General features: G+C 59.1%; 59 protein-coding genes and 2 pseudogenes (1 of these 61 cut by a window edge). 39 read left to right on the top strand and 22 right to left on the bottom strand.

The annotated features are described in order from the left end of the window. On the top strand, positions 1-151 hold the 3' portion of the coding sequence (locus ACQKP4_RS10980) for a c-type cytochrome (RefSeq protein ID WP_427632990.1). It extends 671 nt beyond the left edge of the window; 151 of the gene's 822 nt are visible here — the last part of the coding sequence; its start codon lies beyond the left edge, outside the window; the stop codon is at positions 149-151. A gap of 111 nt (positions 152-262) precedes the next feature. Here ACQKP4_RS10980 and ACQKP4_RS10975 read toward each other — a convergent pair whose 3' ends face one another. From ACQKP4_RS10975 to ACQKP4_RS10930, 10 genes are all read right to left on the bottom strand, one after another. Then, positions 263-1072: a transglutaminase family protein gene (locus ACQKP4_RS10975; RefSeq protein WP_427632988.1), complete on the bottom strand. Its 810-nt coding sequence runs from the start codon at positions 1070-1072 to the stop codon at positions 263-265. Then, positions 1069-2019, bottom strand: coding sequence for an alpha-E domain-containing protein (locus ACQKP4_RS10970; protein ID WP_150630098.1), 951 nt, complete (start codon positions 2017-2019; stop codon positions 1069-1071). Before ACQKP4_RS10970 ends, ACQKP4_RS10975 begins: the two co-directional genes overlap by 4 nt. Before the next feature lie 12 nt (positions 2020-2031). Then, complete coding sequence (locus ACQKP4_RS10965; RefSeq protein ID WP_017337349.1) at positions 2032-3441, bottom strand: circularly permuted type 2 ATP-grasp protein; 1410 nt, start codon at positions 3439-3441, stop codon at positions 2032-2034. Positions 3442-3835: 394 nt separating this feature from the next. Further along, a complete protein-coding gene (locus ACQKP4_RS10960) occupies positions 3836-4177 on the bottom strand; it encodes a ribonuclease E inhibitor RraB (protein WP_427632986.1) in 342 nt (113 codons plus the stop codon). A 212-nt stretch (positions 4178-4389) separates the two neighbouring features. After that, complete coding sequence (locus ACQKP4_RS10955; protein ID WP_427632985.1) at positions 4390-4623, bottom strand: hypothetical protein; 234 nt, start codon at positions 4621-4623, stop codon at positions 4390-4392. Positions 4624-4849: 226 nt separating this feature from the next. Beyond that, positions 4850-5725 carry a polyamine aminopropyltransferase gene (speE, locus tag ACQKP4_RS10950; protein ID WP_427632983.1) on the bottom strand — a complete coding sequence of 292 codons (876 nt, stop codon included), beginning with the start codon at positions 5723-5725 and terminating at the stop codon, positions 4850-4852. A 276-nt stretch (positions 5726-6001) separates the two neighbouring features. Then, the gene (locus tag ACQKP4_RS10945) at positions 6002-6193 is read right to left on the bottom strand and encodes a PLDc N-terminal domain-containing protein (RefSeq protein WP_427632981.1); all 192 of its coding nucleotides are present in this window, start codon (positions 6191-6193) and stop codon (positions 6002-6004) included. Between the two features lie 82 nt (positions 6194-6275). After that, positions 6276-6806 (bottom strand): hypothetical protein, encoded by a 531-nt coding sequence (locus tag ACQKP4_RS10940; protein WP_427632979.1) that lies wholly within the window; start codon positions 6804-6806, stop codon positions 6276-6278. 75 nt (positions 6807-6881) lie between these two features. Further along, complete coding sequence (locus ACQKP4_RS10935) at positions 6882-7400, bottom strand: ankyrin repeat domain-containing protein (protein WP_427632977.1); 519 nt, start codon at positions 7398-7400, stop codon at positions 6882-6884. Positions 7401-7496: 96 nt separating this feature from the next. Next, a complete protein-coding gene (locus ACQKP4_RS10930) occupies positions 7497-9323 on the bottom strand; it encodes a long-chain-acyl-CoA synthetase (protein WP_427632975.1) in 1827 nt (608 codons plus the stop codon). A 343-nt stretch (positions 9324-9666) separates the two neighbouring features. Between ACQKP4_RS10930 and ACQKP4_RS10925 the strand changes: the two genes are divergently transcribed. Then, positions 9667-9945 carry a DUF3509 domain-containing protein gene (locus tag ACQKP4_RS10925; protein ID WP_010456630.1) on the top strand — a complete coding sequence of 93 codons (279 nt, stop codon included), beginning with the start codon at positions 9667-9669 and terminating at the stop codon, positions 9943-9945. A 129-nt stretch (positions 9946-10074) separates the two neighbouring features. Here ACQKP4_RS10925 and mtnC read toward each other — a convergent pair whose 3' ends face one another. The 5 genes from mtnC to aroC form a co-directional block, all read right to left on the bottom strand. Further along, positions 10075-10758, bottom strand: coding sequence for an acireductone synthase (mtnC, locus tag ACQKP4_RS10920; RefSeq protein ID WP_427632973.1), 684 nt, complete (start codon positions 10756-10758; stop codon positions 10075-10077). Between the two features lie 4 nt (positions 10759-10762). Next, positions 10763-11308, bottom strand: coding sequence for a 1,2-dihydroxy-3-keto-5-methylthiopentene dioxygenase (locus ACQKP4_RS10915; protein WP_427632971.1), 546 nt, complete (start codon positions 11306-11308; stop codon positions 10763-10765). Positions 11309-11401: 93 nt separating this feature from the next. After that, positions 11402-12028, bottom strand: coding sequence for a methylthioribulose 1-phosphate dehydratase (locus tag ACQKP4_RS10910; RefSeq protein WP_427632970.1), 627 nt, complete (start codon positions 12026-12028; stop codon positions 11402-11404). Then, positions 12025-13170 carry an MFS transporter gene (locus ACQKP4_RS10905; RefSeq protein ID WP_427632968.1) on the bottom strand — a complete coding sequence of 382 codons (1146 nt, stop codon included), beginning with the start codon at positions 13168-13170 and terminating at the stop codon, positions 12025-12027. The genes ACQKP4_RS10910 and ACQKP4_RS10905 overlap by 4 nt, the downstream gene beginning before the upstream one ends. 34 nt (positions 13171-13204) lie before the next feature. Continuing rightward, a complete protein-coding gene (gene aroC, locus ACQKP4_RS10900) occupies positions 13205-14296 on the bottom strand; it encodes a chorismate synthase (protein WP_064118641.1) in 1092 nt (363 codons plus the stop codon). Between the two features lie 129 nt (positions 14297-14425). Here aroC and ACQKP4_RS10895 point away from each other — a divergent pair, with 129 nt between their 5' ends. Continuing rightward, complete coding sequence (locus tag ACQKP4_RS10895; RefSeq protein ID WP_427633002.1) at positions 14426-15379, top strand: alpha/beta hydrolase; 954 nt, start codon at positions 14426-14428, stop codon at positions 15377-15379. Positions 15380-15478: 99 nt separating this feature from the next. After that, positions 15479-16270 (top strand): hypothetical protein, encoded by a 792-nt coding sequence (locus ACQKP4_RS10890; RefSeq protein ID WP_427632966.1) that lies wholly within the window; start codon positions 15479-15481, stop codon positions 16268-16270. Between the two features lie 125 nt (positions 16271-16395). Here the strand turns inward: ACQKP4_RS10890 and prmB are convergent, their stop codons facing one another. Further along, the gene (prmB, locus tag ACQKP4_RS10885) at positions 16396-17304 is read right to left on the bottom strand and encodes a 50S ribosomal protein L3 N(5)-glutamine methyltransferase (protein WP_427632964.1); all 909 of its coding nucleotides are present in this window, start codon (positions 17302-17304) and stop codon (positions 16396-16398) included. Between the two features lie 237 nt (positions 17305-17541). On the opposite strand from prmB, the gene ACQKP4_RS10880 reads away from it, so the two are divergent. The 7 genes from ACQKP4_RS10880 (at position 17542) to ACQKP4_RS10850 (ending at position 22894) form a co-directional block, all read left to right on the top strand. Continuing rightward, positions 17542-18132 carry a cysteine hydrolase family protein gene (locus tag ACQKP4_RS10880; RefSeq protein WP_427632962.1) on the top strand — a complete coding sequence of 197 codons (591 nt, stop codon included), beginning with the start codon at positions 17542-17544 and terminating at the stop codon, positions 18130-18132. 131 nt (positions 18133-18263) lie between these two features. After that, entirely contained in the window at positions 18264-18584 is a 321-nt protein-coding gene (locus ACQKP4_RS10875) for a hypothetical protein (RefSeq protein ID WP_427632960.1), read from the top strand. Positions 18585-18669: 85 nt separating this feature from the next. Next, positions 18670-19227 carry a Smr/MutS family protein gene (locus tag ACQKP4_RS10870; RefSeq protein WP_427632958.1) on the top strand — a complete coding sequence of 186 codons (558 nt, stop codon included), beginning with the start codon at positions 18670-18672 and terminating at the stop codon, positions 19225-19227. Between the two features lie 229 nt (positions 19228-19456). After that, positions 19457-19822 (top strand): hypothetical protein, encoded by a 366-nt coding sequence (locus ACQKP4_RS10865; protein WP_427632956.1) that lies wholly within the window; start codon positions 19457-19459, stop codon positions 19820-19822. A gap of 3 nt (positions 19823-19825) precedes the next feature. Next, positions 19826-20515 (top strand): glycosyltransferase family 2 protein, encoded by a 690-nt coding sequence (locus ACQKP4_RS10860; RefSeq protein WP_427632954.1) that lies wholly within the window; start codon positions 19826-19828, stop codon positions 20513-20515. Continuing rightward, complete coding sequence (locus ACQKP4_RS10855; protein ID WP_427632952.1) at positions 20512-20841, top strand: DUF2304 family protein; 330 nt, start codon at positions 20512-20514, stop codon at positions 20839-20841. The genes ACQKP4_RS10860 and ACQKP4_RS10855 overlap by 4 nt, the downstream gene beginning before the upstream one ends. Positions 20842-20854: 13 nt before the next feature. Then, a complete protein-coding gene (locus ACQKP4_RS10850; protein WP_427632950.1) occupies positions 20855-22894 on the top strand; it encodes a hypothetical protein in 2040 nt (679 codons plus the stop codon). A 237-nt stretch (positions 22895-23131) separates the two neighbouring features. Here the strand turns inward: ACQKP4_RS10850 and ACQKP4_RS10845 are convergent. Further along, a pseudogene (locus ACQKP4_RS10845) lies at positions 23132-23528 on the bottom strand (glycoside hydrolase family 19 protein); the annotation flags it as partial. 195 nt (positions 23529-23723) lie between these two features. Between ACQKP4_RS10845 and ACQKP4_RS10840 the strand changes: the two are divergent. The 6 genes from ACQKP4_RS10840 to ACQKP4_RS10815 all read left to right on the top strand — a co-directional run bounded on the left by ACQKP4_RS10840 (position 23724) and on the right by ACQKP4_RS10815 (position 28164). After that, positions 23724-24164: a hypothetical protein gene (locus tag ACQKP4_RS10840; RefSeq protein WP_427632949.1), complete on the top strand. Its 441-nt coding sequence runs from the start codon at positions 23724-23726 to the stop codon at positions 24162-24164. A 27-nt stretch (positions 24165-24191) separates the two neighbouring features. Next, complete coding sequence (locus ACQKP4_RS10835) at positions 24192-24482, top strand: hypothetical protein (RefSeq protein WP_427632947.1); 291 nt, start codon at positions 24192-24194, stop codon at positions 24480-24482. A 22-nt stretch (positions 24483-24504) separates the two neighbouring features. Then, positions 24505-25050: a GTP cyclohydrolase I FolE gene (folE, locus tag ACQKP4_RS10830; RefSeq protein WP_010456659.1), complete on the top strand. Its 546-nt coding sequence runs from the start codon at positions 24505-24507 to the stop codon at positions 25048-25050. Positions 25051-25151: 101 nt separating this feature from the next. Beyond that, complete coding sequence (locus ACQKP4_RS10825) at positions 25152-25523, top strand: glutathione S-transferase N-terminal domain-containing protein (RefSeq protein WP_427632945.1); 372 nt, start codon at positions 25152-25154, stop codon at positions 25521-25523. A 592-nt stretch (positions 25524-26115) separates the two neighbouring features. Further along, positions 26116-27465 carry an NCS2 family permease gene (locus ACQKP4_RS10820; protein ID WP_427632943.1) on the top strand — a complete coding sequence of 450 codons (1350 nt, stop codon included), beginning with the start codon at positions 26116-26118 and terminating at the stop codon, positions 27463-27465. Between the two features lie 72 nt (positions 27466-27537). After that, positions 27538-28164 (top strand): LysE family translocator, encoded by a 627-nt coding sequence (locus ACQKP4_RS10815; RefSeq protein ID WP_140667198.1) that lies wholly within the window; start codon positions 27538-27540, stop codon positions 28162-28164. A 204-nt stretch (positions 28165-28368) separates the two neighbouring features. Here ACQKP4_RS10815 and uraH read toward each other — a convergent pair whose 3' ends face one another. Continuing rightward, on the bottom strand, positions 28369-28722 hold the full coding sequence (gene uraH, locus ACQKP4_RS10810; RefSeq protein ID WP_010456673.1) for a hydroxyisourate hydrolase: 354 nt from the start codon (positions 28720-28722) through the stop codon (positions 28369-28371). Between the two features lie 419 nt (positions 28723-29141). On the opposite strand from uraH, the gene puuE reads away from it, so the two are divergent. The 7 genes from puuE to ACQKP4_RS10775 all read left to right on the top strand — a co-directional run bounded on the left by puuE (position 29142) and on the right by ACQKP4_RS10775 (position 36744). Further along, a complete protein-coding gene (gene puuE / locus ACQKP4_RS10805) occupies positions 29142-30068 on the top strand; it encodes an allantoinase PuuE (RefSeq protein WP_427632940.1) in 927 nt (308 codons plus the stop codon). Beyond that, the gene (uraD, locus tag ACQKP4_RS10800) at positions 30065-30580 is read left to right on the top strand and encodes a 2-oxo-4-hydroxy-4-carboxy-5-ureidoimidazoline decarboxylase (RefSeq protein WP_427632938.1); all 516 of its coding nucleotides are present in this window, start codon (positions 30065-30067) and stop codon (positions 30578-30580) included. The genes puuE and uraD overlap by 4 nt, the downstream gene beginning before the upstream one ends. A gap of 88 nt (positions 30581-30668) precedes the next feature. Continuing rightward, a complete protein-coding gene (alc, locus tag ACQKP4_RS10795; protein WP_427632936.1) occupies positions 30669-31664 on the top strand; it encodes an allantoicase in 996 nt (331 codons plus the stop codon). 124 nt (positions 31665-31788) lie between these two features. Further along, the gene (locus ACQKP4_RS10790) at positions 31789-32292 is read left to right on the top strand and encodes an ureidoglycolate lyase (RefSeq protein WP_427632934.1); all 504 of its coding nucleotides are present in this window, start codon (positions 31789-31791) and stop codon (positions 32290-32292) included. Between the two features lie 50 nt (positions 32293-32342). Next, on the top strand, positions 32343-33635 hold the full coding sequence (locus tag ACQKP4_RS10785; RefSeq protein ID WP_427632932.1) for a urate hydroxylase PuuD: 1293 nt from the start codon (positions 32343-32345) through the stop codon (positions 33633-33635). A gap of 386 nt (positions 33636-34021) precedes the next feature. Next, positions 34022-35380, top strand: coding sequence for a nucleobase:cation symporter-2 family protein (locus ACQKP4_RS10780; RefSeq protein WP_427632931.1), 1359 nt, complete (start codon positions 34022-34024; stop codon positions 35378-35380). 578 nt (positions 35381-35958) lie between these two features. Next, a complete protein-coding gene (locus ACQKP4_RS10775) occupies positions 35959-36744 on the top strand; it encodes an outer membrane protein OmpK (RefSeq protein WP_427632929.1) in 786 nt (261 codons plus the stop codon). Between the two features lie 126 nt (positions 36745-36870). Here ACQKP4_RS10775 and ACQKP4_RS10770 read toward each other — a convergent pair whose 3' ends face one another. Continuing rightward, positions 36871-38031, bottom strand: coding sequence for a patatin-like phospholipase family protein (locus ACQKP4_RS10770; RefSeq protein ID WP_427632927.1), 1161 nt, complete (start codon positions 38029-38031; stop codon positions 36871-36873). Between the two features lie 27 nt (positions 38032-38058). Further along, the gene (locus tag ACQKP4_RS10765; RefSeq protein WP_427632925.1) at positions 38059-38991 is read right to left on the bottom strand and encodes a lipid A biosynthesis lauroyl acyltransferase; all 933 of its coding nucleotides are present in this window, start codon (positions 38989-38991) and stop codon (positions 38059-38061) included. A gap of 118 nt (positions 38992-39109) precedes the next feature. Here ACQKP4_RS10765 and minC point away from each other — a divergent pair, with 118 nt between their 5' ends. The 8 genes and pseudogenes from minC to ACQKP4_RS10725 all read left to right on the top strand — a co-directional run bounded on the left by minC (position 39110) and on the right by ACQKP4_RS10725 (position 47110). Next, on the top strand, positions 39110-39847 hold the full coding sequence (gene minC / locus ACQKP4_RS10760; protein WP_427632924.1) for a septum site-determining protein MinC: 738 nt from the start codon (positions 39110-39112) through the stop codon (positions 39845-39847). Positions 39848-40048: 201 nt separating this feature from the next. Next, positions 40049-40862 (top strand): annotated as a pseudogene (gene minD / locus ACQKP4_RS10755) (septum site-determining protein MinD). Then, positions 40862-41116: a cell division topological specificity factor MinE gene (gene minE, locus ACQKP4_RS10750; protein ID WP_007944431.1), complete on the top strand. Its 255-nt coding sequence runs from the start codon at positions 40862-40864 to the stop codon at positions 41114-41116. The pseudogene minD and the gene minE overlap by 1 nt, the downstream one beginning before the upstream one ends. Positions 41117-41341: 225 nt before the next feature. Continuing rightward, on the top strand, positions 41342-41977 hold the full coding sequence (locus ACQKP4_RS10745) for an RluA family pseudouridine synthase (protein ID WP_427632922.1): 636 nt from the start codon (positions 41342-41344) through the stop codon (positions 41975-41977). Between the two features lie 49 nt (positions 41978-42026). Further along, on the top strand, positions 42027-43130 hold the full coding sequence (locus tag ACQKP4_RS10740) for a hypothetical protein (protein ID WP_427632920.1): 1104 nt from the start codon (positions 42027-42029) through the stop codon (positions 43128-43130). Positions 43131-43205: 75 nt separating this feature from the next. Continuing rightward, positions 43206-44495 carry a M18 family aminopeptidase gene (locus ACQKP4_RS10735; protein WP_427632919.1) on the top strand — a complete coding sequence of 430 codons (1290 nt, stop codon included), beginning with the start codon at positions 43206-43208 and terminating at the stop codon, positions 44493-44495. Positions 44496-44680: 185 nt separating this feature from the next. Then, positions 44681-44857, top strand: coding sequence for a hypothetical protein (locus ACQKP4_RS10730; protein WP_427632917.1), 177 nt, complete (start codon positions 44681-44683; stop codon positions 44855-44857). 78 nt (positions 44858-44935) lie between these two features. Continuing rightward, entirely contained in the window at positions 44936-47110 is a 2175-nt protein-coding gene (locus ACQKP4_RS10725; protein WP_427632915.1) for a mechanosensitive ion channel family protein, read from the top strand. Here ACQKP4_RS10725 and ACQKP4_RS10720 read toward each other — a convergent pair. Further along, entirely contained in the window at positions 47086-47799 is a 714-nt protein-coding gene (locus ACQKP4_RS10720; protein WP_427632914.1) for a UTRA domain-containing protein, read from the bottom strand. The two genes, ACQKP4_RS10725 and ACQKP4_RS10720, sit on opposite strands and share 25 nt — an antisense overlap. A 349-nt stretch (positions 47800-48148) precedes the next feature. Here ACQKP4_RS10720 and ACQKP4_RS10715 point away from each other — a divergent pair, with 349 nt between their 5' ends. The 6 genes from ACQKP4_RS10715 (at position 48149) to ACQKP4_RS10690 (ending at position 53547) form a co-directional block, all read left to right on the top strand. After that, positions 48149-49213, top strand: coding sequence for an ABC transporter substrate-binding protein (locus ACQKP4_RS10715; protein WP_427632912.1), 1065 nt, complete (start codon positions 48149-48151; stop codon positions 49211-49213). Between the two features lie 224 nt (positions 49214-49437). After that, a complete protein-coding gene (locus ACQKP4_RS10710; RefSeq protein WP_427632910.1) occupies positions 49438-50244 on the top strand; it encodes an alkaline phosphatase family protein in 807 nt (268 codons plus the stop codon). Positions 50245-50249: 5 nt separating this feature from the next. Continuing rightward, the gene (locus ACQKP4_RS10705) at positions 50250-51086 is read left to right on the top strand and encodes an ABC transporter permease (protein WP_427633000.1); all 837 of its coding nucleotides are present in this window, start codon (positions 50250-50252) and stop codon (positions 51084-51086) included. Then, positions 51073-51873, top strand: a complete 801-nt coding sequence (locus ACQKP4_RS10700) for an ABC transporter permease (protein WP_427632908.1) — start codon at positions 51073-51075, stop codon at positions 51871-51873. The genes ACQKP4_RS10705 and ACQKP4_RS10700 overlap by 14 nt, the downstream gene beginning before the upstream one ends. Next, the gene (locus ACQKP4_RS10695; RefSeq protein ID WP_427632906.1) at positions 51870-52859 is read left to right on the top strand and encodes an ABC transporter ATP-binding protein; all 990 of its coding nucleotides are present in this window, start codon (positions 51870-51872) and stop codon (positions 52857-52859) included. Before ACQKP4_RS10700 ends, ACQKP4_RS10695 begins: the two co-directional genes overlap by 4 nt. 34 nt (positions 52860-52893) lie before the next feature. After that, positions 52894-53547 carry an HAD family hydrolase gene (locus tag ACQKP4_RS10690; RefSeq protein ID WP_427632904.1) on the top strand — a complete coding sequence of 218 codons (654 nt, stop codon included), beginning with the start codon at positions 52894-52896 and terminating at the stop codon, positions 53545-53547. Between the two features lie 282 nt (positions 53548-53829). Here ACQKP4_RS10690 and ACQKP4_RS10685 read toward each other — a convergent pair whose 3' ends face one another. After that, the gene (locus ACQKP4_RS10685; protein ID WP_427632902.1) at positions 53830-54792 is read right to left on the bottom strand and encodes a zinc-binding dehydrogenase; all 963 of its coding nucleotides are present in this window, start codon (positions 54790-54792) and stop codon (positions 53830-53832) included. A 139-nt stretch (positions 54793-54931) separates the two neighbouring features. Here ACQKP4_RS10685 and ACQKP4_RS10680 point away from each other — a divergent pair. Further along, a partial coding sequence (locus ACQKP4_RS10680; protein ID WP_427632900.1) for a S41 family peptidase occupies positions 54932-56299 on the top strand: 1368 nt, incomplete at its 3' end.

Genomic DNA, 56299 nt, shown 5'->3' with positions numbered 1-56299 from the left:
CTTGAAGCGCTACATTCGTGATCCGCAGAGTTTGCGGCAGTGGCCGCAGGCGAAGATGCCGGGGTTCAGTGCGGAGGTATTGCCGGATGGGGATCTGGACTTGTTAGTGGGGTATTTGAAGCACATGGCGGGACGCAAGGTTAAGCCTTAACGCTGTGCTGTTTGGGCTGGCCTCTTCGCGAGCAAGCCCGCTCCCACAGGGGATTTGTGGTTAAACAGATTCCGTGTGGGAGCGGGCTTGCTCGCGAAGCGGTATCCCCAATTACTGCTGCTGGACGGAGATCACCGGCATCGGTGTTGGCGACACAAACACCTTGGCGTGCATCTGCTCGCACCCTCCACCCCGGCGCATCCCGCGCACCGGGCAGGCATCCAGATAATCCAGGCCCACGGCCAGCTTCAAATGGCGCTCCGGGCGGGCCAGTTCGTTGGTCACGTCAAAGCTGTACCAGGCGTCATCCAGCCAGGCTTCCGCCCAGGCGTGGCTGGCCAGGTGTTCGCTGTTCTCGCTGTACAAATACCCCGACACATAACGCGCCGGAATGCCCAAGCTGCGGGCGCAGGCGAGAAACGCGTGGGTGTGGTCCTGACAGACGCCGGCGCGCCCGGCGAAGGCCTGAGCCGCGCTGGTGTCGACTTCGGTGGAGCCCGGCGTGTAGGTCATGTGCGAATTCAGACCGTGCATCAAATCGATCAGCGCGGTGCGATCCCGGCGCTTCTTGCATTCTTTTTCGGCGAACGCACGCAAGGCTTCGTCGGGTTCGGTCAGGCGCGTGAAACGCAGGAACGGCAGCGCCGACTGGCTCTCGTGCTCGGCCTCGCGCAGTTCGTCGATGTCGACCTGGCCACGGGCGCCGATGATGATCGCTTCGTGCGGTTCGTCCATGGTCAGCACATGCAGGATATTGCCGAACGGATCGAGTTGCGCGCGCACCGGGCGCGGCAGGTCGAGCTGCCAGCTGAGCACGTGCTGGCGCTCGCTGTCGTGGGGGGTCAGCCGCAGGTACTGGATGCTCGCCCGCACCTGATCTTCGTAGTGATAGGTGGTCTCGTGGCTAATGGAAAGTCTCATGCAGCCTCCAGGTAAGAGCTGTGTATGGCGTTACCCAACTGGCGCACCAGCGGGATGAACTCGGTCAGCCAGGCGTGCAGGCCTTCGTCGAGAATTTCGTTGATACCGGTGTAGCGCAGGCGCGCGTCCATCTCTGCGGCCAGGCGTTGCGCGGGACGACCGTTGGCCCCCGGCAACTGGGCGAGGATCTGGTCGATTTCTTCCGTGCACGCCCGCAGGGAACGCGGCACATCGGCGCGCAGCAACAGCAACTCGGCCACATGCCGGGCACCGGGCGCGTCACGGTAGATTTCGGTGTAGGCCTCAAATGAAGACAGCGCTCTTAACAAGGCGCTCCATTGGTAATACGCGTGAGCCGTGCCGTCGCTGACCGCTTCGGCCTGATCGCCGGCCATTTCATAGCGGGCGTCGAGCAGGCGCAGCGTGTTGTCGGCGCGCTCGATAAACGTCCCCAGACGGATGAAACGGAATGCATCGTTACGCATGATCGTGCCGTAGGACGCACCGCGAAAAAGGTGGGAACGTTCCTTGATCCACTCGCAAAACCGGCTCATGCCGTAGCGACTCAAGCCCTGTTCGGCGATCCCGCGAATCTCCAGCCAGGTAGCATTGATGTTTTCCCACATGTCGGCGGTGATTCGCCCGCGCACCGCATGGGCACTGGCCCGCGCCGAACCGAGGCAACTGTAGATGCTGGCCGGGTTAGCCGCGTCCAGCGCGAAGAAATGCAGCAGCCGTTCGGCATGCAGCTCGCCGTGGCGTTCCAGGTAATCGTCCAGCGTGCCGGTAATCAGCAGCGGCATGGCCAGTTCGTGCAAACCGTCACCGCGACCATCCTGTGGCATCAGCGACAGCGAATAACTGATGTCGAGCATCCGCGCGAGGTTTTCCGCCCGCTCCAGGTAACGCGACATCCAATACAAATCCGAGGCAGTTCTACTTAACATGGCTTGCTTCCTTCAATCCTCGACCACCCAGGTGTCCTTGGTGCCGCCGCCCTGGGATGAATTCACCACCAGCGAGCCTTCACGCAGAGCAACACGGGTCAGTCCGCCGGGCACAACCCGGGTTTCGCGGCCAGACAATACAAATGGCCGCAGGTCGATGTGGCGTGGCGCAATGCCGTTTTCGACAAAGGTCGGACAGGTCGACAGCGACAACGTCGGTTGCGCGATGTATGCGTGTGGCTTGGCCTTGATTCGTGCGCGGAACGACTCGATTTCCGCTGCCGTCGCAGCCGGCCCCACGAGCATTCCGTAACCGCCGGAGCCTTGGGTTTCCTTGACCACCAGATCTGGAAGATTGGCCAGCACGTGGGAAAGTTCAGAAGGATTGCGGCACTGGAACGTCGGCACGTTTTTCAGGATCGGTTCTTCATCGAGGTAGAACCGGATCATGTCGGTGACAAACGGGTACACCGATTTGTCGTCCGCGACCCCGGTGCCGATGGCATTCGCCAGCACCACGTTGCCCGAGCGGTAGGACGAGAGCAGCCCCGGCACGCCGAGCATCGAGTCAGGATTGAACGCCAGCGGATCGAGGAACGCATCGTCGAGGCGGCGATAGATCACATCGACAGCTTTCGGCCCGTCGGTGGTGCGCATGAACACCTTGTCGTCGCGCACGAACAGGTCCGCGCCCTCCACCAGCTCCACGCCCATTTCCCGTGCCAGAAACGCATGCTCGAAGAACGCGCTGTTGAAGCGGCCGGGCGTCAGCACCACCACGCTCGGGTTGTCGATCGGGCTGGAGCTTTTCAGGGTGTCGAGCAACAGGTTCGGGTAGTGATCGATCGGTGCGATGCGCTGGGCCGAGAACAACTCGGGAAACAGCCGCATCATCATCTTGCGGTCTTCGAGCATGTAGCTCACGCCGCTCGGGGTCCGCAGGTTGTCTTCAAGCACGTAGTACGTGCCGTCGCCGTCGCGCACCAGGTCGACGCCCGAGATGTGCGAATAGATATCGCGGTGCAGATCCAGACCTTGCATTGCCAGCTGGTATTGCTCGTTGGCCAGCACTTGTTCAGCCGGAATGATGCCGGCCTTGATGATGCGCTGTTCGTGATAGAGGTCGGCGAGGAACATGTTCAGCGCCTTGACCCGCTGGATACAGCCGCGTTCGACGATCCGCCATTCACTGGCGGGAATGCTGCGCGGGATGGTGTCGAAGGGAATCAGGCGCTCTGTGCCCTGCTCGTCCCCGTAAAGCGTGAAGGTAATCCCGGCGCGATGAAACAGCAGATCGGCCTCGCGTCGCCGTTGTGCCAACAGCTCGTCAGGCGTCTCGGCCAACCAACGGGCAAACTCCCGATAATGCGGGCGGACCTGGCCGCCGGCATCGTACATCTCATCAAAATAGGTGCGGATCATGCCGTACTCCTTGTCACCCGGACATCTAGGCTTCGCAAGGCCCGTGCCAGCGGCAGAAACGCTTTGATATCAATCGGTTGGATAATCACGGCAGTTGCTTCGCACCATTCCTGTGCAGCAAATGCCCCAACCTGACCGCCCCCGCTTCATTGCAAGGCGACGTGGTCGCCTATCACCAGCATAGTCAGAGTTGATTTCACTGCCCGGCCAACGATGCGGATAATCCGCGCATTCGCTGCAAAAGCTCATCGAACTTCCCTTTAGCCGCCTGCTCAGGCGGTTTTTTTTGCGCCGGATTCTTGTTTCAGGATTTTGCCGGACGGGTTTACCGCCCCCACAAACTAAAACGGCCAACCCGAAGGCCAGCCGTTAGTGCGTGTCACTGTTCATAGGATTATGCGAGTCGCCCTCGTACCTCCTGCTTGACGCCCCAACCCTCGATGACGCCGCCCAGCGGCTCGACGATGGCTTCGAAACCCTGTTCGAAATCGCCGATGTCGTCGTAAGTGGCGTACATGACTTTGCTCAGTTCGAGCGCCCATGCGCCGTCGTCGCGCACACTGATTTGCGCATTCAGGGATTCACCGCGGTAATGACCTGCCGCTCTGCGGGCCCGCTCCTCGTCGGGGAAAATGGCGTAGAACTCGATGGGATGGAACCTTGAAAAATCGAAACCGCCTTCTTTCATGCGGCGCAGCACCGAGCTGCTGATGTCTTCTTGATAGGCTGTGCTCATGAAACGTCCCCCTCAAATTGATGGATAGACTTTCCGATCCCGACGCGCGCAACCGAATGGTGCGGGCGATGCGGCGAACAACGTTGCCGGTGGGAAGCAAGCATGTAGCTGACAAGACCAGACCTTAGCGATCCTTTCGCTGATCTCGGTTGCAGAGTAGCCCCAAGACGGAGCCACTGCCAAGGCCTGGTTTTAGATGTGACAGGAGAGGTTCAGATTGGCGTGATGCCGAGGATTTGAATGGCGTTCTGGGCTTTAAGACTTTTGACGCTCGCATCGTCGGTTCGCCCTTCCAGATCATTCAGATCCAGTTCGGCGGCGACCGGCAGGAGCCGGGCCTTGATCAGTTTGGCGGCGTGCTCGTTATCCGGGCACTCGTCGCACTCAAAGACTTCGTCGACGGTTTCACCGTGATCATCCAAGAAAGTGATTTTCCACTTTTGCATCACTGCCTCCTCGTTCAAACCCATGGGTGGGCTTACAACTATCTGGACTTTTGCCCGGGCTGAACGTTCAACAGAATTACACCGAGCCTGCGGTAAAAACACAGAACCCGGTGGGAGCGGGCTTGCTCGCGAAAGCGGTGCATCAGTCAATACACGTGTCGACTGATGCACCGCTTTCGCGAGCAAGCCCGCTCCCACAAAGGTATTGGGTTTGGCTCAGGGGAAATCAGTCGTTGCTTGGCTTGTTCACCGCCTGCAAGACGTATTGCGGCAAGGCAAACGCGCCGATGTGAATTTCCGGGTTGTAGTAGCGGGTGATGATGCCGCTGCCGGCGAAACGCTGTTGCAGGGTTTCACGGGACAGCTTGCGATAGGCGGTATTGGTCGCGCCCCAGGCAAACGTCATCGAGCCGCCAATGTAGGTGGGTACGGCGGCCTGATAGAAGTGCCAGTCCGGGAACAGGCTGCGCAGGCGGCCGGCGGTGGTTTTGACTTCTTCGATCTGCATGAACGGCGTGCCGTTCTGGGTCACCAGAATGCCGCCTTCGTTCAGGCAGCGACGGCAGGCCTGGTAAAAGTTTTCGGAGAACAGCACTTCACCCGGGCCGATCGGGTCGGTGGAATCGGAGATGATCACGTCGAACTTTTCGGTGGTGGTCGCGACAAAACGCATGCCGTCGTCGATCACCAGGTTCAGGCGCGGATCGTCGAACGCACCCTTGGAGTGGTTCGGCAGGAACTCCTTGCACATGTCGACCACGGTGCCGTCGATCTCGACCATGGTGATGTGCTCGACGCCGCCGTGTTTGGCCACTTCACGCAGCATGCCGCCGTCGCCGCCACCGATGATCAGCACGCGCTTGGCGCTGCCGTGCGCCAGGATCGGCACGTGGGTGAGCATTTCGTGGTAGATGAATTCGTCGGCTTCGGTGGTCTGGATCACCCCGTCCAGCGCCATGACGCGGCCCATGCGCGGGTTCTCGAAGATCACCAGGTGTTGGTGCTCGGTGCGCACTTCGTGCAGCAGTTTTTCCATGCGAAAACGCTGGCCGTAGCCTTCGTACAGGGTTTCCAGGTATTCGCTGGTAGGCGTGTTGCTCATGGGAAGTGCTCCGATGAATGCGGTGGCAACGGACGGTTACCCGCCCATGATGGCCAATCGATTGCCTCGATTGCCCGGGAAAGGCGCGCATTCTACGTCGCGGAAGATGACAGGTCGAACCTCACTTGATGAGTCGACACAAACGCCTGTGGGCGCTGCGGTGCGACGTCTCGACTTGCCTGCGATCCAGGCAACTCGGCTGTCAGGTGTACCGCAGCGATTCCATCGCGGGCAAGCCACGCTCCCACAGGTTCAGTATCGGCTGTGGGAACCCGTTCAGATCCGCACGTTACCGCGTGGCCCGGCGATGGCCCAGATGATCAGGCCAAGCACTGGCAGCAGCAGGATCAGCAGGATCCAGACGACTTTCATCCCGCCGGAGGCGCCACTTTTCAGCACGTTGATGATTGCCCAGATGTCGAGGGCCAGGATAATCAGGCCGATCAGGCCGTTGAACGTGGAACCCATGGTGTCGCTCCCTAAGAATGGTGGTCACCCTTAGGATAGCCGGGCATTGCGAGGGTTCCGTTTTATTAGCGCTTCAGCGTCTTCAAACGTGAATCGCGATCTTGAGGGCTTCCAGCGAAGGCGCGGCAGCGATGCCGACTTCGGCGCACAGTTCGAGCACACGCGGCACGTCGTTGCCGTAGACCAGCACCACTTGCAGTTCGTCGTCGAGCAACTGGCTGAAGTTCATCAGCGTATAACCGCCGTTTTCCTTATTCATGCTGCCCATCTGCACCTGAATGCGGTTGAGCGCGGTCAGGGCTTCGGTTTTCGCCAGTTGCTTGGGTTTGATATTGAAATCGACGCCCGGCCCGAACGAGGCAACGATCTGCGCGAACAGGTCGACGTAGGTGTCAGCCTGGAACAGCACGGTCTCCGGCAAACTGCCGACGACGACCCATTCGCCCAGCGAAATCGGGAAGGTGTCGTCAAAGTTGATGTCCGGATTGGCGCTCAGAAAGGCTTCAGGATCGGCGTAGGCCTGGGCCGCTTCGTCTGCGACTTTCAGGATTTCGTCGTCGCTCATGCACCCGGAGCTGATTTTGCTGATGAGTTCGACGAGTGCGGCTTTCATGAGATGGATCCTGTAGCGAGTGAAATTTGAGGGCGCGAAGAATAGCGCATTCCGCCCCCCAATTCCCGCAGCGGGTCAGCCGAGCAGTTTTTCGAACTGCGCGATGGTATCGGTGGCGCCCATTGTCCGGGCCGCGTCCAGCGCGGTCACGCCATTGGCGTCCTTGGCTTTCGGGTCGGCGCCTTTGCTGATCAGGTAATTGACGATTTCAACGCGGTTGAACATCGCCGCCATCATCAACGCCGTACGGCCGTCAAACGACGAACCCTCCACCTGCGCGCCGCCCTCGACCAGCGCCGTCACCACCGCCAGGTCACCCTTGAACGCCGCGCCGGCAATCGGGCTCTGGCCGTTGTCGTTGCGGATTTCCGGATCGGCCTTGTGTTCCAGCAGGACTTTTACCGTGTCGACATGCCCGTGGTAAGCGGCGAGCATCAGCAAGGTGTCGCCCTTGTGATTGCGCAGGTTCGGCGGCAGGCCTTTGCTCAGCAACGCCGCCATCATGGCCGCGTCGCCCTCGCGCGCCTTGTTGAATACCTGCTCGGCAAACTCGGCGGCTTCTTCGGGGGTCATCTGGCGGCTTTGGTCGGACATCGGGGGCTCCACGTTCAGTTATTCGCAAAGCCGACAGTTTCCCGAGCGGCCCCGTGACTGTCACTTCTTTTTTCTCACGCGGGGCCATAGCCACATTCAATAGCGGTATTTGCCGCCATGGATATCCGCCAACACTTGCTCGGTGACCTGCACGTAAGTCTGAGTGCCGGGCAGCCAGGCGTAGATCGGGTCTTCGCCGGTCTTGCCGGGGTCGAACGCTTCGTCCTTGAGCCGTGTCTTCTGGTATTTGAAGGTCCCGGTGGTCTCCATTTTCACTTTCACCCGCAGGAACAGCGGCACCGCATACGCCGGCAGTTGCTGACGGATGAACGCCAGCAACTCGCTGAAATCGAGGGTCGCCAACGATTCGGCCGGGGTAATCGCGGCCATGCCGGCACGGCCGTTGGTGTTCTGAATCTCCACGCCGTAGGCCACGGCCTCGGAAATGGTCGGGTGTTGCAGCAGGATATTTTCGACCTCGGTGGTCGAGACGTTTTCGCCCTTCCAACGGTAGGTATCGCCCAAGCGGTCGACAAATTGCGCATGGCCAAAACCGATATTGCGCAGCAGATCACCGGTGTTGAAGTAGCGGTCGCCCTTGACGAACACATTCTCGAGCACGACCTTGGCGGTTTTTTGCGGATCGGTGTAACCGTCCAGCGGGGCCTTGTCGTCGATTCTCGCCAGCAACAACCCCTGCTCGCCCTTGGCGACTTTGCGCATGAAGCCTTTGGCGCCGCGAATCGGCTGGCCGCTGTCGTGGTCGTACGCCACCAGCTCCCACGTCATCAGCGAGAAACCGATGGTGTTGTCGAAATTGAGGATGTTGGTGAAGCCGATGTTGCCGTCGCTGGCCGCATACAGTTCGCAGATGTGCGAGACGGCGAAACGGGTTTTGAACGCGTTCCACGCACCGGGGCGCAAACCGTTGCCGATCATTTTCTTCACGCGGTGCTGGCGGTCCTCGGCGCCGGGCGGCTGATCCACCAGGTAGCGACAGAGTTCGCCGACGTAACCGAGGGTGGTCGCGCGGTATTTGCGCACGTCATTCCAGAACTGACTGGCGCTGAATTTTCGGCGGATCGCGAACCCCGACGCCCCAGTGATTGCCGAACCCCAACACACGCACAGACCGGTGGCGTGGTACAGCGGCAAGGTGCAATAGACGATGTCGTGCGGCTGCATGTCGAGCGCGATCATGCCGAAACTGGCCGAACTGCGCATCCAACGCCCGTGTTTGAACACGCCGGCCTTGGGCAACCCGGTGGTGCCCGAGGTGTAGATATAGAAGCAGGGGTCGTCGAAAAAAACCTGCTGACTGCTGAGGGGGTTTTCGTCGCTGGCGTCGGCACTGGCGGTCATCAGGTTGCTGAAGCCCTCCGGCGCAATGCCAGGCTGAACGGAGGTGTCCTGGTCGGCAACGAACCAGATGCGCCTGGGGTCAATCGACACGCGCTCGCGCACCGCCAAAAACGCCGGGACCAGCTCTTCGCCGACGACAACTGCCGCCGGCGCCACCAGGTTCAGGCTGTGCGCCAGGGTATCGCGGGTTTGCGAGGTATTGAGCAAGGCGCTGACCGCGCCGACCTTGGCCACTGCCAGGATCGTCACCAGCAGTTCCGGGCGATTGTCGATGAACACCGCCACCACATCGCCCTTGCCGATGCCTTGGGCCAGCAAATGATGCGCGATGCGATTGGCCCACTGATTGACTTGCGTGTAGGTCAACGAAACGTCGCCCTGCAATAACGCCGGGCCGTCAGGATTGCGCAGCGTGGCTCGTTCGAAGCTCCAGCCGAGGCCACACGGTTGGGCCGGATCCTTGACGTTGGCGACCTTCAAGCCCCTCACCACGCGGGGAATGACTTTGGCAATAGAGGGCAGTTTGCGCAGCATCATGCCCCAGGTAATCGTGTCGCTCATGCTTGCTCCCGTTCGATCTTCTTATAGTCGGGCGGCGTTCCTTCAGCCCGAAAATACGTCAGGGGTTCTTGAGCTGTACACGCGGTTTTTGAAATGTTTTGTATCCGCGGCCGACACAGTCAACGCGAGAACATCGACCTGTCGATTTGGTTCCATTGAATCGTGCAAGATCTCGCAAAATGCAGGATGCACGATGGCCATTCATGCAGATTGCACGAAAGTGAAAAATGGCAATTTTTTTAACTCGTTGATTTTTAAGGTATTTATTTTTATCAAATGCTGGCACAAAGGCTGCAACTACCTCTCCATGCTTGCCTATTTAGTGCTAACGGAGCGGAAAGACATGAGCCTGATCCAAGAAAAATTTACCTCGCTGTTCTCCAACTTCGAAGTGAACACTCAGCCACGCCCTGACGGCGGCATCCTGCTGACACTGCGTAGCACCGAAGGCAAAGTCTTCAAACGTTCGATTTCCTACCAGCAGTTGCACGCTGGCGATCAACTGTCATGGGTGATCAGCGCGATTCGCCGCGACCTGGCGGAACAGGCCAGCGAACTGCCGCAGATTTCCATGCTGCAAAGTCAGCAACGGTTTGCTCTGCCGACCTATCACTCGGCGTAAAACAAGCAGCACAAAACACGACTGTGGGAGCGGGCTTGCTCGCGAAAACGGTTTGTCAGCCGACATTTATGGTGGCTGATACACCGCATTCGCGAGCAAGCTCGCTCTCACAGGTTATGTGTCGGTAACTTAGAACGTCGAAGGATCAATCTGCGCAAAGCTGTCGACGGTGATGTGCCCCGCCAGTTCGCCGCCCTCTCGTGCCAGTCCGCAGGTGGCCATTCCGGCAGTGCACGCCGCGTCCAGTTCTTCGACGATGTCGGACAGAAATAAAATCTGCGCGGCGTCCAGGCCAATCGCCTGGGTGATGTGCTGATAGGACTGCGCTTCGCGCTTGGGCCCCGACGTGGTGTCGAAATAACCGTTGAACAACGGCGACAAGTCCCCCGCCTCCGAGCAGCCGAAGATCAGTTTCTGCGCCTGGATCGAGCCCGAGGAATACACAAACAATTTGAAACCGTCCTGATGCCAGCGCTTGAGCGCTTCAACGGCGTCCGGGTAAACGTGACCTTTCAACTGCCCCGCCTGATACCCCTGTTCCCAGACCATCCCTTGCAATGCTTTGAGCGGCGTGGCCTTGCGGTCTTCGGCGATCCAGCCGAGCAAAATATCGATCACTCGGTCAACGTCGGCGCCCGACTCGTTATTGTCGCGGCGCACGGCGGCCAGTTGCTCGGCCACGTCGGCGCGGTCGGCGTGCTGGCGCACGAAGTCCGGCAGGTGTTTGGCGGCGTAGGGGAAGAGCACGTCGAACACAAAACTCACCGCGCTGGTGGTGCCTTCAATGTCGGTGAGAATCGCTTTGATCGGCATCGGTTCAGTCCTCAAGACGCGGGAAACGTTTGGCAATGTCTTCACCGGTGAACTTCGCCACCCAGCCCTCGGGATTGTTGAACAGGCGGATCGCGACGAAATGCGGGTGCTCGCCCATGTCGAACCAGTGCGGCGTACCGGCCGGCACCGAGATCAGGTCGTTCTTCTCGCAGAGCACGGCGTAGACGTAATCGTCGATATGCAGGGTGAACAGCCCACGGCCAGCGACGAAAAATCGTACTTCGTCTTCGCCGTGACGGTGTTCGTCGAGGAACTTGGCGCGCAGTTCGGCTTTCTGCGGGTGATCGCTGTTGAGGCTGACCACGTCGACGGTGACGTAACCGCGCTCGGTCATCAATTTGTCGATCTGTTGCTGATACGCGGCGATCACTTCTTCCTGACTGGCGCCCGGCTGGATTTTCGCCGCCGCTTGCCAGCGGTCGAACCGCACGCCCTGTTCGGCCAGCGTTGAGGCGATGTCTTCGAAATGGGTCAGCACCTTGTTCGGAATGTCAGGGCTGGAGATGTGATAAACGGACAGGCTGCTCATGCTGCAATTCCTCGGTATCGGCCCCACCGTCCAGCTCTTTCAGACCGGTCGGGCGAAGCATTTCATCAGGCAAATGGGCTACTTCCGGAGAAGTCAGCCTTGGCGATTCATGACACTGCGGGTCTTCAACTCGCACTCGAACAAAAATTCGAAGGCCTCGATCTGCCGCAGCGCGTCGCTCATGCGCGCGCCCCAGGTGTAAAGGCCATGGCCGCGAATCAGATAGCCGACGCAATCGGGATGCGCGTCCAGCCAAGGCTGCACCTTGGCGGCGAGGCGCGCAATGTCCTGATCGTTGTCGAAAATCGGCACGCGCACCAAGGATTCGTGGGTCGACACGCCGCAGAAGGCTTTTTGCAGTTCGTAGTCTTCGAACTCGATGAAAGCTTGTGGCGTCAGGCGCGACAGCACCGTGGCGTTCACCGAATGCGTGTGCAGCACTGCACCGATCTCCGGGCGCCAGCGGTAGAGCTGGGTATGCAGCAAGGTTTCGGCGGACGGCTTTTTGCCCGGCTCCAGGCTGTTACCGGACAGGTCCGTGGCCAGCACGTCATCCAGACCCAACTGGCCTTTGTGCTTGCCGGACACGGTCAGCAGCGCTTCGGTCGGCGACAGGCGCGTCGAATAATTGCTGCTGGTGGCCGGCGACCAGCCGCGGCCATACAGAAAACGCCCGGCGTCGATAATTTCCTGGGCGAGGTGTTCACGGGTAAGGCTCATGGCCTGTCCTCTTGCAGTCGTGTGGCAATGATAACGGCAGCCGCCAGGGCTGCGAGGCTGGCAATACTAAAGGTCAACGGGGCGCCAAGGGCATTCCAGCTGTAACCGGCGTACAACGCGCCCAATGCGCCGCCGGTGCCGGCCAGCGCGGCATAGAGCGCCTGGCCCTGCCCTTGCTGGCGCGCGCCGAAGCTACGTTGCACGAACTGGATGGCCGCCGCGTGAAAGCTGCCGAACGTCGCCGCGTGCAGTATCTGGACAAACAGCAACACCGAGAGAAACTCGGCAAACGAACCGAGCAACACCCAGCGCAGCGCCGCCAGCAGGAAACTCGCCAGCAGCACCCGGCGCACCGAGAACCGCGCGAGAATCCGGCTCATGGCCAGGAACATCAGGACTTCGGCGACCACGCCGACCGCCCAGAGCATCCCGATCACGCCACGGCTGTAACCGAGCCGCTCCAGGTGCAAGGTCAAAAAGGTGTAATACGGCCCATGGCTCATCTGCATCAGCGCTACACAGCCATAAAACGCCAGCACGCCGGGGTTGCGCAATTGTTTGAGAAAACCGTCGCCCGCCTCGCGCTGGCCCTGGGCTGGTTGAGCGTTAGGCACCCACAGGCTACTGACGACAATTCCGGCCATGATCAGCACCAGCGCCACCGGATAGATGTCCAGGCTGAGCCACTCGAACAATCGGCCGAGCGCGACCACGGTGATGATGAAACCGATGGAGCCCCACAAACGAATCTGGCTGTAGCGCTGCGTCTGCCCCTTCAGATGCGCGAGGGTAATGACTTCGAACTGCGGCAACACCGCGTGCCAGAAGAATGCGTGGAGCGCCATGACCATCGCCAGCCAGGCGTAGGTCTTGCTGACGAAGATCAGCGAAAACGTCAGCAACGTGCACACCGCGCCAAAGCGCACGATGGCCAGACGGCGTCCGGTGTAATCGCCGAGCCAGCCCCAGATGTTCGGCGCCACGCAGCGCATCAGCATCGGAATGGCTACCAGCTCGCCGATGCGCGCGCTGGAAAACCCCAGGTGATCGAAGTACAGCGCCAGGAATGGCGCTGTCGAACCAAGCAAGGCGAAATAGAACAGATAAAAACTGGAGAGCCGCCAGTACGGGAGCGCCGCCAACGTCGTCAGACCCCGGCGGCCATGAGGTCAGCCATTAAAGCTGACCCAGCACCGGAGTGCTCACGCGCACATCGGCGTTTTGCCCACGGTGACGCAGCAGGTGATCCATCAGCACGATGGCCATCATCGCTTCGGCAATCGGCGTGGCGCGGATGCCGACGCACGGGTCGTGACGACCCTTGGTGATGACGTCCACCGGGTTGCCGTGGATGTCGATGGAACGGCCCGGCGTGGTGATGCTCGACGTCGGCTTCAACGCCAGATGCGCGACGATGGGCTGACCGGACGAGATGCCGCCCAAAATGCCGCCGGCGTTGTTGCTGAGGAATCCTTGCGGGGTCATTTCATCGCGGTGCTCGGTGCCACGCTGGGCGACGCTGGCAAAACCGGCGCCGATTTCCACGCCTTTGACCGCGTTGATGCTCATCAGCGCATGGGCCAGTTCCGCGTCGAGGCGGTCGAAGATCGGCTCTCCAAGGCCCGGCATCACCCCTTCGGCGACGACGGTGATTTTCGCGCCGACCGAATCCTGATCGCGACGCAACTGGTCCATATAGGCCTCCAGCTCCGGCACCTTGTCCGGGTCAGGGCTGAAGAAAGCGTTCTCCTCCACCGAGTCCCAGGTTTTGAACGGGATTTCAATCGGGCCGAGCTGGCTCATGTAGCCGCGAATGACGATGCCTTGGGTCGCCAGGTACTTCTTGGCGATGGCGCCGGCCGCTACACGCATTGCGGTTTCACGCGCCGAGCTGCGACCGCCGCCGCGGTAATCGCGCTCGCCGTATTTGTGGTGATAGGTGTAATCGGCGTGGGCCGGGCGGAACAAGTCCTTGATCGCCGAGTAGTCCTTGGACTTCTGGTCGGTGTTGCGGATCAGCAGGCCAATCGAGCAACCGGTGGTGCGACCTTCGAACACGCCGGAGAGGATTTCGACTTCGTCGGCTTCCTGGCGTTGCGTGGTGTGGCGGCTGGTGCCGGGCTTGCGGCGGTCCAGGTCGCGCTGCAAATCTTCCAGAGAAATCTCCAGCCCTGGCGGGCAGCCGTCAACAATGGCGACCAACGCCGGACCATGGCTTTCGCCCGCGGTGGTGACAGTGAACAGCTTGCCGTAGGTATTGCCGGACATGCAGGACGCTCCGTGAAATGAACCTGAATACGTAATGCGCGCCAGTATACGCAGGCTACCCAACTAGTTCATCCTCGAACCTTATGGGTGCCCGCGAGTCCAACCGGCACCTTTGTCGATGATGGCGTGATGATGCTGCGAGTTTTAGCCTTGAGCCTTACCCTGTTTACCGGTTTTGTACAGGCCACCGTCCTGCAACGTCCGATCACGCTGGACACGGGCAGCGGCGAGCTTTTCGGCTCGTTGCTGCTGCCCAAATCCGACACGCCGGTGCCGGTGGTCCTGATCATTTCCGGTTCCGGCCCCACCGATCGCGACGGCAACAACCCCGAAGGCGGACGCAACGACAGCCTCAAACGGCTGGCCTGGGTGCTGGCCAAACACAACATCGCCAGCGTGCGCTATGACAAACGTGGCGTGGCAGCGAGCCTCGCCGCCACACCGGACGAACGCAATCTGTCGATTGAAGCCTATGTAGCCGATGCCGAAGCGTGGGGCAAAAAGCTCAAGGCCGATCCGCGTTTCGGCAAACTGATTTTGCTCGGGCACAGCGAAGGCGCGTTGATTGCCAGCCTCGCCGCACCGAGCGTGCCGGCCGATGCGGTGATTTCCATGTCCGGCAGCGCCCGGCCGATCGATCAAGTGTTGCGCCAACAGTTGAGCAATCGCCTGCCACCCCCGCTGTTGTTGCGCAGCAACGAATTGCTCGACAGCCTCAAGGCCGGCCACACCGATGACAACGTGCCGCCGCCATTGCAGGTGATCTTCCGCCCGAGCGTGCAGCCATACCTGATTTCGCTGTTCCGCCAGGACCCGGCGGCGGCGTTTGCCAAACTGAAAATGCCGGCGCTGATCATCCAGGGCAGCAACGACATCCAGGTCGGCGTCAACGATGCAAGGCAATTGAAGGCCGCCAAACCGGACGCCGAACTGGCGCTGATAGACGGCATGAACCACGTCATGCGCATCGTGCCCAATGACGTCAAACGGCAACTGGCCTCCTACAAAGACCCGAATTTGCCGCTGGCCGCCGAACTTGGCTCGCGCATCCTCGGGTTTATTGACGGACTTCGCGCCCGTTAAGCGCTGTTTACCCTCCAGTCCTGAACAAAACGGCCGATAAGCCTTTGTCGCCAGCGCAACGGCTGGTGACAAGCAGGGCATGGACAGGATCGCGCCGTTATGACTGATACCCAGGCTTCACCCGACACTACCGCTGAAAAAGACGCCCCCGCAGCGTCCGAGTTGCCATGGGCGGACGTCCACGTCGAGCACCACAAGATGCTCCGTCTGGCGCCGCTGCAAACCGATCGCAACACCGGTGGGCGACCGCTGCGTTTTGTCGAATTCGGTTACGCCGAACGCAACGCCAAAGACCGCAGCCTTATGCGCATGAACATCACCCTGCCCGGCCAGCGCGTGCGCAAGGAACAGAATCATCTGGACGTGTGGGTCGATCACACCACCAAAAGTGTGCATTTCGGGCCGGACAGCGGCATTCAGATTGAACCGATGAACCGTGGCATTGGCCGCTTCCTGGCCGCCCAAGGCATCAATTGGGCGAAGAAGCGCTGGTCGGGCTACAGCGTCGACGGCATGGACCTGAACAACAAGGACGCGCTGAACGAAGACACGCGCCTGCGCCGCGACCACTTCCTCAAGTCCCAGGGTTTTGAAGTGGTGTACGCCGACGCGCAGCATCTGAAGGGCAGCGTCAAATCGGCAACGGTCGGCGATCTGCTCGGCGAATGGAACACCGAGAAGCTGCAAGTGGTGGAAATCATCGAAGCCGCGCAGATGCTTCAGCAGGCCGAGCAAAACCTGGCCGAGCAGGAAGTGAGTCTGAAAAAGCACGAGGCAAAGGTCAGCAAGTACAAGCGTGAAGACGCCGGACTGCGCTTTACGATTACTTGTCTGGTGGCGTTTGCGGTGTTTCAGGCGGGGTTGTTGATCTGGATTGCGACACATCGCTAAAGGTCTGAGACCGAGGCGCGGCCATCGCGGGCAAGCCTCGCTCCCACGGGTTCCATGTCGTGCCCAAACCAGGTGGCACGCACAAATCCTGTGGGAGCGAGCTTCCTCGCGATAGCGCTCTAAAGTCAGACGCGAGCAGCGAACAACGCCTGATGATCACGGCACTGCTCGGCGCTCAACATGAACACGCCATGCCCGCCGCGCTCGAAATCGAGCCAGGCGAAGTCGACTTCCGGGTACAGCGCCTCGACGTGAACCTGGCTGTTGCCCACTTCGACGATCAGCAAGCCCTTCTCGGTCAGATGATTCGCCGCCTCGGCGAGCATGCGCCGCACCAGGTTCAAACCATCGTCACCACAGGCCAGGCCCAGTTCGGGCTCGTGCTGGTATTCGTCCGGCATGTCGGCGAAATCTTCCGCATCAACGTAAGGCGGGTTCGACACGATCAGGTCGAAGCGCTGACCGGGCAAACCATCAAAGCCATCGCCCTGAACGGTATAGACCCGCTCATCGACGCCATGACGCTCGATGTTCTGGTTGGCCACTTCCAGCGCTTCGAACGACAGGTCCGCCAGCACCACTTCGGCCTTCTGGAACTCATACGCACAGGCAATACCGATGCAGCCGGAACCGGTGCACAGGTCGAGAATGCGCGCAGGTTCGGCGCCCAGCCATGGCTCGAAACGTTTTTCGATCAACTCGCCAATCGGTGAACGCGGGATCAACACACGATCGTCGACGATGAATGACATGCCACAGAACCATGCCTCGCCCAGCAGGTAAGCGGTCGGAATGCGTTCTTCGATGCGGCGCTTGAGCAAGCGCTGCAGATTGACCAGCTCATCGTCTTCCAGCGCGCAGTCGAGGTAGCTGTCAGCAATTTCCCACGGCAAATGCAAGGCACCCAACACCAGTTGACGGGCTTCGTCCCAGGCGTTGTCGCTGCCATGGCCGAAAAACAGATCCTCCCCATGGAAGCGGCTGACGGCCCAACGAATATGGTCACGCAGGGTACGAAGTCGGGAAGTGATCACGGGGGCAGCTCCAAATAAACGACTGGCGATTCTACCAGCCAAAACGCGCCACGACGACGAAGGAAAAACACCGGCTCAGATGTAGGATTTTTCTATTTTTTGGGCTGGCTATTGAACAAAACGGCGCTATTGACAAGGCTGCGAGCCAGTAACGGCGGTGCCTACGATGGTAGCGATTCACAGAAGCGCTCAGCCAGAGGAGAATGTCGCAAAAGCCCCACTCCAAGGAGCCCCAGAATGTCCGTTCCAAAAACGATGTTTCAACTCAGCGGCCGCGGTTACGCAGCAGCCAATCTGGGTCATGCGACCCTTGTCATCATCGATGCCCAAAAAGAATACCTCAGTGGCCCGCTGGCCCTGAGCGGCATGGATGCTGCCGTCGCGAACATCAAGCAACTGGTCGGCGCCGCCCGTGCGGCTGGCCGGCCGATTGTGCACGTGCGCCACCTCGGCACTGTCGGCGGCCTGTTTGACCCACAGGGCGAACGCGGGGAATTCATTCCGGGCCTTGAGCCACAGGGCGACGAAACCATCATCGGCAAACTGTTGCCGAGCGCCTTTCATGGCACCGAACTGTACGACCGTTTGCAGAATCTCGGCTCGCTGGACTTGATTGTCTGCGGTTTCATGAGCCACTCCAGCGTCAGCACCACGGTGCGCGCGGCGAAGAACCTGGGATTCCGTTGCACGCTGGTGGAAGACGCCTGCGCCACGCGCGACCTGCCCTACAAAGGCGCGGTGTTGAGTGCCGAGCACGTTCAGCAGACCGAAATGGCGATCATGGCGGACAACTTCGCCACCCTCGCGCTGACCCACGATCTGATCTGATCGACCTTCGATGAGCGGTCAACACCGCCGCTCATCCGCAAAAGCCTCTCATTTGCTGCAATTGTCTTAGCCTCAGGAACATCCCGGTCAACTCCCGGTCGAAGGGCCGATACCCATTGAGGAAGGTCGGAATGAAGTTATCCGATGGTTTTGACGCACGCCGCCTGCGGCCCAAAGGCCAAAGCAACTGGCGATTTCGATTCGGCGCAGCGTTTGCTGCCTTGCTGGCCACCTGCGGTGTGTTGCTGGCGATGGCCGGCGCCGCAAGCCTGCTGGGCCGCCCGCCCGCCCTCGGCGAATTGAACGCCAGCCCCTTGGGCTCGGCGATAATTTTGGTGGTTGGCCTGTTCGTGCTGTACATCGGCGTGTGGTTGTGGCGCCGCTGCCGTCGCCGCTCGCGCCAATCGCGAGAACTGAACATGTCCCCGCACCTGATGAAAAAACACGACTGAATCGGGGCCCGCCTGTTTGACGGGCCCAATAGTTATGGATAGCGCCTGGACTTGGGTAAACTGGCCGACCTTCGCGGAGGCTGACATGCAAGACGACGATTTTTCCCTGTTCAAGAGTGCGATCCAAGGCGTCAAGCCGATCAAGCACGATCGCGCCGAAACCGGCAAACCCAAGGCCGACCGCGCGCAAATCGCCAAACTGCGCCAAGCCGCTACCGTGCGCACCAATGCCACCACTGTCGACGGCCTGTCCGACCAGTTTGTAATTGACGTCGGCCCTGAAGACGAATTGATGTGGGCGCGTGACGGCGTGCAGGAAAGCCAGATGCGCAAGCTCAAAGTCGGCCAGATCCCCTTCGAAGGCAGCCTCGACCTGCATGGCATGAGCGTGGAAAAGGCCCGGGAAACCCTTTGGGCATTTCTTGCTGAAGCGACCAAATTCGAAATCCGCTGCGTGCGCGTCACCCATGGCAAAGCCGTGCGTCTGGACGGCAAGCGACCGATGATCAAAAGTCACGTCAACACCTGGCTGCGCCAGCATTCCCAGGTGCTCGGGTTCACCTCTTGCCAGGCGAAACATGGCGGCGCCGGAGCGGTGTATGTGATGCTCAAACGAACCATGATGGAAGGTCGCGACGAGTAAAGCTGTCGCTTCAAGCTTGCAGCGCCGTGTTTGCCACCGTACCCTTGCCCTTTGCGAAAATCCCCACAGGTAGTTTCATGTCCCTGGAACAGAATTACACCGCGATTCTAAAGGGGTAAGGCAAAGTAACAATAGTCAATGAAATCGGGCACTTGCTTACTTAGGCGTACCCGGTTTTAACCTCCTATGAATTTATTCGACGGCGTGATCCAGAAAAAATGGAGTCTGCATGAAGGTTGGGCATATTTTTCTACTTCTTCTATTTGCGGTAGGTATGGGGTTCGGTCAACTGCTACTCAAGTATTCAGCTCTGCGCCAAGTCCCTGCCCCTGAGCAGGGCCTGGCCCCCCGATTACTGACAATGGTTTTTGATTGGCCATTCATGCTAGGTGCCGGATGGTATGCACTTATGCTGGTTTACTGGGTCTGGCTGCTGACTTTCCTGCCATTATCAAAAGCTTATCCTTTTACACTTGTAAGCTTGGCAGTGGCAGCTGTTGGCAGCTCTATTTTTTTTCAGGAGCAACTCTCTGCTCGTTTTGGACTGGGTCTTCTGGTAATTGCTTGTGGACTCCTGTTAGTCGCGGCGGATTAAATCATGCAAAATATTAAAAGAAATGACCTTTGGGTAGTTATTGCCGCCTTTGAAGAAGGAACCGTAATAGCAGAGACCGTTTCAACTTTAATGAGGTTCGTAAGCAATATTGTGGTTGTGGATGACTGCTCTCGCGATCGTACTTCCACAATAGCTCTATCCGCTGGCGCGCACGTTTTATCCCACCCGATCAACCTAGGCCAAGGTGCTGCACTGCAAACTGGAATTACTTACGCGTTACAACAAGGCGCCGAACATATTGTTACTTTTGATGCCGACGGCCAGCATGACGCGAGAGAGATCGGGCCTATGCTTGATGCGCTGATAGAAAGTAAAGCCGATCTGGTTTTAGGAAGTAGATTCCTAGGAAAAACAAAAAACATCTCGAAAAGTCGCAGATTACTTCTCAGCGCGGCACTATTTTACACTCGAATAACAGCGCGCATAAAAATTACAGATGTCCATAATGGCTTCCGTATTCTTACCCGCAAATTTTGCGAGTCGTTTGAATTTCAACAAAATCGTATGGCTCACGCCTCAGAAATTCTGGACTATATTGCCGCACATCGAACACCGTTCATCGAATTCCCGGTAACCATATCCTACACTGAATACTCAATGCGTAAGGGTCAAAAGAGCATCAACGCAATTCGCATATTAATGGAGCTGTTAATGGGGAGGATATCTAAGTGATCTTTAATATATTTCTTGCGGCCGTGTTTTTATTTATGGCCGTATACATCTTTGTATTCATCAAGCACCCTTTCATTCGCGCTTTTCTATGCAGCGCATACTTAGCAGCAATTTATTTTGTATGGGACCCCGAGATAACTACAACTATCGCGCACTACTTTGGAATCGGGCGAGGCCTTGATTTTTTCTTAATCCTGCTGTCTGTAACTATCGTCAATGCCTTAGTGCTAGTTCTTCGTCACCTTCACGTACAACAGCGACAGCTGACGAATCTCGCTAGAAAATTTGCGCTACACAACGTAAAAGTACGGACACATCAAGAATAGTAAGCGAATTTCTATGACACTTCTTGTCAGTTTTTTTCGACGAATGGCTCTTGGCTATTGGTTGGCAGCAGCACTAACCACGTTTTTCATCGTTATGTCTCTCGATCTCGGCCAAGAGCATACGGTGTATCGTATGACAGTCACCCCAGTCGGGGAAGGTGACGTGCGATTGGTATTTTTCGGAAAAAGTTACGAGCAGTACCTCACCGAAAGAAAAATCGATATACCGGATACCGGTTGGAAAGTTACTGTTTTGACTGATGCAACAATCCTACAATCTGAGAAAGATACAGGACCGGTTACTATCACTACTGAAGAGGAGCCTGTTCGTCTATGGCTCCTCCGCCATCCGCAAGGCGGTACAGCCGCCATAAGCAATGAAGCCGGTGAGACCAAAAAGGTATCACTATATGGAGCTACTGAATCATTTTGGCCATTAGTAGTTGGAGGCCCAGAGTCGAGTTTACCCTATTCAACTAAGTCACCAATCTATCAACCGTACTGGATCACTGCCTCGATTCTAATATTCTTCCTGCTATCTTTTTTAGCCCTGCGAATCAACGAGACACAAGAACGGGCAAAATCAAATACTTCACGGCCTCGCCGATGGGAAATAGCGGCCGTAGCACTACCTTTAATATTGTCAACAACAATAACGCTCATAGCATTCTTCCCTGGTAACGTGAGTTATGACGGCTCCTTGCAATGGGTACAGGCCATATCACGCGGCGAGTTAACTCCAACAATAGGTTACCCAACCACCTATTTCATGCGCCTGTTCACTTATTTCAGCAATTCTCCACTGACGCTACTCGTGATGCAAAGTATATTTGCAGCCTTAGGTGTTGCTTTGGTTCTGCACGAAATTAGACACAGAAATGTTCCATTTTTATGGATATTCCTCACCACTCTGGCTATATCGGCAACACCGCAATACCCAACATTCTTCACCAGTCTCGGAAAAGATCCTCTGTGCACAGTAGGAATGTTATTTTTTGTTTGGACGCTATTGGTGTTATTTCGGCACCCTGCCAAATCAAAACCTTCTTTCTACACATTATCGGTGTTAATTATCTCAGGCGCATTCGCTGGATTAATGCGATTCAATGCTCTGCCAGTTTTTTTGATGGTCACATTACTCGCACTCGCCGTGCTTTATTTTAGGAGTCGAGACAGACGATTGGCAATAGCGGGGGTACTGTTTATCCTACTTGTTTTCGCCCTGCCAAAAGCTCTCACAACAATGGCGCATCAAGAAAACTATGAGCACAACCAGAATCCGGCCGAGCTAGCTATCGAGGGGCTACCGCTTGGAACCTTCGCCACTGCGTACATTTATCACTTATTCAGCGCCGCGGTAGCCCACGGCACAACAATTCCTGTTGAAGATGCTGCGCTATTTTATTCTATCGCCCCGCGTGAGGCGTGGACTATTTACAATTGCAGCATGACCGACACAACATTTACCGGAGTAAACAACGGTTTACTCCTTAAACCGCTACAGTATGCAGATTACTTAAAAACCAACCAAGTTGAGATGTTCTACTCGGTAGCCCGCTTGATATTCCTTCACCCGGAACTTTTACTCGAGCGTCAGACGTGCATCACCAAGGTAATTTGGCATATCGGGTTTGGTCAAATACCATTTCAGACCACAGCAACGTTAGGGTATGACATCGTTGACAGTCGATTTTCTGCACTAGCGGGCAATAGCACAAGTATTTTCCCTAAGCTCCGCGAGGTGCTCGAAGGATATAAAAAATGGACTGAGGGACAGTACTGGTTCTGGCTTTTCTGGAGACCCGCCCTATTCCTGGGAGTAGGTTTCTTTATTCTTGGAGTTTACGTTACCAAGAGAAAAGACCCTGAAATATTCCTCATCGCTCTAGTTCCACTAATTTCGATATTGCTACTATTGCTAATTATCCCTTTCCCTGCATACCGTTACATTTACCCATCAGTATTTTTATTGACACTTCTTGGAACCTTGGCATTCTCCCGGGCGCCTCAAAAAAACTCAACTCACTTAATGAGCGATAACTCTCTGACATAAGCCTGGCATGCTGCAAATGCAAGCATTCCCCTATCGCCATCGTCGGTGATGGCGACAATTCTTTGGGCATGCGCTGCGTCAAGTCGGGCGCGCGCTCCTCCATGAACCACGCCGACGGCTGCGGTGCCGGCTGGCATTGAGTAGCCACTGGCTGGATCCGTCGCTTCGAGAAGGACTGACAGCCGCAAATCAGAAGTGGCAAGCGAGCCTGATTGGTTTGAGCATCGCTCAGCGCCTGAACCATGCCTCCGACAGACACGCATACTGCGGCTGCTCCAGCAGCTCGGGATGATTGATCAGGTCCAGGCCCAACGCTTCGCCGCACGCAGCGTAGTTGGGTCGCCCGGTTACCTGAATCAGGCCCCGGCACGGTACTTGAGCCTGTCCCCGGCTACCGTGTTGCCTAGGTCTGCCCTGCCCTCGTATTTCTTCTGGGCGGCGGTTGGCCCCAAATCTCACGCAAATAGACCAATTGACCTGACTCATGGCCGATCTGGGCAATAAAGGCGGCGACGCGTTCGGTGCCCACGATCTGATATCGGCCCATGGCCACATTCAAGACAGGTGCAAAAACGCCGGCTTTCGCGCCGGCGTTCGGGAGGACCTGCAGCAGTCGCTGCGCGGTTACAGATATGCTTTTCTCCAGACAAAAGACCGCATGGCGATACTGACCCAATCTCGAAAGCTATAAAATGCCTTCAATGCTCGCTGTGGCTAATCAGCCTGATCAAAGCACGGTGCGATGGACGATCAGCGTTACGCCGAGCTTTTCCCGAATCCACCTACTCCACCTACTCCGCGACGCCGCTGTTCGGCGGCACGCGCAGACATGGATGGACAGCCGGGAAGTCGTCGGGGAACCCGGAAAAACTACCGAATATCCCTCACCCTTTATTGGATGCCGCACCTTGCACTGCTCCCGATCGATCAAATTAGTTCGGCGATGATTCGGAAAATCGTCGGCGAGACGAAGTGGAAATCGTCGAGAGTGAAGCGGTCGGCGATCCAGCGCCTGCACACCATGTTTGAATGCGCGGTGAATGACGAGCCGATCACACGGAACCCCGTGGGCTCGATCGAGCTGTCGGCAAAAGCGACGAAACCAGTGGCCCCGTTCACAGTGGTAGAGGCGGATGTAATCATCGGGCACCTATATAAGGTGCTGACCGGTTCGATGCAGGTTTACGCGGCCTACTTCGAGTTCGCGTTTTACACCGACATGCGGCCAGGGGAGATAGCAGCGCTGCGCTGGGAAGAGGTGAATACCTAGGGGCGTGTCGCCAACGTGTGCAGAATCGTGTCGGACTACAAGATCGAGGAGCGAATGAAAACCCGCGAGACGCGGCGGGTCATGCTGAACATCAGGGCCAGACGGCAATACAACTGCCGGCACACTTACGCTACCATGTGCCTAATGGCAGGCATGAACCTCGGGTTCATTGCGAATCAGCTCGGCCACAGCGTGCAAATGCTGCTGACGACATACGCCCGGTGGATCAACTCCAGTGAAGACTGGAGCGAAGTCGGGAAGCTGGAGCAAAGCCTGATTGGTACAAAATTGGTACAGACAGAAACCGTACCCCTCTAGAACCCATACGGAATAAAGCTCTGTGACATTGGAACAGAATTACACCGCGATTCTCGGCCAACTGGGCGAGGACGTTTCCCGCGAGGGCCTGCTCGACACGCCAAAGCGTGCCGCCAAAGCCATGCAGTACCTTTGCCGCGGCTACGAGCAAACACTGGAAGAAGTCACCAACGGTGCCTTGTTCAGCTCCGACAACAGCGAAATGGTCCTGGTCAAGGACATCGAGCTCTACTCGTTGTGCGAACACCACTTGCTGCCGTTCATTGGCAAGGCGCACGTCGCCTACATCCCGAGCGGCAAAGTGTTGGGCCTGTCGAAAGTCGCGCGGATCGTCGATATGTATGCGCGCCGCCTGCAGATCCAGGAAAACCTCAGCCGCCAGATCGCCGACGCGGTCCAGCAAGTCACCGGCGCCCTGGGCGTTGCGGTGGTGATCGAGGCCAAGCACATGTGCATGATGATGCGCGGTGTGGAGAAACAGAATTCGTCGATGATCACTTCGGTGATGCTGGGTGAGTTCCGCGAAAACGCGGCGACCCGCAGCGAGTTTCTCAGCCTGATCAAGTAATCCGTTACACAAAGAAACCGGCATTCATCGCCGGTTTTTTTTCGCCTGCAAAAAATCAGGTAAGCTGCGCGCCTTCCGCTTGCCCCTGTGAGGCTTCAATCGTGTTCGTAAAAGCGCTGCGTGTCGGCCTCGGCCAACTGATCATCTTCATCGACTTCATCACTCGTCCTGGCAAGAAGCAGCGCCCCGCCGCCGCTCAAGCGCAGGTTGAAGCCGCCGCCAGGGACCTGACCCTGTATCAGTTCCACGCCTGCCCGTTCTGCGTGAAAACCCGCCGCACCCTGCGCCGCTTGAACGTGCCGGTGGCGTTGCGCGATGCGAAGAACAACGAACTGGATCGCCAGACGCTGCTGGAGCAAGGCGGCAAGATCAAAGTGCCGTGCCTGCGCATTGAAGAGAATGGGCAGACTACGTGGATGTATGAATCCAAGGTGATCATTGATTACCTGGATAAGCGATTTGCGGCGGTCTGATGGATTTGCGGTGCCTTGACTGACGCCTTCGCGAGCAAGCCCGCTCCCACAGGTGATCAGTGTTGACCACAGATTGCCCTCACCACACAAAACTACTGTGGGAGCGGGCTTGCTCGCGAAGAGGCCCACCCAGACACCGCAACTTCAGACAAAAATAAACCGGCCCTCGCGCCGGTTTATTCATTTCTGCCCTCCGCATACGCGGCCAATCGCTTGAGCCCTTCGTCCAGCCGCGCCGGATCAATGTGACTGAAGTTCAGCCGCAGATGCCCTGGATGGTTGTCGGATTCTGGAAAGAACGATTCCCCCGAGCAACAGGCGGGTGTCCACAGGTGACCGAGTTCGTTGTGCTCGAATGTGGCAGCGGGCTTGCTCGCGAAGGCTCGCTTGCAAGCGATATATCCCTATCGCCAAACTTTTCGTCGACAAAACCAAAAACATTATTTGCATTCTTTGTATACAAAAGCATAATCCACTGCGTGCGAGTTTCTGACCACCCGGTCAACAAATTAGCAAATGCCTCAAAGGGCTGCTGCCACCCTCATGGGTCCGGCCCTGGAAATAAAAATAAAACTCTTGAGGAGTATTCGCTGTGGAAAGCCGCAAATCCGAAGCCCCGTCGCTGGAACTCTCGCCGCCGTTACGCAACGGCTTGCTGGAACGCCTCTTCAAACTCACCTTGCACGGCACCACGGTGAAGACCGAGCTGATCGCCGGTCTGACAACCTTCATCACCATGGCCTACATCATCTTCGTTAACCCGAACATCATGGCCGACGCCGGGATCGATCACGGCGCCGCGTTCGTCGCCACCTGCATCGCCGCCGCGCTGGGCTGCCTGCTGATGGGCCTGTACGCCAACTGGCCGGTCGGCCTGGCGCCGGGCATGGGCTTGAACGCCTTTTTCACCTACACCGTGGTCGGCACCATGGGCTACAACTGGGAAACCGCCCTCGGCGCGGTGTTTGTTTCCGGGGTGTTGTTCATGATCCTGACCTTCTCGCGTATTCGCGAATGGCTGCTCAACAGCATCCCGGTGAGCTTGCGCTTCGCCATGGGCGCTGGTGTCGGACTGTTTCTGGGGATCATCGGCCTGAAAACGGCGGGGATCATCGTTGCCAGCCCGGCCACGTTGATCAAGCTCGGCAACCTGCGTGAACCAGGTCCCCTCCTCGCCGCCATCTGCTTCCTGATGATCGCCGTGCTCAGCTACCACAAAGTGTTCGGCGCGATTCTTATCAGCATCATTACCGTGACCCTGGCGGGTTGGGGCCTGGGCCTTGTTCACTACGAAGGCATCATGTCTGCCCCGCCAAGCCTGGCGCCGACCTGGATGGCGATGAACATCGCCGGCGTATTCAACGTCAGCATGATCAGCGTGGTGCTGGCCTTCCTCTTCGTGCACATGTTCGACACGGCCGGCACCTTGATGGGCGTCGCCCAGCGCGCCAATCTGGTGAACGCCGACGGCCGGATCGAAAACCTTTCGCGCGCGATGAAAGCCGACAGTGCTTCCAGCGTATTCGGGGCGATGGTCGGTGTTCCGCCAGTCACCAGCTACGTGGAAAGTGCCGCCGGTGTCGCTGCGGGGGGTCGCACTGGTCTCACCGCCGTGACGGTCGGCGTGCTATTTATTGCGGCGATGTTCTTCGCACCGCTGGCAGGCATGATCCCCGCTTATGCCACCGCCGGCGCGCTGATTTATGTGGCGATGCTGATGATGGGCGGCATGAAGCACATCGAATGGGACGAAGCGACCGACAGCATCCCGGCGATCGTTACCGCGATCATGATGCCGCTGACCTTCTCGGTCGCTGACGGCATCGCGCTGGGCTTTATCACCTACGTGGTGTTGAAGGCTTTCACCGGTAGGCACAAGGAAATTTCCGTCAGCCTGTGGGTACTGTGCGCGATCTTCATCGCCAAGTTCATTTTCTTGTAAGCGTTACGCCGTACACGTTTCAAAACAGCCTCACCCCGTCGGGTGGGGCTTTTGCACAAATGGAGGAAAACAATGAGTCTGGAAACCTGGCTGCTGTTCAGCGGCGCTGCGCTGGTGGTCATCCTGATCCCGGGGCCCCTGTCGTTGCTGATGATCAGCAACAGTCTGAATTACGGTTTACGCCGTTCTTACCCGGCATTTCTCGGCGGGGTGATTGCTTCGATCTGCCTGCTCAGCGCTTCGGCGTTGGGTCTGGGTGCGCTGTTGCTGGCGTCGGAACAGCTGTTCAGCGCGCTGAAGATTGTCGGCGCGCTGTACCTGTTCTACCTCGCCTGGCAGAGCTGGCAGCAGTCGCGCCAGCCTTCTGTAGGCGCTGAAGTGCCCCAGGCGGCGCCAGTGCCACGCTTTCGCGCCCTGTTCGGGCGCGCGTTTGTGTTGGGCGCGAGCAACCCGAAGGACATTCTGTTCTTTGCCGCGTTTCTGCCGCAGTTTCTGAGTGCCGAACAACCCTTCCTGCCGCAGTTGCTGGTGATGATTGCAACGTGGACCGTGCTGGATCTGTTGTGCAAATTGGCCTACGGGCTCGGTGCACATGGCGCCGCGCGGTATCTGCGCAGCGGCAAGGGGCAGAGTTGGTTTAACCGGGTGAGTGCGGCGTTGTTCGGCGGTGCGGGTGCGGCGTCGTTGTTGAGCCGCTAAGAGCAAAAGCTTCGTCGGAACGCCGCCCGGAGCAAGCCCGCCCCCACATTGGAAGGCATTCCCCGGTGGAAGCGGGCTCGCTCGCGAAGGCGTCATCCGCAACACCACTTTGCTCGAGACAAAAAAAGCCCGCAGTGTGAGCGGGCGAAAGACCAAAGAAGCTATATGCGCAGTCGCTTCCCCGTGGGGCAGCTGCTTGGGGGATCAGCTGCCGCGATACGTGGAATAGCTGTACGGCGAAATCAGCAACGGCACATGGTAGTGATCCTGTTCCGCAGAAATGCCGAAACGCAGCACCACTACGTCCAGAAACGCAGGCTCCGGCAGCTGGACGCCACGAGCGCGGTAGTAATCGCCCGCATGAAACTGAACCTGATAGACCCCGGAACGGTAGTCATCGCCTTGCAACAGCGGCGCATCGACACGGCCGTCGCTGTTGGTGATCGCGCTGGCGACCAATTCCAGCTGCGAGCCTTCAACGCGGTACAACTCGACCTTGATCGAGCTGCCCGGGCAACCGTGTGCAGCGTCCAAAACGTGTGTAGTCAAACGTCCCATTGATTCTGCGCGCCTGGCTGCACAAGCAGTCAGGCCTCGCGCCTCCCGAAGTCAGTTGAAAAGGAGACCGCACCGATTCGGAGCACGAAACGCTGCGGCGAGCGACTGATTAAGACACTTTTAAAAAAAATTGTACACAATAAAAACGACATTTTTGCCGTCAATACCGTCCTTGGCCGTTTGAAAGTGAAACTGAGACTAAACCACAGGTTCAACGGGCCTTTCGTTCATTAGCTGACCAACCGGGCAGATTTCTTGCAATAGCATGGGCAGATGACAGCTCATCAAAAATGCAAAAAAACAGGCTTACAAAGTGAATATAAAGTTGTATACAATCAGCCCATCGCCGTGACGCCAGCCTGTCATCTCACCCCCAGGCCGCCACGCAAATCTGTCAACGAATAAGAAGGAAGACTGCAGTGAGCGCTGACTACCCACGCGACCTGATCGGTTACGGCAGTAACCCTCCTCACCCACACTGGCCCGGCAATGCGCGCATCGCCTTGTCCTTCGTACTCAATTACGAAGAGGGCGGCGAGCGCAATATCCTGCACGGCGATAAAGAATCCGAAGCCTTCCTGTCCGAAATGGTCTCGGCGCAGCCGCTGCAAGGCGCGCGCAACATGAGCATGGAATCCCTTTACGAGTATGGCAGCCGTGCCGGGGTGTGGCGGGTGCTGAAACTGTTCAAGGAATTCGACATTCCGCTGACCATCTTCGCCGTGGCCATGGCCGCCCAGCGTCACCCGGACGTGATCCGCGCGATGGTCGATGCCGGCCACGAGATCTGCAGTCACGGTTACCGCTGGATCGACTACCAGTACATGGACGAAGCGCAGGAACGCGAGCACATGCTCGAAGCGATCCGCGTCCTCACCGAAATCACCGGCGAGCGCCCACTGGGCTGGTACACCGGCCGCACTGGCCCGAACACCCGCCGGCTGGTCATGGAAGAAGGCGGTTTCCTCTACGACTGCGACACCTACGACGATGACCTGCCCTACTGGGAACCGAACAACCCGACCGGCAAGCCGCACCTGGTGATCCCGTACACGCTGGACACCAACGACATGCGCTTCACCCAGGTCCAGGGTTTCAACAAGGGCGACGACTTCTTCGAATACCTCAAAGACGCTTTCGACGTGTTGTACGCCGAAGGCGCCGAAGCGCCGAAGATGCTGTCTATCGGCCTGCATTGCCGCTTGATTGGCCGTCCGGCGCGTCTGGCTTCACTGAAGCGCTTTATCGAATACGCTAAAAGTCATGAACAGGTGTGGTTCAGCCGGCGCGTCGACATCGCCCGCCACTGGCACGAAACCCACCCGTACCCAGGGGCCGCCCAATGAGCACCTTTCAAACATTGAAGCCGTCGACCCTGAGCCGCGATGCGTTTGTCGCAGCCTTCGCCGACATCTACGAACATTCGCCATGGGTGGCCGAAAAGGCTTTCGACCTGGGCCAGGACGCGTCGATTGACGAGATCGAAACCCTGCACCAGCGCATGAGCGACATCCTGTTGAGCGCCGATCACACCAGCCAGCTGGCCTTGATCAACGCTCACCCGGACCTGGCCGGCAAAGCCGCCGTCCAGGGCCAACTGACCGAAGCCAGCACGAATGAACAAGCGGGCGCCGGTATTCACCAATGCTCGAGCGATGAGTTCCAGCGCTTCACCGAGCTGAACGACGCCTACAAGGCCAAGTTCAAGTTTCCCTTCATCATGGCGGTAAAAGGCAGCAACCGGCATCAGATCCTCGCGGCGTTCGAAACGCGCATTCACAACTCGGCAGATACCGAATTCAAATGCGCGCTGGCAGAGATCAACAAGATCGCCCTGTTCCGTTTACTGACCCTATAGCGAGCTTGGCCCGAGCGACACTGAACGCATACATCGCCCAGGGCCCTGCAAGCATCCCAAGCCAACTAATTAAAGGCAGACAAGAAGAATGAAAGCTTACGCCGTACCTTTCGAGAAGTTCGTCAACCTGGCCGACGCCCGCCTGGGCACCAAAATCATCTCGGTCACCGATGACTGGTTTGCAGACGCCAACCGTCTGTTCCAACCGACCCCGGCCGTTTGGAAGGAGGGCGTGTTCGATGACAACGGCAAGTGGATGGACGGCTGGGAGTCGCGCCGCAAGCGCTTTGAAGGCTACGACAGCGCCGTGATCCGCCTGGGCGTACCGGGTTCGATCAAAGGCGTGGACATCGACACTTCATTCTTCACCGGCAACTTCCCGCCTTCGGCTTCCCTGGAAGCCTGTTTCCTGGCGGAAGGCGAACCGACCGAAAACACCCAGTGGGTTGAAGTACTGTCGGCCGTCGAGCTGCAAGGCAACAGTCACCACTTCCACGAAATCAACAACGACCAGGCGTTCAGCCACCTGCGTTTCAACATCTACCCGGATGGCGGCGTAGCGCGTCTGCGCGTGTACGGTGTGCCGCACCGCGACTGGTCGGCCGTGGGTGACAACGAGCAAGTCGACCTGGCCGCAGCCCTGAACGGTGGCCGCGCCCTAGCCTGCTCCGACGAACACTTCGGTCGCATGAGCAACATCCTCAACCCCGGCCGTGGCATCAACATGGGCGACGGCTGGGAAACCGCACGTCGTCGCACGCCGGGCAATGACTGGGTCATCGTCGCGCTGGGCCATCCGGGCGAGATCGAAAAAATCATCGTCGACACCCTGCACTTCAAAGGCAACTACCCGGACACCTGCTCGATCCAGGGCGCGTTCGTCAAGGGCGGCACTGACAGCCAGATCGAAACCCAATCGCTGTTCTGGCGCGAACTGCTGCCGGCGCAGAAACTGGAAATGCATGCCGAACACACCTTCGCCGAGCAGATCAAGGCGCTGGGCCCGATCACCCACATCCGCCTCAATGTGTTCCCGGATGGTGGCGTGAGTCGCTTGCGGGTATTGGGCAAGGTCGCTAAATAAGCGGTGTGCCCTTCGCGGGCAAGCCCGCTCCCACAGGGACTGCGGTGTACACAAAACCTGTGGGAGCTGGCTTGCCAGCGATAGCAATAGAACCAACAACACAGAATTCGGATAAGAGACCCGCATGCGCACATTGACGATTGAACCGCTGACCAAAGAAGCCTTCGCGCCTTTCGGTGACGTGATCGAAACCGACGGCAGCGATCACTTCATGATCAACAACGGTTCGACCATGCGCTTTCATAAACTGGCGACGGTGCAAACCGCCACGCCAGAAGACCACGCGATCATCAGCATCTTCCGCGCCGATGCGCAGGACATGCCGTTGACTGTCAGCATGCTGGAGCGTCACCCGCTGGGCAGCCAGGCTTTCATCCCGCTGCTCGGCAACCCTTTTCTGATCGTGGTCGCGCCCCTTGGCGATGAACCTGTATCAGGCTTGGTCCGCGCCTTCGTCACCAACGGCAGGCAGGGCATCAATTACCATCGCGGCGTTTGGCACCATCCGGTGCTGACGATCGAAAAGCGGGATGACTTCCTGGTGGTTGATCGCAGTGGCACAGGCAATAACTGCGATGAGCATTTTTTCAAAGAGGATGAGCGTTTGATCCTCGCCCCCCACCAATAAGAGAAGGTCTGATCACTCGACAACAGAGTGACAGGCGAGAGGTAAAGACTGTGGAAGCACATCTGTTCGAATGGCTGAACCTTAGCGTGCGCTGGGTTCACATGATTACTGGCGTGGCCTGGATCGGTGCGTCGTTCTATTTCGTCTGGCTGGAAAACAACCTCAATCGGGTCAACCCGAAAAGCGGTCTGGCGGGCGATCTGTGGGCGATCCACGGCGGCGGTATCTATCACCTGGAAAAATACAAACTGGCTCCGCCGACCATGCCGGACAACCTGCACTGGTTCAAATGGGAAGCCTATTTCACCTGGATGTCGGGGATCGCGCTGCTGTGCGTGGTGTTCTACTCCAACCCGACGCTGTACCTGCTGGCACCGGGCAGCAGCCTGAGCGGCCCGGAAGGCGTGGCCATCGGTATCGGCTCGCTGTTCATCGGCTGGTTCGTCTACTCCTTCCTCTGCGACTCGGCCCTGGGCAAACGCCCTGCCCTGCTCGGCGGCATCCTGTTCGTGCTGATCATTGCGGCCGCTTACGGCTTCAGCAAAGTGTTCAGCGGTCGTGGTGCGTACCTGCACGTCGGCGCGATCATCGGCACGACCATGGTCGGCAACGTGTTCCGCATCATCATGCCGGCGCAACGTGCACTGGTGGCGGCGATTGCCGAGAACCGCACGCCGGACCCGGCACTGCCGGCCAAAGGCTTGCTGCGTTCGCGTCACAACAACTACTTCACCTTGCCAGTGCTGTTCATCATGATCAGCAACCACTTCCCGAGCACCTACGGCAGCCAATACAACTGGCTGATCCTGGCCGGGATCGCGGTGCTGGCGGTGTTGGTGCGTCACTACTTCAACACCCGTCATGACAGCCAAAAGTTTGCCTGGACACTGCCCGTGGCAGCGGTCGGCATGATCAGCCTGGCGTATGTGACCGGGCCTGCGCCGATGTCGACCGCCCCTGAAGTGGCCAAGGCCATCGAGTACCAACCGTTGCCGGAAACGGCCGTGGGGGGTGGCGCCAAACCCGAAGCGGCGAAGCCTGCCGCGCCTGCCGCCGCACCGGCCCAGGCGTCCAGCCAGGGCCCGGCATTCGACAAGGTGCACAGCGTGATTCAGGAACGTTGCGCGGTGTGCCACTCGGCGAAACCGACCAGCCCGTTGTTCAGCGTGGCACCGGCCGGTGTGATGTTCGATACCCCGGATCAGATCCGCCAGAACGCCCCGCGGATCCAGGCGCAAGCCGTCGCCAGCCAGATCATGCCACTGGGCAACATCACCCAGATGACCCAGCAAGAGCGTGACTTGATCGGTGCCTGGATCAACCAGGGAGCCCGGACCAACTAAGCAAGACGCCTTTGTGGCGGTTGGGCCTGTATGGCTGACGGGCTTGTGTGCTGAGACGGACTGCTGTGGTGAGAGGGCTTTCTGTGGTGAGACGGCCTGCTGTGGTGAGAGGGCCTGCTGTGGTGAGAGGGCTTTCTGTGGCGAGGGGGCTTGCCCCCGTTGGGCTGCGAAGCAGCCCTAAACTCAACAATCGCGCTCCGTCTGGAGGAACGCATTCGTTGGTTTTACGACCGCTTCGCGCTCGAACGGGGGCAAGCCCCCTCGCCACAGCGGGCCGTCTCACCACAGCAAGCTCCCTAACCAGAGCAAGCCCCTCGCCAGAGGCCCGCTCCCACAGGGTTGCCTGTTGCAAAAAATCACAAGAATAAAAAGATCCGAGGTGTTGCATGTCCGAGCTATCCGAAGCGCGCATCCCCGACGCACCCGCCATTCAGCGTTTGCCCCTTTTGCAACTGATCCTGGTCGGTCTGCAACATGTTCTGCTGATGTACGGTGGCGCCATCGCGGTGCCGCTGATCATCGGACAGGCCGCCGGCCTGAGTCGTGAAGAAATCGCCTTCCTGATCAACGCCGACCTGCTCGTGGCCGGCATCGCCACCATCGTGCAATCGCTGGGCATCGGCCCGCTGGGCATTCGCATGCCGGTGATGATGGGCGCCAGTTTTGCCGCCGTCGGCAGCATGGTCGCCATGGCCGGGATGCCGGGGATCGGCTTGCAAGGGATCTTCGGCGCGACCATCGCCGCCGGTTTCTTCGGCATGCTCATCGCGCCGTTCATGTCCAAAGTCGTGCGCTTCTTCCCGCCGCTGGTGACCGGCACGGTCATCACCTCGATCGGTTTGTCGCTGTTCCCGGTGGCCGTCAATTGGGCGGGCGGCGGTGCCGGCGCCGCTCAATTCGGCTCCCCCATTTACCTGGCCATTGCTGCACTGGTGCTGGTCAGCATTTTGTTGGTGCACCGCTTCATGCGCGGTTTCTGGGTCAACATTTCCGTGTTGATCGGCATGTGCCTGGGCTACGTCGTCTGCGGTTTGATCGGCATGGTCGACCTCAGCGGCATGGCTCAGGCGCCGTGGTTGCAGATCGTCACCCCGCTGCATTTCGGCATGCCGACGTTCGACCTCGCACCGATCCTGTCGATGTGCCTGGTGGTGGTGATCATCTTCGTCGAGTCCACCGGAATGTTCCTCGCGCTGGGCAAAATCACCGATCAGGAGGTCTGCCCACGCATGCTACGTCGCGGCTTGCTGTGTGACGCCGCCGCGTCGTTCTTCGCCGGTTTCTTCAACACCTTCACTCACTCTTCCTTTGCCCAGAACATCGGCCTGGTGCAGATGACCGGCGTGCGTTGCCGCTCGGTGACCATCGTCGCCGGCGGGTTGCTGGTGGTGTTGAGCCTGTTGCCGAAAGCGGCATTTCTGGTGGCGTCGATTCCACCTGCCGTGCTCGGCGGCGCGGCCATTGCGATGTTTGGCATGGTCGCCGCCACCGGCATCAAGATTCTTCAGGAAGCCGACATCGGTGACCGTCGCAACCAGTTGCTGGTGGCGGTGAGCATCGGCATGGGCCTGATCCCGGTGGTGCGTCCGGAATTCTTCGCCCACCTGCCACTGTGGATGAGCCCGATCACCCACAGCGGCATCGCCATGGCGACTTTAAGTGCACTGGCGTTGAACCTGCTGTTCAACATTCTTGGCGGCAAGGAACGCGCGGCCATCAACGACTGCCGCGCCCACACGCACTAGCCCGAAAAACACAAAACCCCTTGTGGGAGCGGGCTTGCTCGCGAAGGCGCTGTGTCAGAAACACATAGTTCGACTGATACGACGCTTTCGCGAGCAAGCCCGCTCCCACAGGGTCAGCAACTGCCTGCCTCAACAATAAGAACAAGTGGGAGCAACAGATGGTTTTTACCGACTCAAGCCTGTCGTTGAACAACGACCGATCAACGGCCGACAGCCGTGCCCCAAACCTGTCGTCGGTGCGCTGTTGCGGGGCACTTGAGACCTGGCCAAGGAGTCAGTATTCTCCGCGGCCGCCTGAATCCGCTTTAAAAAAAAGCCCGGATTTAATTCCTGACCAGAACGCCAACTTATCCCGGCGCTGGACGGTACCAAGGCACTCCAAATCCCCTCTCGATCGACTGTTCTTGAGCAGCCGGGCGGGAGTTTTTTGGCTTTTTGAAAGCCTTGGCTCAGCTCTTGCTAACAGCAACAAAGCTGACCGGATGGATGACTTTTTACAGCAACAAGAAAAGGCGCCACACCAGAGCGCCGACCTTAAAAAAATAACGTGGAACCACCTACTTTTTGGGAGCAACCGAATGAAACGTACGTGCACCAGCCTGATGCTCGCGGGATCGTTACTGGCCGGTGGCCAAGCCATGGCCGGCGACTTGCTGCAATGGCAGAACAACAGCCTGACCTACCTCTATGGCAAGGACTTCAAGGTCAACCCGGCCATCCAGCAAACCGTCACCTTCGAGCATGCCGACGCGTGGAAATATGGGGATAACTTCTTCTTCGTCGACAAGATTTTCTACAACGGCAAGGACGACTACACCGTCGGCCCGAACACGTACTACGGCGAATTCCAGCCACGTATTTCCCTGGGCAAAGTCCTCGATCAGAAAATCGAATTCGGCCCGATCAAAGACGTGCTACTGGCGATGACCTATGAATTCGGTGAAGGCGATACCGAGGCCTACCTGATCGGTCCAGGCTTCGACCTGGCGATCCCGGGCTTCGACTACTTCCAGCTGAATTTCTATCAGCGTCACCCCGACAACGGCCGTGCGGGCAAAAACGTCTGGCAGATCACGCCGGTGTGGTCCTACACCATTCCGGTCGGCGACTCGAGCATCCTGATCGATGGTTACATGGACTGGGTGACGGACAACGACACCAACTCCAAAGGCGACTACCACGCCAACCTCCACTTCAACCCACAGGTCAAATACGACTTGGGCAAAGCGCTGAATTTCGGCGCCAAGCAGCTGTATGTCGGTGTCGAGTACGACTACTGGAAAGACAAGTACGGGATCGACGATACCCGTGCATTCACCACCAATCAGAACGTGACGAGCTTCCTGGTCAAGTTCCACTTCTGATGAATTGATTTGGTTGGCGTCTGCGAAGACGCCTTCGCGAGCAAGCCCGCTCCCACAGTAGATCTTTGTTGCGCTGAAGATTCCCTGTGGGAGCGGGCTTGCTCGCGAATAGCCACACCGCCAATCTCAAACCTGCGGCAACCCGAGAAACCGGCACAGCTCTTCACGCTTGGCCAACGCATCGCGGCGCCCCAAGTCAATCAATTCGCTGCAATACCCCGCCTCGAACAACAAATAACTCAACACCCCCGCCCCACTCGTCTTGGTCGCCCCCGGCCCGCGCAGGAACACGCGCAACGCCGCCGGCAATTCCCGGCGATGGCGCGCCGCAATCTCATCAATCGGCTGACTCGGCGAAATCACCAGCACCTCCACCGGCGCCACGCCCAGCGCGCGGGTCGGCGTGCCGGTGGGCATCAAATGGCTGAACTGATTCAAGCGCTGGAGCAACTCGATGTCGCTTTCCAGGCTGTCGATGAACGTGCTGTTGAGCATGTGGCCGCCGATCTGCGCCAGGGTCGGCTGTTGTCCGGTGTAGGTACGCTGCAACGGCTGCTGCGGGTCGACGCCGCGCGGGTTGCCGCTGACGCCCACCACCAGCACGCGACTGGCGCCCAGGTGCAGGGCCGGGCTGATCGGTGCTGACTGGCGCACCGCGCCATCGCCAAAATATTCCTCGCCGATTTTCACCGGCGCAAACAGCAGCGGAATGGCGGAACTGGCGAGCAAGTGCTCGACGCTCAACTGCGTCGGCACGCCGATCCGCCGATGACGCAACCAGGCGTCAATGGTGCCGCCGCCCTGATAGAACGTGACGGCCTGCCCGGACTCGTAGCCGAATGCGGTGACTGCCACCGCATGCAGCTGCTTCTGGGCAATCGACTCGGCGATGCCGGCCATGTGCAATTTGTCGTAGAGCAATCCGCGCAGCGGCGAACTGTTGAGCAAGGCCACCGGCACTTGCGCGCCGATCCCCAGCAGGCTGTGGCCGACAAAACGGCTGGCCTGGCTGATCACGCCGGGCCAGTCGCTGCGCAACACCAGATGGCTGCGAAAGCCTTGCCAGAACGCGGTCAGGCGCTCGATGGCCGCGCGAAAATCCATGGCCCCGCTGGCGAGGCTGACCGCGTTGATCGCCCCGGCCGAAGTGCCGACGATCACCGGGAACGGATTGGCCGCACCCAGCGGCAACAACTCGGCAATCGCCGCCAGCACACCCACCTGATACGCCGCCCGAGCCCCACCGCCGGAAAGAATCAACCCTGTAACCGGTTCAGCAGGACTCATCGCAACACTCCAGGATGCTTAAAGGGATCAACCGCGTTTTTTGTACAACTTGGGTTCGCCCGGCGGGCGGCTCTTGAAGCGGCGATGGGCCCAGAGGTATTGCTCGGGGCATTCGCGCAAGGCACTTTCGACCCACTGGTTGATGCGGATGCAATCGGCTTCTTCGGTTTCGCCGGGAAACCCGTCGAGCGGCGCGTGAATCGTCAGCCGATAGCCGCTGCCATCCGCCAGACGCTCTTGGGTGAACGGCACCACCAACGCCTTGCCCAGCCGGGCAAATTTGCTGGTGGCGGTAACGGTCGCGGCCTGAATGCCGAACAGCGGCACGAAAATACTTTGCTTGGCGCCGTAGTCCTGATCCGGCGCGTACCAGATCGCCCGCCCGGCGCGCAGCAGCTTGAGCATGCCGCGCACGTCATCGCGCTCCACCGCCAGCGAATCGAGGTTATGCCGCTCGCGGCCACGGCGCTGGATAAAGTCGAACAGCGGATTTTTGTGCTCGCGGTACATGCCATCGATGGTGTGCTGCTGGCCGAGCAACGCCGCGCCGATTTCCAGGGTGGTGAAATGCACCGCCATCAAAATCACGCCCTTGCCATCGCGCTGGGCTTTCTTCAGATGCTCCAGGCCTTCGACGTGGGCAAGCCTGGCCAGACGCTGACGCGACCACCACCAGCTCATGGCCATTTCGAAGAAGGCGATGCCGGTGGAGGCAAAGTTTTCCTTGAGCAGGCGCTTGCGCTCGGCAGCGGACTTTTCAGGGAAACACAATTCAAGGTTGCGCTTGGCAATGCGCCGTCGGTCGCCGGCCAGGCGATACATCGCGGCGCCCAGCAGACGGCCGGTAAACAGCAACGCCGGGTACGGCAACTGAACAATCAGCCACAACAACCCCAAACCGCACCACAGCGGCCAGAAACGCGGCATGAGAAATGTTTTTCGAAAACGCGGGCGATCCATTAAAGCTTCCGGAAAGACGATGGCCGCGCATTCTACATCGTTCGACCCGGCTTGCGGCTTGCGGGCGTTCTCGTTATAAGTCTCGGCACTTTTAGTGACAAGCCGTTGTATGCCGACCATGAGCCGAACCGAACCGCAAGACCAAGATCCGGTGTTCCAGTTGAAGGGCAGCATGCTCGCCATTACGGTGCTGGAGCTGGCCCGAAACGATCTCGAGACCCTTGATCGGCAATTGGCCGCCAAGGTCGCTCAGGCGCCGAATTTCTTCAGCAACGCGCCGCTGGTGCTGGCCCTGGACAAGCTCCCGGCCAGCGAAGGCGCGGTCGATCTGCCAGGCCTGATGCGCGTGTGCCGCCAGCATGGCCTGCGCACCCTGGCGATCCGTGCCAGCCGCATCGAAGACATCGCCGCCGCCATTGCCGTCGACCTGCCCGTGCTGCCGCCGTCCGGCGCCCGTGAGCGTGCGCTCGATCCGCATGAAGGCGAAGTCAAAAAGAAACCGGAAAAACCGCCCGAGCCGACCATCAAGCCGACGAAAATCATCACCTCGCCCGTACGCGGTGGCCAGCAGATTTACGCCCAGGGTTGCGACCTGGTGGTGATCTCCTCGGTCAGCCCGGGTGCGGAACTTCTCGCCGATGGGAACATCCATGTATACGGCCCGATGCGCGGTCGTGTGCTGGCCGGCGTCAAGGGCGACACGAAGGCCAGGATCTTCTGTCAGCAAATGAGCGCTGAACTGGTCTCCATCGCAGGCCATTACAAGGTCTCCGAGGATCTGCGTCGCGACCCTTTGTGGGGTGCCGGCGTGCAAGTCAGCCTGTCAGGCGACGTGTTGAACATCATTCGGCTTTAACGGATACTGCCGCATTTTCCAAGCATCTCTAAAACGTAGCGAAAACGGCTCAAACGAAGTAGGAAAAAGGTCGAAAGCAGTGTTTACCGCAGGTATGCGCCGCCCAGGACCGGATTCCAGCCAAGGCTGTCCGACTGCAGTAGTTTTTCAAGAGATGTTTTTCAGGGGCTAAAAGTCCTTTTTCCTTAGGGGTGAAACACCTTGGCCAAGATTCTCGTGGTTACATCCGGCAAGGGTGGTGTGGGTAAGACCACCACCAGCGCCGCTATCGGTACCGGCCTCGCACTGCGTGGTCACAAAACAGTTATCGTCGACTTCGACGTCGGTTTGCGTAACCTCGACCTGATCATGGGTTGCGAGCGTCGCGTGGTGTATGACTTCGTCAACGTGGTCAACGGCGAAGCCAACCTGCAGCAAGCCCTGATCAAAGACAAACGCCTGGAAAAACCTCTACGTCCTGGCTGCCAGCCAGACCCGCGACAAAGACGCGCTGACCCAGGAAGGCGTGGAAAAAGTCCTGATGGAGCTCAAGGAACAATTTGAGTTCGTGGTCTGCGACTCCCCGGCCGGCATCGAGAAAGGCGCCCACCTGGCCATGTACTTCGCTGATGAAGCGATTGTCGTGACCAACCCGGAAGTGTCCTCGGTACGCGACTCGGACCGCATGCTCGGCCTGCTGGCCAGCAAGTCGCGCCGCGCCGAGAAAGGCGAAGACCCGATCAAGGAACACCTGCTGCTGACTCGCTACAACCCGCAACGGGTCAGCGATGGCGAAATGCTCGGTGTGGAAGACGTCAAAGAGATTCTGGCTGTCACCCTGCTGGGTGTGATTCCGGAATCGCAAGCAGTGCTCAAGGCCTCCAACTCCGGTGTGCCGGTGATTCTCGACGACCAGAGCGACGCCGGTCAGGCGTACAGCGATGCGGTCGATCGTCTGCTGGGCAAAACCGTGGAACATCGTTTCCTCGATGTCACGAAGAAGGGATTCTTCGAGCGCCTGTTTGGAGGTAGGTAATGAACATTTTTGACTTCTTTCGTGCCAACAAGAAGCCAAGTACCGCATCGGTAGCGAAAGAGCGTCTACAGATCATCGTGGCGCATGAACGCGGCCAACGCAGTACCCCGGACTACCTGCCGGCCTTGCAGAAGGAACTGGTGGAAGTGATCCGCAAGTACGTCAATATCGGGTCCGATGACGTGCACGTTGCACTGGAAAACCAGGGCAGCTGCTCGATTCTGGAACTCAATATCACCCTGCCGGATCGCTAGTCGATCCTGCTGGAGCCACGGCGGCTCAGGTTTCCAGACCCTGTGAGGCGACCTGTGGTGAGGGGGCTTGCCCCCGTTGGGTTGTGAAGCAACCCCAAGACTTTCGACATACCGAAGGTCTTGTGAGTGCTACGCACTCAAACGGGGGCGAGCCCCCTCGCCACGGGTTCCTACAGGGTTTTGAGGGGGCCGAGCCGCCGTTGGCGTTTGTTACGAGGCTGTTTCATGCCGTTGTCGAACATCCGCATCATTCATCAGGACGCCGCCGTATTGGTGGTGAACAAACCCACCCTGCTGCTCTCCGTCCCTGGCCGGGCCGATGACAACAAGGATTGCCTGATCACCCGCCTGCAGGAAAACGGCTACCCCGAAGCGCGAATCGTCCATCGCCTGGATTGGGAAACCTCCGGCATCATTCTGCTGGCCCGCGACCCGGATACCCATCGCGAACTGTCTCGGCAATTTCACGACCGCGAAACCGAAAAGGCCTACACCGCCCTGTGCTGGGGACAACCGGAACTGGACAGCGGCAGCATCGATCTGCCCTTGCGTTACGATCCGCCAACCAAGCCCCGCCATGTGGTCGACCACGAATTCGGCAAGCACGCCCTGACCTTCTGGCGCGTGCTGGAACGCTGTGGCGACTGGTGCCGCGTCGAGCTGACCCCCATCACCGGCCGCTCTCACCAATTGCGCGTGCACATGCTTTCCATCGGCCACCCGCTGTTGGGCGACGGGCTCTATGCCCACGAGCAAGCCCTCGCTGCCTGGCCGCGCCTGTGCCTGCACGCCAGCATGCTCGGCTTCACCCATCCTCAGACCGGCGAACGTTTGCGCTTCGAATGCCCGGCACCGTTTTAAGCATTGCCGGGTACGCAGTCGCCCGCATTTGCCAAAGGATTTCATACCGATGAGTTTTACTGATTCCCTGGTAGCACCCGTCAAAAAACCCCGTCACCAATTGCTCTATCTGATTTACGGCAACCAGGACGTGTACCGGCGCGAAGCCAAGTTCAGCATTTTGACCGCGCTGTCCCACGCCCGAAACGGCAACCTGCCGAGCATCCGCATCCTCACGGATCGCCCGCAGGACTACGCCGGCTGGCCGGTAGAAACCGTGCTCCTGACCCAGGACACGCTGAACCTGTGGCAAGGCGAAAACGGTTATCACCATCGCCGCAAGGCCTGCGCCATTGCCGAAGGCCTGAAGTTCGCGGAAAAAACCCTGTTCGTCGACACCGACACGCTGTTCACCAGCGACCCGAACCTGGCGTTCAAGCACATTCTGCCCGGCCATTACTTGATGGATCGCTTCGAGTACGACTGGCAGACCGTCTGTGAACGCGCCGACTACGTGAAACTCGGCGTGTGCCTGCGCGCTCACGGCGTCACCGCCGACAACGGCTTCAAGCTGTACAACAGCGGTTTGTGCGGCGTGACCGATCGCGACAGCGCCCTGCTGGCAACGTCGATCGGCTTCATCGACGCATGGACCCGCGATGGCTTCGACATTCACACCATCGAGCAGATCGCCCTGTCGTTCGCCATGCGCGACCGGCCTGTCAAGGAAGCCAGGAAATACGTCTATCACTACTTCGCGGAAAAACGTTTTTTCCACGCGATGCAGGCGTATTTCTTCTCCCAGCATGGCGAGCAGTTCAGCCGGGATCTGGTTGACCTGTGCCGTGACGTGCCCCGTGTCAAACCCTTCCCGTCGGCCTGGCAGCGGCTGAAAATCAAATGGAAACTGCGCCACCAGAGCGGCGTCATGCGCAAGGTTGGCCGTGATCTGTTGTACGGCAGCGCCGCGCCCGATCACCCGTACTACACGGCTTGCCGACACGAATGGTGGGAATGCGCCTCGCGGGAAATTCTTCGCTGGGACCGCAGCCGTCAGAAAAAACTGCTGGAAGCGCAGCAAGGCTGGCCCGCGCAACTGCCCAAGCCGGAAAAGCCCGAAGATGAGCGGATCATCATGAAATACCTGAAAAAGCGGGTGGAAGCGGCGCGCTGACGTGAGCCGTTCACGTCATGCCCAAAGCCTCCAGCCAATACGTTAAACTCCCGCCACTGCTGTCTGGAGCTTCTTATGCGCGAAGAGTTGAACCAAGGCCTGATCGACTTCCTCAAGGCCTCCCCTACCCCGTTTCATGCCACTGCCAGCCTTGTTCAGCGTCTGGAAGCGGCAGGCTTTGTTCGACTGGACGAACGCGAGACATGGACCACCGAAGCCAATGGTCGTTACTACGTCACCCGCAACGATTCCTCGATTGTCGCGTTCAAGATGGGCCGCCATTCGCCGCTGCTGGGTGGCATTCGCCTGGTCGGCGCCCACACCGACAGCCCGTGCCTGCGGGTCAAACCGCAGCCAGAACTGCAACGTCAGGGTTTCTGGCAACTGGGCGTCGAAGTCTATGGCGGCGCACTGCTGGCCCCGTGGTTCGACCGTGACCTGTCGCTGGCCGGGCGCGTAACCTTTCGCCGTGACGGCAAGGTCGAGAGCCAGTTGATCGACTTCAAGGCACCGATTGCGACCATTCCGAACCTGGCGATTCACCTCAACCGTGAAGCCAATATGGGCTGGGCCATCAACGCGCAGACCGAGCTGCCGCCGATCCTCGCGCAATTTGCCGGCGACGAGCGCGTCGACTTCCGTGCGGTGCTGACCAATCAGTTGGCGCTGGAACATGGCTTGAACGCGGACGTGGTGCTCGATTACGAGCTGAGCTTCTACGACACTCAAAGTGCCGCGATCATTGGCCTGCATGGCGACTTTATTGCCGGCGCGCGTCTCGACAACCTGCTGTCGTGCTACGCCGGCCTGCAAGCGCTGCTGACCACCGAAACCGACGAAACCTGCGTGCTGGTGTGCAACGACCACGAAGAAGTCGGCTCCTGCTCGGCGTGCGGCGCCGACGGCCCGATGCTTGAGCAAACCCTGCGTCGCCTGCTGCCTGAGGGGGACGAATTCGTACGGACCATTCAGAAATCGCTGCTGGTGTCGGCCGACAACGCCCACGGCGTGCACCCCAACTACGCAGACAAGCACGACGCCAACCACGGCCCGAAACTCAACGCCGGCCCGGTGATCAAGGTCAACAGCAACCAGCGTTATGCGACCAACAGCGAAACCGCCGGGTTCTTCCGCCATCTGTGCATGGCCGAGGAAGTGCCGGTGCAAAGCTTCGTGGTGCGCAGCGACATGGGCTGTGGCTCGACCATCGGTCCGATCACCGCCAGCCACCTGGGCGTGCGCACCGTGGACATCGGCCTGCCGACGTTCGCCATGCACTCGATCCGCGAACTGTGCGGCAGCCATGACCTGGCGCACCTGGTCAAGGTGCTGAGCGCGTTCTACGCCTGCCGCGAGTTGCCGTAACCCGGCGGATCAAAAGCTTCGCGAGCAAGCTCGCTCCCACATGTTCAATGTGGAGCTTGCTCGTGAAGGCGCCCGCTCGAACGATACAAGTTCAGGATCAGCATGACTCATCCCTGAAACACATCACCACCGGCCACCCAAAAGCCACCTAGACTTTAACTATTCCTTTTGACAAGGCTGTCGCCATGATCTCGATGTCTTCGTTCCACGCCATGCTGATCCCGATTCTGACCGGGATGATCCTGCTGGCCATCGGCTTCAACTTCCGCGATAAAAACGCCGGCGTGTTCGCCATGTGGATCGGCATGTTGACCATTCTTGCCACCGTGGTTTTCAAAATCCTTGCCAAACTCAACGAATAAATCCTCTGCGCCGTCTCGCATTGGTTTTGACGGGCTCGTACACTCGGTCGATCTGCTCATTCCAAGGTTGACCGCCTAGTGTTCGCTCGTCTTTTCGCCCTGCCGTGCTTTTTCCTGGTCTGCTTCATGACGTTGCTGCCGATGGCGCCTGCCCAGGCGGTCGGCTTGCCGAGCTTGCTCAGCAACTCGACAACGCCGCCCCAGCCGCAAGCGCAGGAGCCGTTGGGGCAATCGCTGGACGAGGTGATCAAGTCCCTGGAAAACGATCAGCAGCGCAGCAAATTGCTGGCCGACCTGAAGAAGCTGCGCGACGTCACCAAGAAAGCCCAACCGACCGCCGAAGAAGGTGTCCTCGGACTGATCGGCGGCACGCTCGCCAGTTTTGAAAAACAATTCACCGGCGCCGACAGCCCGATCACGCGCTGGTCCGAAGAGTTCGACCTGGCCGGGGATGAATTGAAGGCGCTGATGCTGCCGGCCAGTGAATGGCTGCCGATCATCTTCGGGTTCGCCATGATCCTGATGGTCTGGAGCCTGCTGGCGGCGGCGCTGATCTGGCTTGGACATCGGGTGCGGATGCGCTTCGGCCTGACCGAAGAACTGCCGCAACACCCCAAGGCCCTCGACATGCTGCGCTTCGCCCTGCGCAAACTCGGACCGTGGCTGATTGCCTTGGTCATCACCGTTTACATGAGCTACGCCCTGCCCTCGTCATTGGGCAAAAGCCTGGCGATGGTGCTGGCCTATGCGCTGGTGGTCGGCACCTGTTTCTCGGCGATCTGCGTGATCGCGTTTTCGGTGCTCGACGGTCCGCACCGCCACCGCGCGTTGTACATCCTGCGGCACCAGGCCTTTCGCCCGTTATGGCTGATCGGCAGCTTCGCCGCCTTCGGTGAAGCCCTGAACGACCCGCGCCTGGTGGCAAGCCTTGGCACTCACCTGGCTCACACCGCCGCGACCACTGCCAACGTACTGGCCGCGCTGTCGACCGGGCTGTTTATCCTGCGCTTCCGCCGCCCTATCGCCCACCTGATCCGTAATCAGCCGTTGTCCCGGCGCCTGACCCGCCGCGCCCTCAGCGACACCATCGATATCCTCGGCACCTTCTGGTACATGCCGGCGCTTGTCCTGGTGTGCATCTCGCTGCTCGCCACGTTCATTTCCGCTGGCGACACCAGCACCGCGCTGCGTCAGTCGCTGATCTGCACCGTGCTGCTGGTGTTGTGCATGGTCATCAACGGTCTGGTGCGGCGCCATTCGCTGAAACCGCAGCGCGTGAAACGCCACGCGCTCTATTCGGATCGCCTGAAAAGCTTTTTCTACACCCTCGCGCATCTGCTGGTGTGGCTGGTGTTTATCGAGCTGGGCCTGCGGGTGTGGGGCATGTCGCTGATCACCTTCACCGAGGGCGAAGGGCATGAAGTCAGCGTCAAATTGTTCAGCCTGGCCGGCACGCTGATTTTTGCCTGGCTGATCTGGATTCTCAGCGACACCGCCGTGCACCACGCCCTCACCCGTTCGCGCAAAGGGCTGGCCAACGCCCGCGCGCAGACGATGATGCCGCTGATCCGCAACGTGCTGTTCGTGGCGATTTTCATCGTCGCGTTGATCGTTGCGTTGGCGAACATGGGCATGAACGTCACGCCACTGCTGGCCGGCGCCGGGGTGATCGGCCTGGCCATCGGTTTCGGTGCGCAGTCGCTGGTCGCGGACTTGATTACCGGGCTGTTCATCATCATCGAAGACTCGCTGGCCATCGACGACTACGTCGACGTCGGCGGCCACCTCGGCACCGTCGAAGGCCTGACCATCCGCACCGTGCGCCTGCGGGACATCGACGGCATCGTCCACACCATCCCGTTCAGCGAAATCAAAAGCATCAAGAACTACTCCCGGGAATTCGGCTACGCGATTTTCCGGGTGGCGGTGCCGTACAACATGGACATCGACGAGGCGATCAAACTGATGCGCGAAGTCGGGCAGAAAATGCGCACCGACCCGTTGCAACGCCGCAACATCTGGTCGCCGCTGGAAATCCAGGGAGTCGAAAGTTTTGAATCGGGCAATGCGATTTTACGTGCACGGTTCAAGACCGCGCCGATCAAACAGTGGGAAGTGTCACGGGCCTTCAACCTGTCCCTCAAACGGCATCTGGACGAGGCCGGGCTGGACCTGGCGACGCCGCGCATGAGCGTGCAAGTTGCCACGGCCACCGGTGGCCAGCAGGGTCAAACCACATCAACCCCGACGTGAATCGCATCATGGCGCCAGAACTCAAGATCGCAATCGATCAACCGCCCCCGCTGATCATAATTGACCCGAGCGATTCGCAGCCCCGGACTCCCCACCGACACCCGTAACGCCGCCGCCGCATCCACCGACAACGCCGTCGGCACCATCTCGAACCGCACCCGCCCATAGTGCAAATCGTAATGCCGGGCATACAGCTCGGTGATCGACTGATTCAAATCAAACTCAAGAATCCCCGGAAAAAACTGCGGGTTCAAATAGTGCTCCACATACAACACCAGCCGCCCGTCAATCCGTCGTGAACGGCAGATCTGAATCACGCTCGACAACGCCGGCAATTGCAACCAGGCACACACCGCCGCCGACGCCGGCTGCAACCGCGCCGAAATCACCTCGGTCGAGGGCACCCGCCCCTGCGCACTGACCATCGCGTGAAAGTGACTGCGTTGCATCAGGTTGTAAGCCAGGCGCGGCGGCGACACGAACCAGCCGCGACGCTCTTCACGATAAATCTGCCCTTGCGCTTCCAATTGCAACAACGCTTCACGCACGGTGATCCGCGTGGTACCGAACAACTCACTGAGTTTGCGCTCGGCCGGCAACTTGCTCCCCGGCGCCAACAGCCCATGGTCGAGCTGTTCTTGCAGAACCTGCCCGATGGCTGTCACCGCTTTGGTGGTCTCGATGCGCATCAACGTTACCTATCTGGACTAGACCAGCACTGTTTCGGGGCAGAGCCGTGACTCAAACCGGCTCCATCAACTCCCTGCAAGCCTAGGCACTGCTTATGACTGGCAGATGACAAAGCCGCCGAACGGTTGACTTACACGCGTGCAAATTCGCGGCCAAGTCCTTTCATATCAGCCCGTTAGCCATGGTCTACGCTTACTCCGAGGCCTGAGCATTGCCCGGCAAAAAATCGTGGCTGACCGATCATCGACATCAAAATGTCATGACTGCCGCCTAAATTGGCTCAGGTATTGCTGACCTAGACCAACACAACCGCAATCGCAGCGTTGAAAACGCCCAAAGGAGCTTCGGATGAAAAAGCTTTTCCTGGCATCACTGTTAGGCTCGACCATTGCCATGTGCACCGCCGCCATGGCCGCTGATGATTTGAAAACACTGGAAGCCGCTGCGAAAGCGGAAGGCGCGGTCAATAGCGTCGGCATGCCCGATGACTGGGCCAACTGGAAAGGCACGTGGGAAGACCTGGCCAAGACCTACGGCCTGAAACACATCGACACCGACATGAGCTCGGCGCAGGAAATCGCCAAGTTCGCCGCTGAAAAAGACAACGCCAGTGCCGACATCGGCGACGTCGGCGCCGCCTTCGGCCCGATTGCGGTCAAACAAGGCGTGGTGCAGCCGTACAAGCCAACCACCTGGGCGCAAGTCCCGGATTGGGCCAAGGACAAGGACGGCAACTGGGCGCTGGCCTACACCGGCACCATCGCCTTCATCATCAACAAGAAGTTGCTGCACGGTTCCGAAGCACCGACCAAGTGGGCTGACCTGAAAACCGGCAAATACAAAGTGTCCATCGGCGACGTGAGCACCGCGGCTCAAGCGGCCAACGGCGTGCTGGCCGCGGCATTGGCCAACGGTGGCGACGAGAAAAACATCCAGCCTGCTCTGTTGCTGTTCGCAGGCATCGCCAAACAGGGTCGCCTGTCGATGGCCAACCCGACCATCGCCACCATGGAAAAAGGTGAGATCGAAGTCGGCGTGGTCTGGGACTTCAACGGCCTGAGCTACAAGGCGAAGATGGCCAACCCGGATGATTACATCGTGCTGATTCCGTCCGACGGTTCGGTGATTTCCGGTTACACCACCATCATCAACAAGTACGCGAAGAACCCGAACGCCGCCAAGCTGACCCGCGAATACATCTTCAGCGACGCCGGCCAGATCAACCTGGCACGCGGCAATGCCCGTCCGATCCGCGCCGAGCACGTCACCCTGCCGGCAGACGTCAAATCCAAGCTGCTGCCGAACGAGCAGTACAAGGGCGTGACGCCGATCAAGGACGCGGATGCGTGGGAGAAAACGTCGAAGGCGCTGCCGCAGAAGTGGAACGAAGAAGTCCTCGTCGAAATGAAGTGATGGCGGCACCCACGGTGTGATCCGACAAAGATCCCCGTGGGAGCGAGCCTCTGTGGTGAGGGGGCTTGCCGCCGCTGGACTGCGCAGCACAGCCCCGGAATTTCTGATTCCGGGGCCGCTTCGCGACCCGACGGGGGCAAGTCCCCTCGCCACAGGCCCGCTCCCACCGTGGACCGGGTTGAATTCAAGTCTTCGATATTGCTGTTCTGCGGAGTTTTGCCCCTATGAAGCACAACGTCATCCTTGTCGTGCTCGACGGCCTCAACTTTGAGGTCGCGCGCCATGCCATGGGGCACTTGCAGGCTTACGTCGGCGCAGGTCGCGCAGCGCTCTATAAACTGGAGTGCGAACTGCCGGCCCTGTCCCGACCGCTGTACGAATGCATCCTGACCGGCGTTACGCCGATCGACAGCGGCATCGTCCACAACAACGTCTCGCGCCTGTCCAACCAGCGCAGCATTTATCACTACGCCACCGACGCCGGCCTTACCACCGCGGCTGCCGCCTATCACTGGGTCAGCGAGTTGTATAACCGCTCACCCTTCGTGGCCGCCCGCGACCGTCACACCGACGACCCGCAACTGCCGATTCAACACGGTCATTTCTACTGGAACGACCATTACCCGGATTCACACCTGTTCGCCGACGCCGAAAACCTTCGCCTGCGTCACGCGCCGGACTTTTTACTGATTCACCCCATGAACATCGACGACGCCGGGCACAAGCACGGCCTCGACACTGCGCAATACCGCAACAGCGCCCGCTCGGCCGACATCATTCTCGCCGACTACCTGCAAGCCTGGCTCGACGCCGGTTATCAGGTGCTGGTGACTGCCGACCACGGCATGAACAACGACCGCTCGCACAACGGCCTGCTGCCGGAAGAACGCGAAGTGCCGCTGTTCGTCCTCGGCGACGCGTTCAGTTTCAACGCCGACGCCGCACCGAAACAAACCGAAATCTGCGGCACCGTCTGCGAACTGCTCGGCGTGCCCCACGACAAACCTGTGTGCCAGGAGCTGCTCAAGTGAATGCCATGACCCGCGGCAAATGGCTGGCGGCACTGTGTCTGGTGCCCTTCGCCCTGTTCTTTATCGTGTTCGAGATCGCCCCGCTGGTGTGGGTGATGATCAACAGCCTGCAATCGGAAGAGTTCGGCTGGGGCATCGAGAACTTCACCAAAATCTTCAGCTCGAAATTCTATTTGCAGGCGATCCAGTACAGCCTCGAGATCAGTTTCTGGTCGAGCGTGTTCGGGATCATCATCGCGGTGCTGGGCGCCTATTCGCTGCGCCGGGTCGATTCGAAACTGCGCAACTTCGTCAACGCCTTCGCCAACATGACCAGCAACTTCGCCGGCGTGCCATTGGCCTTCGCGTTCATCATTCTGCTGGGCTTCAACGGCAGCTTCACGATCATGCTCAAGCAGGCGGGGATCATTCAGGATTTCAACCTGTACTCGAAAACCGGGCTGATCATCCTCTACACCTACTTCCAGATTCCGCTCGGCGTGCTGCTGCTCTACCCGGCCTTCGACGCGCTGCGCGAAGACTGGCGCGAGTCCGCCGAACTGCTCGGCGCCAGCGGCTGGCAATTCTGGCGACACATCGGTTTGCCGGTGTTGACGCCTGCGCTGCTCGGCACGTTCGTGATCCTGCTGGCCAACGCGCTCGGCGCCTACGCCACGGTCTACGCGCTGACCACCGGCAACTTCAACGTGCTACCGATCCGCATTGCAGCGATGGTCTCCGGTGACATTTCCCTGGACCCGAACCTGGCCAGTGCGCTGGCCGTGGTGCTGGTGGCGTTGATGACCCTGGTGACCATCGTCCATCAGTTGCTGTTGAAGAGGAGCTACCATGTCTCGCGCTGAATTGGGCCCTGTCGGTGTCTATCACCGGGTCGTGGTGTACCTGCTGTTCGCCATTCTGTTGTTGCCGCTGCTCGGCACCCTGATCTACTCGATTGCCAGCAGTTGGTCGGCGACGATCCTGCCCAGCGGCTTTACGTTCAAGTGGTACATCCAGCTGTGGAGCGATCCGCGTTTTCTGCACGCATTCGGGCAGTCGCTGCTGGTCTGCGTCGGCGCGCTGATACTGTCGGTGGTGCTGATTCTGCCGCTGCTGTTTGTGGTGCATTACCACTTCCCGAAACTGGATGCGCTGATGAACATCCTGATCCTGCTGCCCTTTGCGGTGCCGCCGGTGGTGTCGTCCGTAGGGCTATTGCAGCTCTACGGCTCGGGGCCGTTTGCCATGGTGGGGACGCCGTGGATTCTGATCGGTTGCTACTTCACCGTCGCGCTGCCGTTCATGTACCGGGCGATCACCAACAACCTGCAAGCGATCAACCTCCGCGACCTGATGGACGCCGCGCAACTGCTCGGTGCCAGCACTTTCCAGGCGGCAATCCTGGTGGTGTTGCCGAACCTGCGCAAGGGTCTGATGGTGGCGTTGCTGCTGTCGTTTTCGTTCCTGTTCGGTGAATTCGTGTTCGCCAACATCCTCGTCGGCACCCGCTACGAAACCCTGCAGGTTTACCTCAACAACATGCGCAACAGCAGCGGCCACTTCACCAGTGCGCTGGTGATTTCCTATTTCTTCTTTGTGCTGGTTCTGACCTGGGCGGCCAATATCTTGAACAAGGACAAAAGCGAATGAGCTATGTCAGCGTCCAACATCTGCAAAAGAATTACGCGGGCACCACGGTGTTCAGCGACATCAACTGCGAGATCCAGAAAGGTGAATTCGTCACCCTGCTCGGCCCGTCCGGTTGCGGTAAATCCACGCTGCTGCGCTGCATCGCCGGGCTGACCGCGGTCGATGGCGGCAAGATCCTGCTGGAGGGGGTCGATCTGGTGCCGATGAGCCCGCAAAAACGCGGCATCGGCATGGTGTTCCAGAGTTACGCACTGTTCCCGAACATGACCGTGGAGCAAAACGTTGCCTTCGGTTTGCGCATGCAAAAGGTCAACGCCGACGACAGCCACAGGCGGGTCGCCGAAGTGCTGAAGCTGGTGGAGCTGAACGACTTCGCCTCGCGCTATCCGCATCAACTCTCTGGCGGCCAATGTCAGCGCGTGGCCCTCGCCCGTTCGCTGGTCACCCGGCCACGGCTGTTGCTGCTGGACGAACCGCTGTCGGCCCTGGATGCGCGAATTCGCAAGCACTTGCGCGAGCAGATCCGTGCGATTCAGCGTGAATTGGGCCTGACCACGATCTTCGTCACACACGATCAGGAAGAAGCGCTGACCATGTCTGACCGGATTTTCCTGATGAATCAGGGAAAGATCGTACAGAGCGGCGACGCCGAAACCCTCTACACCGCGCCGGTGGATGTGTTTGCCGCAGGCTTTATCGGCAACTACAACCTGCTCGATGCCGACGCCGCCTCGAAGCTGTTGCAGCGGCCGATCACCCACCGCATCGCGATTCGCCCGGAAGCCATCGAACTGAGCCTGAACGGCGACCTCGACGCGCAAATCCGCAGCCACAGCTTACTGGGCAACGTGATTCGCTACCGGGTCGAAGCCCGGGGCGTGGAACTGGTGGTGGATGTGCTGAACCGCTCGGCGGCCGACCTGCATCCCGATGGAAAACGCCTGGCACTTTCCATCGATCCGACGGCCCTGTGTGAGGTAGCCTGATGCCTTCGCTGATGTTGAAGAGAGAACTGCACTGATGGCCCTGGCAATTTTTGATCTGGACGAAACCCTGATCCACGGCGACTGCGCCACCCTCTGGAGCGAGCAAATGGGCCGCCTGGGTTGGGTCGATCCCGAGTCGTTCATGCGGCAGAACGACGAATTGATGGACGCTTACAGCCACGGCAAGTTGCGGATGGAGGACTACATGACCTTCAGCCTGGAACCGATGATCGGGCGCACGCCGGAAGAAGTCGCGCATTTGGTCGGCCCGTGGGTGGAAGACTTTATCGAGCCGATCATCTTCAGCGACGCCACCAAAACCATCGCCGCCCATCGCAAGGCCGGCGACCGGATCCTGGTGATCTCGGCGTCGGGCACGCACCTGGTTGGGCCGATTGCCGAACGGTTGGGCATCGACGAGATTCTGGGTATCGAACTGGAAGTGACGCATGGCGTTTATAGCGGCAACACGGTCGGCACCCTGACCTACCGCGAAGGCAAGATCACGCGTTTGCTGGAGTGGCTGGATGCCGAAGAGGAAAACCTGGAAGGCGCGAGTTTCTATTCCGACTCACGCAACGATTTGCCGCTGTTGCTGAAGGTCGATTTCCCGCATGTGGTGAACCCGGACCCGGTGTTGCTGGAGCACGCACAAAAGGCCGGCTGGCCGATCCATCTCTGGAAGTAACACAAACCCCTGTGGGAGCGGGCTTGCCCGCGAAAGCGGCGCGTCATTCAACACTGATATCGACTGACACTCCCTCTTCGCGAGCAAGCCCGCTCCCACAAGGATTGCGCCGTACCTGTGGGAGTCTGGCTTGCCCGCGATGAACGATGACGCGGTGGCTCTGGCAGTAACACAAAACCCCTGTGGGAGCGGGCTTGCCCGCGAAGGCGGCGTGTCATTCAACATGGATATCGACTGGCACGCCCTCTTCGCGAGCAAGCCCGTCCCACAGGTTCAGTGTCGTCAAGTCAGGCTCTGATCGATCACCAACACCAACTTCCCCGCCACGGTATTAGTCGCCAGCTGCGCGAACGCCGCTTCGGCGTCCTTGATGTTGAATGTCTGCGCCAACTGCGGCTTCAAACGCCCTTCCGCAAACAACGGCCAGACATGCTGACTTAGCTCACTGAATAGATCCGCCTTGAACTGATCGTCGCGGCTGCGCAACGTCGAACCCAGCAGTTGCACGCGCTTGGCCAGCACCTGCGCCAGGTCCAGCTTCGCGTCGCGCCCGCCCATCAAACCTATCAGCACCCAACGGCCGTCCAGCGCCATCAGTTTCAGGTTCAACGCCGCGTAGTTGCCACCGACCGGGTCGAGAATCACGTTGAACGGGCCCAAGTCGGCCAGGCCCTCCAGATCACCGTTGCGTACCACGCCACCCTGGGCGCCCAGCGCTTCGCAATAAGCCAGACGCTCGGCGGAACCCACGCTGACCCAGCACGGGTTGCCAAAGGCCTTGCACAGCTGAATGGCGGCTGAACCGATTCCACTTGCTCCGGCGTGCAGCAGAACTTTCTCACCGGGTTTGAGCGCGGCCAGATGAAATAAATTTAACCAGACGGTGGCGTACACCTCCGGCAACGCAGCCGCCTCGGCCAGGGACAAACCTTCGGGGACAGGCAACACATGCCGCCCGTCGACAACCACCTCTTCGGCCATCCCGCCCCCGGCCAGCAAGGCGCAAACCCGATCACCGACCTGCCAGGATGAACCCGCGCCGACTTCGGTGATCACCCCCGAACACTCAAGACCCAGTGCCTGACTGGCCCCCGGCGGTGGCGGATACAAGCCCGCTTTCTGCAACAAATCGGCGCGATTGAGACCCGCTGCCGCCACTCGAATGCGAACTTGTCCTACATCGCATGCAGGACTCGGCTCTTCAACCCACTCCACTCGACCTTCCACGCCTTGCAATGCCTTCACAGTGCCTCCATAGTGAGTCCGGACTGAGCCCGTAGCTGTAGCGCCGGGCTTTCTTGCATTATGCGACCGGCTCTTCACGGACCGGCGACTTCAAAGACGGCCTAATATGCGTGATCAATTGTCCCCGCGTCGAATCAGCATGAAGCATTTGTTTCCCAGCACCGCCCTCGCCCTGTTCATTGGTATCGGCCTGCTGCCGATGTCGAGCAATACGTTTGCAGCCAATAGCTGGGACAACCTTCAGCCTGATCGTGACGAAGTGATCGCCAGCCTGAACGTCGTCGAGCTGCTCAAACGTCATCACTACAGCAAGCCGCCGCTTGATGATGCGCGCTCGGTAATCATCTACGACAGCTACCTCAAGCTGCTGGATCCGTCGCGCAGCTACTTCCTGGCCAGCGACATTGCCGAATTCGACAAATGGAAAACCCAGTTTGACGACTTCCTCAAAAGCGGCGACCTGAACGCCGGGTTCACCATCTACAAGCGCTACCTGGACCGCGTCAAAGCGCGTCTGGACTTCGCCCTTGCCGAGCTGAACAAAGGCGTCGACAAAATCGACTTCACCACCAAGGAAACCTTGCTGATCGATCGCAAGGACGCCCCTTGGCTCAAATCCACCGCAGAACTCGACGACCTGTGGCGCAAACGCGTCAAGGACGAAGTGCTGCGCATGAAGATCGCTGGCAAGGACAACAAGCAGATTCAGGAAACGCTGACCAAGCGTTACAAGAATCAGCTGGCGCGTCTGGACCAGACCCGTCCGGAAGACATCTTCCAGGCGTACATCAACACCTTCGCCATGTCCTACGACCCGCATACCAACTATCTGTCGCCGGATAACGCGGAGAACTTCGACATCAACATGAGCCTGTCCCTCGAGGGCATCGGCGCCGTGTTGCAGAGCGACAACGACCAGGTAAAAGTCGTGCGTCTGGTGCCTGCCGGCCCGGCCGACAAAACCAAAATGGTCGCCCCGGCCGACAAGATCATCGGCGTTGCCCAGGGCAACAAAGAGATGGTCGACGTGGTGGGCTGGCGCCTGGACGAAGTGGTCAAGCTGATCCGTGGTCCGAAAGGCACCGTGGTGCGCCTGGAAGTGATTCCGGCCAGCAATGCGCCGAACGACCAGACCACCAAGATCGTGCCGATCACCCGTGAAGCGGTGAAGCTTGAAGATCAGGCCGTTAAAAAGTCGATCCTCAGCCTGAAACAGGATGGCAAGGACTACAAACTCGGCGTGATCGAGATTCCGGCCTTCTACCTCGATTTCAAGGCGTTCCGTGCCGGTGATCCGGACTACAAGAGCACCACCCGCGACGTCAAGAAGTTGCTGACCGAGCTGCAGAAAGACAAGGTCGACGGCGTGGTCATCGACTTGCGTAATAACGGCGGCGGTTCGTTGCAGGAAGCCGCCATCCCGGCCGTGTTCAAACTCGATCCGATCTCCGCGACCGGCACGGCGATTTTCTTCTCCGCACTGATCTCGATGCTGGTGCTGAAGATC

Source organism: Pseudomonas sp. NPDC086278 (assembly GCF_050280905.1).
Classification (GTDB): Bacteria; Pseudomonadota; Gammaproteobacteria; order Pseudomonadales; family Pseudomonadaceae; genus Aquipseudomonas.
Note: the sequence above shows the minus strand (reverse complement) of the source record. Positions and strands in the feature narration are given on the sequence as shown.

Coding starts and splice junctions, on each gene's coding strand:
- speE (WP_427632983.1), bottom strand. CDS start 5,725: ATGAGCAACACGCCTACCAGCGAATACCTGGAAACCCTGTACGAAGGC.
- ACQKP4_RS10965 (WP_017337349.1), bottom strand. CDS start 3,441: ATGATCCGCACCTATTTTGATGAGATGTACGATGCCGGCGGCCAGGTC.
- minC (WP_427632924.1), top strand. CDS start 39,110: ATGAGCCGAACCGAACCGCAAGACCAAGATCCGGTGTTCCAGTTGAAG.
- ACQKP4_RS10945 (WP_427632981.1), bottom strand. CDS start 6,193: ATGGGTTCCACGTTCAACGGCCTGATCGGCCTGATTATCCTGGCCCTC.
- ACQKP4_RS10895 (WP_427633002.1), top strand. CDS start 14,426: ATGATGCTGCGAGTTTTAGCCTTGAGCCTTACCCTGTTTACCGGTTTT.
- ACQKP4_RS10860 (WP_427632954.1), top strand. CDS start 19,826: ATGCAAAATATTAAAAGAAATGACCTTTGGGTAGTTATTGCCGCCTTT.
- ACQKP4_RS10815 (WP_140667198.1), top strand. CDS start 27,538: ATGAGTCTGGAAACCTGGCTGCTGTTCAGCGGCGCTGCGCTGGTGGTC.
- ACQKP4_RS10975 (WP_427632988.1), bottom strand. CDS start 1,072: ATGAGACTTTCCATTAGCCACGAGACCACCTATCACTACGAAGATCAG.
- ACQKP4_RS10840 (WP_427632949.1), top strand. CDS start 23,724: ATGGATGGACAGCCGGGAAGTCGTCGGGGAACCCGGAAAAACTACCGA.
- ACQKP4_RS10720 (WP_427632914.1), bottom strand. CDS start 47,799: ATGCGCATCGAGACCACCAAAGCGGTGACAGCCATCGGGCAGGTTCTG.
- minE (WP_007944431.1), top strand. CDS start 40,862: ATGAACATTTTTGACTTCTTTCGTGCCAACAAGAAGCCAAGTACCGCA.
- ACQKP4_RS10775 (WP_427632929.1), top strand. CDS start 35,959: ATGAAACGTACGTGCACCAGCCTGATGCTCGCGGGATCGTTACTGGCC.
- ACQKP4_RS10780 (WP_427632931.1), top strand. CDS start 34,022: ATGTCCGAGCTATCCGAAGCGCGCATCCCCGACGCACCCGCCATTCAG.
- ACQKP4_RS10970 (WP_150630098.1), bottom strand. CDS start 2,019: ATGTTAAGTAGAACTGCCTCGGATTTGTATTGGATGTCGCGTTACCTG.
- ACQKP4_RS10880 (WP_427632962.1), top strand. CDS start 17,542: ATGTCCGTTCCAAAAACGATGTTTCAACTCAGCGGCCGCGGTTACGCA.
- ACQKP4_RS10745 (WP_427632922.1), top strand. CDS start 41,342: ATGCCGTTGTCGAACATCCGCATCATTCATCAGGACGCCGCCGTATTG.
- ACQKP4_RS10935 (WP_427632977.1), bottom strand. CDS start 7,400: ATGTCCGACCAAAGCCGCCAGATGACCCCCGAAGAAGCCGCCGAGTTT.
- ACQKP4_RS10735 (WP_427632919.1), top strand. CDS start 43,206: ATGCGCGAAGAGTTGAACCAAGGCCTGATCGACTTCCTCAAGGCCTCC.
- ACQKP4_RS10710 (WP_427632910.1), top strand. CDS start 49,438: ATGAAGCACAACGTCATCCTTGTCGTGCTCGACGGCCTCAACTTTGAG.
- ACQKP4_RS10730 (WP_427632917.1), top strand. CDS start 44,681: ATGATCTCGATGTCTTCGTTCCACGCCATGCTGATCCCGATTCTGACC.
- ACQKP4_RS10870 (WP_427632958.1), top strand. CDS start 18,670: ATGCAAGACGACGATTTTTCCCTGTTCAAGAGTGCGATCCAAGGCGTC.
- ACQKP4_RS10850 (WP_427632950.1), top strand. CDS start 20,855: ATGACACTTCTTGTCAGTTTTTTTCGACGAATGGCTCTTGGCTATTGG.
- uraH (WP_010456673.1), bottom strand. CDS start 28,722: ATGGGACGTTTGACTACACACGTTTTGGACGCTGCACACGGTTGCCCG.
- ACQKP4_RS10770 (WP_427632927.1), bottom strand. CDS start 38,031: ATGAGTCCTGCTGAACCGGTTACAGGGTTGATTCTTTCCGGCGGTGGG.
- ACQKP4_RS10705 (WP_427633000.1), top strand. CDS start 50,250: ATGACCCGCGGCAAATGGCTGGCGGCACTGTGTCTGGTGCCCTTCGCC.
- ACQKP4_RS10765 (WP_427632925.1), bottom strand. CDS start 38,991: ATGGATCGCCCGCGTTTTCGAAAAACATTTCTCATGCCGCGTTTCTGG.
- ACQKP4_RS10915 (WP_427632971.1), bottom strand. CDS start 11,308: ATGAGCAGCCTGTCCGTTTATCACATCTCCAGCCCTGACATTCCGAAC.
- aroC (WP_064118641.1), bottom strand. CDS start 14,296: ATGTCCGGCAATACCTACGGCAAGCTGTTCACTGTCACCACCGCGGGC.
- alc (WP_427632936.1), top strand. CDS start 30,669: ATGAAAGCTTACGCCGTACCTTTCGAGAAGTTCGTCAACCTGGCCGAC.
- mtnC (WP_427632973.1), bottom strand. CDS start 10,758: ATGCCGATCAAAGCGATTCTCACCGACATTGAAGGCACCACCAGCGCG.
- ACQKP4_RS10910 (WP_427632970.1), bottom strand. CDS start 12,028: ATGAGCCTTACCCGTGAACACCTCGCCCAGGAAATTATCGACGCCGGG.
- ACQKP4_RS10890 (WP_427632966.1), top strand. CDS start 15,479: ATGACTGATACCCAGGCTTCACCCGACACTACCGCTGAAAAAGACGCC.
- ACQKP4_RS10865 (WP_427632956.1), top strand. CDS start 19,457: ATGAAGGTTGGGCATATTTTTCTACTTCTTCTATTTGCGGTAGGTATG.
- ACQKP4_RS10955 (WP_427632985.1), bottom strand. CDS start 4,623: ATGCAAAAGTGGAAAATCACTTTCTTGGATGATCACGGTGAAACCGTC.
- ACQKP4_RS10695 (WP_427632906.1), top strand. CDS start 51,870: ATGAGCTATGTCAGCGTCCAACATCTGCAAAAGAATTACGCGGGCACC.
- ACQKP4_RS10790 (WP_427632934.1), top strand. CDS start 31,789: ATGCGCACATTGACGATTGAACCGCTGACCAAAGAAGCCTTCGCGCCT.
- ACQKP4_RS10740 (WP_427632920.1), top strand. CDS start 42,027: ATGAGTTTTACTGATTCCCTGGTAGCACCCGTCAAAAAACCCCGTCAC.
- ACQKP4_RS10875 (WP_427632960.1), top strand. CDS start 18,264: ATGAAGTTATCCGATGGTTTTGACGCACGCCGCCTGCGGCCCAAAGGC.
- ACQKP4_RS10930 (WP_427632975.1), bottom strand. CDS start 9,323: ATGAGCGACACGATTACCTGGGGCATGATGCTGCGCAAACTGCCCTCT.
- ACQKP4_RS10925 (WP_010456630.1), top strand. CDS start 9,667: ATGAGCCTGATCCAAGAAAAATTTACCTCGCTGTTCTCCAACTTCGAA.
- ACQKP4_RS10690 (WP_427632904.1), top strand. CDS start 52,894: ATGGCCCTGGCAATTTTTGATCTGGACGAAACCCTGATCCACGGCGAC.
- ACQKP4_RS10940 (WP_427632979.1), bottom strand. CDS start 6,806: ATGAAAGCCGCACTCGTCGAACTCATCAGCAAAATCAGCTCCGGGTGC.
- ACQKP4_RS10700 (WP_427632908.1), top strand. CDS start 51,073: ATGTCTCGCGCTGAATTGGGCCCTGTCGGTGTCTATCACCGGGTCGTG.
- ACQKP4_RS10715 (WP_427632912.1), top strand. CDS start 48,149: ATGAAAAAGCTTTTCCTGGCATCACTGTTAGGCTCGACCATTGCCATG.
- ACQKP4_RS10960 (WP_427632986.1), bottom strand. CDS start 4,177: ATGAGCACAGCCTATCAAGAAGACATCAGCAGCTCGGTGCTGCGCCGC.
- uraD (WP_427632938.1), top strand. CDS start 30,065: ATGAGCACCTTTCAAACATTGAAGCCGTCGACCCTGAGCCGCGATGCG.